The following is a 52,636-nucleotide window of genomic DNA, read 5'->3' as shown; positions in this document are numbered from 1 at the left end:
TCTCCCTTTCTCTAAAGAATGTCAGCTAAATTCTTATCCATAACTGACGTTAATTACATCTCAAATTAACGCTTTGCCATTTTTTTCGTATCAAGCTTACGCAGGCGAATAGACTCAGGTGTAATCTCGACGAGTTCACCGGGGCCGATGTACTCTAGGGCACGCTCTAGATTCATTTCCATGGGCGCTTGGAGTTGGACAAGTTCGTCGCCGCTGGCTGCACGGTGGTTTGTGAGTTGTTTTGCTTTACAAACATTGAGGGACAAATCTTGAGGACGATTGTGTTCGCCGACGATCATGCCTTTATAGACTTTAGTGCCGGGTGTAATGAAGAATTGACCACGATCTTCAGCATTTTTAAGGGCGTAGAAGGTGGCAGTGCCTTCTTCAAAGGCCGTAATAATACCGTTGTAGCGCATCTCCAGTTCACCACAGATAGGACGATATTCGAGGAAACTGTGGTTCATAATGCCAGCGCCGCGGGTGATGCGGATAAAGTCGCCACGGAAACCGATCAGACCACGGGCGGGAACAACAAATTCGAGTTGGGAACGACCACCGGCACCGGACTGCATGTCTTGCATTTCACCTTTACGTTGACCAAGACGCTCAATGCAGCTACCAACGGCTTCTTCGGGAACGTCGAGGACAAGATATTCGTAAGGCTCACAGGGCTTACCGTTGACTTCTCGGTAAATTACTTTAGGCTGGGCAACTTGGAACTCGTAACCTTCGCGACGCATGGTTTCAATCAAAATGCCGAGGTGTAATTCACCACGACCGGAAACTTCAAAGCTATCGGAGGTTTCGCCATCTTCGACGCGTAGGGCAACGTTGGTCTCGAGTTCGCGTTCTAGGCGATCGCGGATCTGACGGGAGGTAACAAATTTACCTTCTTGACCCGCAAAGGGAGAATTATTTACAGAGAAAGTCATCTGCAAAGTAGGCTCGTCTACCTTGATCAAAGGCAATGCCTGAGGATCATCAGGGGAAGTGATGGTTTCACCAATGTTTGCGTCAGCAAATCCGGCGATCGCCACAATTTGACCCGCAGAAGCCTCCTTCAGCTCAACCCGTGCTAAACCTTCAAAGCCAAGGAGTTTTGCAATTTTTGCCTTGACAACGCTACCGTCTTCTTTAACAAGGGCTGCCTGTTGACCCGCCTGGATCGTGCCATTATGGATACGACCAATCACAATCCGACCCAGATAATCAGAATAGTCGAGGGTTGTGACCTGCAGTTGGATTTGCTTCTCAGGATCGCCTGCTGGTGGGGGAACATGCTGGAGGATCGCATGGAACAAAGGCTCCATATCCTTATCTTCGTCGTCTAGATTTTCTTTAGCAAACCCAGAAAGACCAGAAGCATAGAGAGTTGTGAAATCACATTGATCATCATCAGCCCCTAGCTCGACGAAAAGATCAAATACCTTATCCACAGCCGTTTCAGGGTGAACATTGGGGCGATCAATTTTATTGACAACAACGATGGGGCGTAAACCTTTTTCGAGGGCTTTCTTTAGTACGAAACGAGTTTGGGGCATGGGGCCTTCATTGGCATCGACGATGAGAATACAACCGTCAACCATGCCGAGAACCCGCTCTACCTCACCACCAAAGTCGGCGTGACCGGGGGTATCAACGATATTAATATGAATGCCGTCGTATTTAACTGCGGTGTTTTTCGAGAGGATAGTAATACCGCGTTCACGTTCAAGGTCATTGGAGTCCATCACGCAATCAGGGATGTCTTCGCCTTCTCGGAAAATGCCGGACTGGTGTAACAGTGCGTCTACAAGGGTTGTTTTACCGTGGTCAACGTGGGCAATAATCGCGACGTTACGAATGGGGAGAGACATAAATTTTACGGATGGTTCCTAAGACCTGTAAATTTTTTTGACGATTTCTGCACAATTGTAGCCTAATTAGCATCTTTCTTAATATGGATATTGTGCTGAAAGACTGCAATTTTTGTAGAGCATTAAGGTTAACATCTCTTTTTCGGATGGCAAATTATCATGTCTGGAGATGTTGAAAATAGGGTTTTTGGGGCGGTATCTGGGTTGCTGATGGCCTCTGAAATGTTTAGGGTATTAGGGAAAGGGGCGCGGGGGTATGGAGATACGGCAGGTATGGCTATTGTTTTTGTCAAAGTTTGTTCAAAGTTTGTGCGCTGAAGGACTCTCGCCATTTTCTGCTCTGCTTGTGGTACGTCGTTATTGCAAGGTTTTTCTTAACTTGAAGTCAGGTTACGTAAATAATTGACAATGGGAGGTAATGAATGATTGTGCTCCTTGCTAGCGTTTAGGAAGCTCGTGGAGATTTGTGGGGATGGATCAACCTCTATTTTTTAAAGCACCTTGGGGTGCTGCTGTGATGGTGATTACGGTATCGACTTGTATTTTGATGATTGCAGTGTCGATGATGTTGGCTTGGATCGGCGATCGCCAAAATTTTGTACTGCTGTACCTAGTTGCGCTAATTCCAGTATTGATTGTGTTAATCACATCTTTTTATAGTGTGCGTGGCTATCTCGTTACCAATAACCGGTTGCAAGTTGCCCGTTTGGGTTGGTTCACCACTATTCCGCTTAATAATCTTGAAACAGTGGTTTATGAGCCGAAAGCAATGGCTAAATCCCTGCGACTATTCGGTGATGGTGGTTTGTTTGCCTTTACGGGCAGATTTCGCAATCAAGCTCTCGGAAATTATCGTGCCTATGTTACCCATTTAAATAAGACTGTTGTCCTAATTTTTACGGATAAAACTGTCGTTGTGTCGCCCCAACGCCCGGAGGAATTTGTGAGGATGGTGACTAGGGCTGTCGCAAAACAACTGTGATTTTATTGGGGAGGCTGTAAAGCTATAGGTTTAAAAATCGCTGGGGACTGAGCAGACCACTTGGATCAAATTGCGTTTTCATTTTTTTCATAAGTGGTAGGGCATTGCCGGTATAGCCCCAGGGTTCAAATTGCATTTTTGTGTTGTAGGGGGCTTCGAGCATTGTTAAAAAGCCGTTGTATTGTGCGCAATAACGCCGTAGGTCTCGAAATTGCCGCAAAAATTTCTCGTGGGGAAAGGCGACTAATCCTAAGCCGCTTTTGCCATGGATACGGGCGATCGCCTGATTATTGGTTAGTTCTTCAACGGTTTCTAGAAAGTTACAGGCTTGATTTGGCAATAGTCCAACTTTGCAATAAACAGGTTGCGCATAAAGTTTTTGATTAATGGTTTGCCATAATTCTTCTGGTTCGGGTTGAATTACGAGCTTATTTTTAATGGCGATCGCCTCTAGCTCTAAAATTTGAGCATCAACGCTTTCTGGAATGGCGGCAAATCGAATAATCATGCCAAAGGTTTCGGTAAAACCCAATTTACCCATTAATGTAGACGTGAGCAGATCGGCGCGACTGGGGGTTAAAACGGAGTTGAGTAGATTTTGGTGGGCGGTCTTAATTCCTGTTTGAGTGCCAGCAAGGATAACGGTTTTGATCAGTTGCTGTTGGGGATAAAGACGAAATGTGAGTTCAGTGGCGATCGCCAAACTGCCGTAGGAACCAGTAAACAGTTTCATGAGGTCGTAGCCTGCGACATTTTTTACCACTTTGCCGCCGGCCTTAGCCAACTGACCATCAGCGCGCACCACAGTGATCCCCAATAGTAAATCTTTCACGCCACCATATCGCTGTCGCCAACTGCCCGCATTCGCGGTTGCCACAATGCCACCGATGGTCGCATTATCGGAAAATGCTGGATCAATCGCTAAAAATTGCTTGTGCTTTTTCAGGTGGGTTTGGAGTGCCCTAAGTGTTACCCCGGCCTCGACGGTAATCGTTAAATCGTTTATAGCGTGGTCAATAATGCGATTGAGTTTTTGGGTACTCACCAACCAGTCAACTGCTGTGGTGACACCGCCCCAAGCCAGTTTTGTGCCGTTACCGCAGGGGATGATTTTTTTTTCTTGCCGTTGTGCTGCTTGAAGGATGCGACAAAGAGCCGCTTGGTCATGGGGAACGATAAAGGCTTTCGGCTCAGTACGACAAACCCGCCGAAACGTTTTGTGCCAGCGGGAATCACAGTCTTGCCACTGCTTATAGTCGATATCTGAATCAGTCGCCAAGGTCATAGGTTTGCAATGAGACTCTTATGCTTCGGTATCAGCCGTAAGGGCGATCGCCTCAACAGTTGCTTTCTTATCCTTCACGTCAGTCACTGCCCAGCGGAGAGTTTCGCCACGCTTTTCGAGTTCTTTTTCGATTTCTTTTTGCAGTTCTGCCGGGTTTTCCTGAAGATCAATTTCGGCTGTAATAAAGTGAGTCGTCATGGGCGATCGCCTCTTTGAAAATTAACGATTGGTTAATCATACCAAGGCACGGGTTGCCTCTGTCTATCCCGTTGAATCTCTTAAATTTAGAAGCGATTGACAGGAAAGCGAGGCATTATGGCGACTCAAAAAAAGTAACAATCGAATATTATTGCAAGATCAAATTTTGAAACGTTGTGAATGGGCGAAAGTAAATTCACTAAAATGCCACTGCCCGCTATTCAAAAAATTTAGTCAAAAGGCTTCGTGGCTTGCAATAAACCATAACGGATCAGACCACGACGAAACCCACTTTTCATGAGATCGAGAGCCAATGCCCCTTGAATCGTCTTCCAGCCCGCTTTAAGCACACCAAACACGGCATCGGGCTTCACTGCCGAGTCGATGACTTGATCCCAAAAGGGCGCAACGGCCGTAGACCAATCTGCTGTTTGGATACCTTGTAAACCACATTCGGCGGCGATCGCCGCGTAGTCCGGCAACGAAATCACATAGGGCAAACAATAGACCTTGTAGATATCTTCCAAATGCTTTTGCTCTTGGGGCGTAAGAGAACCAGCAACAGAATCCGTGGGGCGGTGACACCAAGTTGCCATGAGCAGTTTGCCGCCGGGCTTGAGGATACGGGTACATTCCTGTAAAAATTGTCGCTTATTGGGCATATGTTCGCCACTTTCGAGCGTCCAAACAAGGTCAAATTCCCCATCGCGAAAGGGAGTATTCATCGCATCTGCCACTTTAAACTCGGCTCGATCTTGGAGATTTTGTTCAAGTGCCCGTTCCGTTGCGCGGTTAGCCTGGACTGGGGAGAGGGTGATGCCCACACCTTTCGCCCCAAATTTATCAGCTAAATAAAGGGTGCTGCCGCCGATACCACAGCCAACATCGACGAAGTTCTCAACGGTTGTAACCTGACCCCAAGCTAAAAATTCTTCGATCAGATCGATCTGCGCTTGGCGACGATTAACTTGGATTGTGCCGCCCTGACCATAATAGCCATGGTGCATATGCTCGCCCCAGATCGATTCCCAGAGGGAACTAGATTCGTCATAAAATTCGCGGATCTGCTGATAAAGCTGTGAGGACATACCAAAACTACTCAAACTTAGATTTAATCTAGAAAAAAATTATTCTTCGTACTCAATCAAAACCTGTACCCAATGGGGAGGGCGCGGAATCGGATTGCCGAGGCGATCTAGCATCAGTAACGCCACCAGATGCACCACGAATAGGTATAACACACTGTTTAAAATCAGCATGGCGATCGCCAACAGCTGAATAAACATCAGATTAGGTTGTACCAGTAGTCCGAGCCGCAAAAATATCCAATCAGCTAGCTCAGAAATTTGGGAAATAACATAAACCCAGAGATCTTCGCCGAGTATAAATGACAGCAAAAAGACTCGAAAGAAAAAACCAATAGTACCGAGGATTGTGCCAAGTAAAATTGACCATTCCCAGCCCACCTGCTTACGCCACATCCAGCCCAACTGCACACCCATCAGACCATAGGGAATGACATAAATAATGCTGCGGGTTGGCCCCATCAGAATGGAAAGTAAGAGTCCCGACACTAGGGTAGACATCCATGCTGCCCGTGAACCCCACCGTAAAAACACAAGGGCGATCGGCAACGGAAAAAATAATCTCAGTAAAGGCCCAATGGGAAAATAATAATTAATCAGCCAAATCAGGCTAGCAGTACTGGCAAGAAATGCCGTCTCCACCATCACAAGGGTACGGCGGTGCTGAGACGAGGAAGTTTGTATGGGGGGAGAAATAACTTCGGTCGTACTATCCGGCGATCGCCCCTCCGCTAGATCGTCTAAATCAACCCAATTAATCCCTTCAGAATTGTCCCTTGTTCCAGAATGATGATCAGCCACAGCACCCCATTAATTGATCATATTGTCGAGGGCATTAATATCAGGGATACAAAGAGTATCTGCTGTACGCCGAATCAAATTCTTTTTTTCTAATTTTGTGAGTACCCGTGTTACCGTTTCCCGCGCTAAACCACTCAGACTACTCAATTCCCGGTGGGGCAAGTTGGGCATCTCCAAACCTTCTTTACCGATAGGCTTCCCTTGACCATCCGCAAGGAAAAGCAAAGTATCTGCCACCCGCGAGACGCTGTCCGCTTCCCGTAGTCGTAATCTCCGGTTAACTTGGCGGAGGCGCTTTGCCATCAGCTGCGCTAAACGAACACCGGCGATCGGCTCCCCATAGATAAGATCAACAAAATCTTGGGCGGGAATACTACTGATTTTTGTTGGGGTCAGGGTAATCACGTCCGTTGAGCGAGGCACTTCGTCAAGGGCCGCCATTTCACCAAAGACTTCGCCCCGTCCCAAAATATTTAAAGTGATTTCTTTGCCATCGACATTATAGGTTCGAATTTTTGCCCAACCATCGAGAATAAAATACACAGAACCACCCCAGTCGTTTTCAAGCAAGATCACTTGATTGGCGGGGTGAGAACGGGTCACGACGTGACTGGCTGCTTTTTGTAAACTTTCTTCGGGTAATCCTTGAAAAAAAAGAGCGGATGCAATGAGATCCTGAAAATCGCTGTCTAATTCTCGATTACCGTAACGGTCGTCCATAGTTCTGTCTGTGCAAGGTCTGTTACAAATAGGCTAATGAAATAGCCCTATCGGTATAATGCGCCGCCGCGGAGTATCTCAATCATTTATTGATAGCTCTATTAAAGGGTATCGCTTTAACTGTTTTACTATAGTCTGTTCTAAATTAAACGAAAATATCTTTACATGAAGTCTTGACTATGGGTCGTTGCCATCACTGTCTTTTAGGCGCGATATTCTCACGAATTACGCCATTTTGACACATAGATTAACAGTTTCTGGATATTTTGGTGCTCTGATCGGGGTTAAACTTTATGATAAAAATGCCCACTGTTGTTTGGGATAGTTGATGGTTCTGATTTTGGACAGGTTACCCATTGTGAACTTTGCTACAGATTTACCGCCTCTAATTAGTGATTTGGAACGGGTGAGCGAGTTGCCGGAAACGGATCAGCTCGATGAACTCCAGCAAAATCTCCGCCATCAGCAGGAAGTGCTGCTTAAGGTGAAGGATTATTTGGTTTATCTCTATGACCAACGGGATAAGGATAATTCTGGTGAATTGATCTCGATGGGGAATGATGCTGGGGCGATCGCCGCCGCGGTCATCCAAGAACTGCAGCTCAAGAAAACGGAATGGGTTGCGCCGATTAGTCAAGAGCTGGATCAGCTCACAGCGCAAAAACAAATTTTAGAGCGGGAAATCTACCGCCTCAACCAACAGTATGAGGCTGCCTTGGGCGCTTTTCCGCAGCAGCTCCTGTCGCAGTTTCAAGGTCTATTGCAAACTCAGTTGGGTAAGGCGGTGGCATTATTTGAGCAGCGTTTACGGTACATTAGCTCGGTGACTCACCCAATCCAAGGTCTAGAGGATGCTGGTTTTGCGGCCAGTGAGGCGCAAACGGATACGGGGCGATCGCCCACGGAGCATCTCCAGGCTGTACAAAATAATTTAGACAAGTCGGTCGCGAATCTAGATAGTACGATTCACACGGTTTTTACGGCTTTAGAACAGGATATTGCGGCCTATGGCACGACCTTGACGGGTAATTTAAGGCAGCTTAATGGTCTTCAGGTGACAACAGATTCCATGACTGCTGAGGCTGAAGATGTTGTTGAGACTCCTGCTGGGGAACCACCAGTGCTGGAGGAACCGGATTCTCCGGCAGTGGACTCGCTCATGGCGATTGTGCCTGATGGTCTGAATGAATTGACGGATCCCCAGGAGCCTCCTGCCACAGAGTCTTTATTTGCTGATGATGATGGTTTTAATTATCAAGAAGATAATAGCGCCGGCAATCGCCCCTCTGGGACTGGCATGAGCCCGGCAGTGGGTGACTCAACTTCCGAGGAGGATTCTGTCAAAGATGATTATTTAGATTTTGCAGCATCCGTTGCAGAAGAAGGCCTATTTGGTGAGGCGCATGGGGATGCCGAGACCACCAATGATCATACGTTAGAGCCTGAGGCCATGGCGGCTGAATCATTTCTGTTTGGTGATCCGGTGGAAACGCCAGATACTGAAGAAACCGCAGAAGATATGGCTAACCTTAAAGCTGTGATCGCTTCCCCTTCGCCAACGGTGGTGGATGGCAGTGATGGTCAGACAGAACCCACGACGGTAAAAACGATTCAACTGCTGACAGACCTTTTAGAGGATGGTTCCCTCAATGTCCAGGACAGTGACACAGCAGAAGATGAGGCCGAGTCTGATGTGGAGGCTGAGCTAGAACAAAGGACTAGCGAGGATCTAAATCCTGATTTAGAGACTGATGATACAGCTGTAACTCCTGTCGATGTGACAGTGCTTGACCCGGAAAAAATGAACCTGCTCGCGGAAGATTTGATGCAGTTTGAAACGACAACCTCAGACCCGGCTTCGGAAGAGCCCATTGATGTAGAGGCTGCTACTGATGATGATAATCCTTGGGCTGATACTGATCAAAAGCAGGAGTCAACCTAAGCTAGGCACAGTATGAATCAACATTGGTATCTTGGCTTAGATATTAGTACGTCCCATATAAGTGCGGTGCTGATTAATGGCGATCGCCAGCAGCAGTATCCTCTCTTTTGGCAAAACGGGGATCAACAACATTTTGCTTTACCAATGGTCGTAACAGCGACGGCTAGTCCTTCCCAACCTTGGCAAATGGCGCTGGAAAATGGCTTGGTCTCTGGTAAGACGGTGGAGGGCTGGCTCCCTTTTTTACGACTAGCTCCTACGTACCAAGCTGAGGTCGAGGGGTCTTGGTTTCCGACTTTGCCTTGGTCAAAATCATCAGAGTTGCCCTTAAAATCTCTGGGTGATGCCCTTGCCTTTTTGTTGTGTATTTTAAAAGATAGGAGTCTAGCCCCAGAGCTTTCCCCCACAAGGGTACGGGACATTTTGGGTCGTCTGAATGGTGTCATTGTCAGTTTGCCCAGTAGTTGGGGTGATACCTATTGTCTTAATATTCGCGAAGTTCTATACCAGACTGCTTTAGTGGAGTGTGGTGAACAGGTTTTGTTTGTGCCGGGGGCGATCGCCACATTGTTAGGGTTTCAGGCGCAGCTTCCCCACACCGAAGGCGGCACATTAATTATTCATAGCGATGGGAGCCATACAGATTTGGCGGTTGTGGATTTACCGGCCTACTTACCCCAACTGCAACGAACACAAATTCAGAGCCACAGTTTTGATTATGGCGGTAACGCCCTCCAACAAGATATTTTATGCCAGCTCATTTATCCCCAATGGCTACCGCAACTGCAAGATGCCCTGAGTAAAGTGGCGAAGATGATGCCCCGTGCTGGGGAAGTGGATTTAGAACGTCGGCTGTTAGCTGCGTGGCAATGGCGTAATTCTCCGGTGGGGCGATCGCTGTTACAGGCCGCGAATCAAACAAAAGCACTGTTACAACAGCGGGAGGAATTTGCGGCGCACCTCGGTCAACAGGAATGGCGGGTTACCCGTACTGATCTAGAGCGTCAGGTGATTTATCCGTTTCAGCAGCAGCTAAATCAACAAATTAATCATCTGTTTGCGAAGGCTGGTGTGATGTCCCAGGGCATTCAACAAATTATTTGTAGTGGCTCTAATCTTGATTATTGTTGGCGATGGTTGTCGGTGTCGTTACAACAAAAATTCCCCCAAGCTGAGCTCATCCGTGAAACATCGACGGCTCAGGTGAGCCGTATTGCTGTGGGCTTGGGTCTTGTGCCGCTGATGCCCCAAATCGTGGATGGCGATCGCCACCGCTACCATGATTATCTTTTACTGGGGACATTGCTGAAAATTTTGCCCAACGAACCCTTTCGTTTTGATACCTTATCGCGTTTGTTGCAAGGGGAAGGGATTAATGCCCGCCATTGTGGCGATCGCCTACAAGCATTGTTATTTAGTCAACGGCCAGCAGGACTAGCGCCGGATTTAGACGAACAGCAAAGTAATGTATTTCGGCAATATCCTTTCGGAAATACACCCACCACAGCATTATGTTGGCAGGACGATAACGGTTTTTATCATGTCCATGAAGCCCAGCGGGAGTACTTTTTAGAGTTTTGGCGTTACCTTGAGCAGAGCTATGATATTCAGCTCCTAGAACCCTATCGTCTACCCTTTGGGCGATCGCCCCGCCAACTAAGTCCCCAAAATTTAGCTTAATGTGAGTTTTGCTTAAGCATGCTTGGAAGTACGACGTGGTGAATGGGAGAGCGAGAGATCGGGAGATGTTTCTATGCAAATAATCCTACTAGCTTTCAAAAAATGCAAATTTTCGTTGCTTCCCCGTGTCTTTCCCTCTCCNGTGTCTCTTTTTCTCTAGAGAATTTTGGCTACATGCTTATCCATAACTGACGTTAGCTTAAGCCCAGTGAAAAAAAGCGTGAGGGAAGTTAATTCGCTGGAGGGGGGGTAGCATCCCTTTGGCAGAGGGCTTCAACCTCCGGTGTCACAATAAAATTAGCTTCCTGTTGCGTTTCAACTTGGGCTGCTTTGCTCCAACCGCGATTACCAGCAGCTAACACACCAATGCCTGTCTCTGGTGGCGTTTGATCACCGAGTAAACAAACCTCTATCAGTAAATCCCCATCAACATTGACCTGTGCGATTTGGATAATACTGCCCCCCGGAATCCAGACGGTTGGTTCATCAAGGTCGGCGATCGCCTGAGGTGTATAGGCCGCAATAATCGGCGCATCAGCCTGTAATCGTACAATTTGATTTTTCGTCAAGGCATCAGCGACAGTTTCCATTTCTGGCATTTCAGGATCTGGAATCATGATAGTAGGCGTTTCGATGGGTTCATCCGGGATCGGTTGTGGTTCGATAATGGGCGTTTCCGGCGCTGGCGGTGACACAATATCGGCACTTTGCAGCCGTCGCCACATGTTATAGGACAATAACCCAATGCCCGTAACCCCTAGCAAACCAATAATTAACAACACCCAATTGGTTTGTTTGCGGCGAGGCGGTGGCGTGACAGAAGGTCTAGTCTGGGGCGGAGCGGCAGCCGCTGTGGTCGCCGGCGGTAACTCTGTGGCCATCAGATTATTCGTCAAATTGTCAGCCAGAGTAGGGTCAAAGTACTCAGGAAAAGTAATGGGAGCTGCCGCTTGCCGCTTGAGCTGGATATGTACTAGAGCAATAGTCGCATTATCATGGCCATTCTTTGTGTTGGCGATCTTGATTAATTGTTCACCCACATCACTAATTTTCTTGTGGCCCAGAAGCAGAGGCGCAATGTCTGTCTGCCAGTATTGGTCGACCTTGTCATAATCACTAAGGCCATCAGAACAAAGTAAATAAACCGTATCGCAGTCGATGGGAAAAGTTTGTGTCGTAGGGTGTAGCGATCGCGAAGGACTCATGCCCAGAGCCTGCACAAGCGCCCCTGCAGAAGGATAGGCAAGGGCATCTTGATAGAGAGCATAACCCAGACGAACTTCCCGGGAACCGAGATCATCATCATAGGTGACTTGATGGCAGCTGTTGGGGGTAATGCGATAGATACGAGAATCACCCACATGACTGAAATGAATATGGGGCTTGTTGATTAATGCCAAAACGACCGTTGTGCCCATCCGTTCCCGTTCACGGCGTTGTTCGGAGTCATTGGCGGCAGCAATGGCATCATTGGCCGCATAAACAGCCTCTGTAATTAAAGCTGGCGTTAGGGCATCAAGCTGTTTTGAAAGTTCTTGCTCTAGGGTTTTGATGGCAATTTCTGAGGCGACTTCGCCTTTGTCATGGCCGCCGATACCATCACAGACGATCGCCAGCGGAAAATTATGGTGGACCTTGCCGGACTCTGGAAAGCAAGCATCCTCATTATGGTCGCGGGTTGGCCCCGAATCCGTTTGGGTATAAAGGCTGTACTGATATTTATAGTGCGATCGCCCCAGTGCGGTGATCCCCGCCGCTAAAATCCCTTGCAACTGTTGTGGATTGGTAATTTTCCCCTGACTGAGATCCTGAGCAAGGCGCTGACAAAAGCTATGAATGCTCTTGTCAGTTTTGTCTAAAAGCCGTTGCCATATCTGGGCAATTGTTTGAAAATCAATGTGCTTTTTTTGAGTAAACGAAAGTGCTCGTATTTGAATGACACCGCCATTAACACCCAAATGGGCAAGATCATAAAAAGTGCTAATTGCCCCTTGTTCAAGAAAACTCGGTAGCATGGCCGCCATTTGTGAGAGCCAATTAAGTTGTTGGAGAGGCTCCGCCGATCGCCATGCCTCCGTCACCGGGGGAAATAGCTGGGGATGTTGGGGTAAACCGTTAGGGGCAAGGGGGATGGACGGATACTCAAGGAGCCAATAGCCTTTTTCCTTAGCTGTTAAACCAAAGACCCGCGGGCAATGGAGCAAATGGGTCGATAGTTTTAAATAACTTTCAATCTCTGGTGGTAGCTGATCCGTAACGGCTGGAGAGCTTTGGGGCTGGGTATCGAGCACAATACTAGGGTCATGGGTAACCCAGTAGCGATCGCCTAATAATGTTTGGGCTTTGGGTAAGGATTCCGGAGCAGCAAGGAGACGGAGATAACGCTTTAGCACGGGTGTTTGGCAGTCTGCACAGTGGGATTGGTGAAGAGATGCAATACCTAGACAGTCGCTTTTCGTGCAAGAAATCGTTACCTTAGAAATATCCATGTGTGTGCCTGATGGGGCAGATAATTTGGTGTCCTGATTATGACCAATTTAACGTATTCTTTGTACTTCATTGCCGATGATTCTTGCACCTGAGCAACGTCAAAAACTAGACCAAAGTGACGACCTATTATTTTATGATTATCCACGGTTGGTCACCCATGTCGACGATGGTTTTATCGAACAACTCACATCGCTCTATGGTGAACTGTTAACGCCGGACAGTCGAGTGCTAGATCTCATGAGTAGCTGGGTGTCCCATTTGCCTGATATGAGCTTTGCCCATGTGGCAGGCCATGGCATGAATGAAGAAGAGCTGGCAAAGAATCCACGCTTAGACCATTTTTTTGTTCAAAATCTCAATGATAATCCGCAGCTTCCCCTTGAAGATCAAAGTTTTGATGCGGTCTTGATTGCGGTCTCTGTGCAGTATTTACAGTACCCGGAGGCGATTTTTTCTGAAATCCAGCGGATCCTGACACCGGGAGGCCTATGTATTGTTAGTTTCTCTAATCGGATGTTTTATCAAAAGGCGATCGCCGCGTGGCGAGATAGCTCTGACTCGGATCATATTCGTCTAGTAAAGCGCTATTTCACTAGTATAGAAGGCTTTGGTGACCCCCAGGCGATCGCCAAACCACCGCAGCTCAACAACATTTTGCAGATATTGGGCATGGGGAACCGTGATCCCTTTTATGCCGTTGTGGCTCAGAAAATATAGCCAAATGTAGATGAATATTAACCAAACATGCTGTTTTCTACCGATAGTCTGCTGAATTCATAAATAAGCGCAGTAAGATAGAAAGGATAAGTCTGGCATCTGTAAATTCCATAGTATTTGTGTTTATTTTTGCTAAAAGACTTCAAGACAGTGCGTTTTCGCTATTAAACATCTTCTTTGTCTGAATTCACCATGAGTCCACTCAAAAACTCTTCCCCCGGCAAAGGTAATCTTCGTGCCTACCAAAATATTATGGAAACTTTGGTGCACCAAGAGATTCAGCGTCAAATGCAGAAGATGCCTGCGAAGCTGGTGAAATATATTGATGTTGCTGAGGTGGCGACCTTTGCCTTAAATCGTTTGCCACCCCTCTATGCTTCTAGTGAACAGGGTAGGGAAAGACAGGCAGCCAAGGGTCAGGTGAAGCTCAAACAAGAAGTTGCAACATCGGTACGTCAAGCCTTAGCAGCTGTACAGAGAGATCCGTTACGCAGCTCCACACCACTGCCCCCCGACCGCGATCCTCGCTACCAAACGGCAGAAAGTGCCTTGATTAAATTAGAAGAGTTACTACGACGTAGCCATCTCCTTGATCCTGAGTTACCCCAGCTAAACTGGGATAATCTTCAGTTGGCGATCGCCAAAGCCTTGAAACGCACCGCAGAACGGGGTATTGTTGACCGTCGCATTGAGCAACTTTTAGCTGAAAATGACTATGGACGCTACACTTCTTCCGTACATGACTGGACAGACGATCAATATCGCCTCTAAATCACCTTTTAAATAAGTCACCTCTTAAAAAGATTTTTTCTGTATGGTGGTAGACGGCTCTTTTATTAAAGAATGTATGTCTGCCGATTCCTTTGTTTATCGCTATCCTCCCCTCATTTCAGGTAAATTTCTTAAACGCTATAAACGCTTTTTTGCTGATATTGAACTAGACTCCGGCGAAATTATTGTTGCCCACTGCCCGAATACGGGGCCGATGACGGGCATTATCTGTGAAGTGGGTGCACCGGTGATGGTCTCAAAAAGTGATAACCCCAAGCGGAAGCTCGCCTACACTTGGGAAATGGTGCGATTAGGAGATCAGCAACCCACTTGGGTGGGCGTGAATACCACATTGCCGAATCGCGTGATTAAAACGATGCTCGCCGAACGACTAATTCCAGAGTTAGCCGGTCGCTATGATGAGATTCGTTCAGAGGTGAAATATGGCAAAGAAAATAAGAGCCGCATTGATTTCCTCTTGAGCCGTGATGGGCAACCGTCAATCTATGTGGAAGTAAAAAATACAACTTGGGCAAAAGGGTCACTCGCGCTATTTCCCGATACAGAAACGACCCGCGGCCAAAAACATTTACAGGAATTAATCGATATTTTGCCCGAGTCGAAAGCAGTCATGCTGTATTTCATTAATCGCAGTGATTGCGACCATTTTGTGCCGGGGGACAGCCGCGACAAAAAATATGGTGATTTATTCCGCGAGGCGATCGCCGCTGGAGTCGAAATTTTACCCTGTCGTTTCAAGATCACACCAGAAGGCATCCAATATTTGGGCGTTGCCCCTTGGCAAGCAACCGAACCCAATGATTAAAAAGCCAATTTACTGATAACTGATAACTGATATCTGTTCACTGATAACTGATAACTGTTCACTGATAACTGATAACTACCAACGGGAGGCGATCGGCATACGCCAACCAGTACCAAAAGCGCGGTCAGTAATTTTTAAACCCGGAGCCGCCTGACGACGTTTAAACTCAGTGCGATGTAAGAGTTTAAAAACTTGTTCAATAATTTTCGGGTCATGTCCTGCCTGAATGAGATCGGGGGTGGATTGATTTTGGTGGATAATCCGCCGCAAAATATCGTCGAGCGTATCGTAGGGCGGCAGGGAATCTTGATCCACTTGGTCAGGTCGCAGCTCCGCACTGGGAGGCTTGGTAATCACATTCTCTGGAATAATTTCTTGGTCGCGATTCAGCCAATGACATAGTTTGAAAACTAGGGTTTTAGGCACATCGGCAATAACCGCCAGACCACCATTCATATCGCCATAGAGGGTGCAGTAGCCAACTGCCATCTCTGATTTGTTGCCCGTAGAAAGGAGCAAATAGCCAAACTTATTGGCGATCGCCATCAGGAGATTACCGCGAATGCGGGACTGAAGATTTTCCTCAGCGACCCCAAATTCAGTGTCGGCAAATAATGGCTCCAGCATTTGATCAAACGCTCCCATACCCGTTGTGATGGGAATCGTTTTATGGTTGATTTCTAAGTTTTCGGCGAGGGCGATCGCGTCAGTAACAGAATGCTCTGAACTAAAGGGCGACGGCATCAGCACCCCCAGCACATTGTTGGCACCAAGGGCATCGGCGGCGATCGCCGCCACTAAAGCCGAATCAATACCACCACTTAAACCCAGTACCACCTTGCTAAAGCCACATTTCCAAACATAGTCCCGTAACCCTAAAACAAGGGCATAGTAGACCTCCGCTTCATCACATTCAAATTCCGGCGTAATCGTTTGGTGAAATTGATTGGATAAGGGCTTTTTGAGGCAGCTAATGTCGTGGAGAGACTGGTTAAATTCCAGAGCCATTAGCGCAGCTTTAAAGCTGGGGGCACGGCAGACAATTTTGCCGTGGGTATTGAAGGCCACACTACCGCCGTCGAAAATTAAATCATCGTTGCCGCCGATTTGGTTCGCGTAAATAATTGGGATTTGGTAGCGCCAAGCGGCATGGTGTAGCATCCCTTCCCGCAATCGTTGTTTGGCGATGGTGTAAGGCGAAGCAGACAGGTTAACGATGAGATCAACTTCTTCGTCAGCGAGCTGCTCTAGGGGATTAACTTCGTAGTTGCGTTTACCCCAAAAGGAATCGTCATTCCAGAGATCTTCGCAGATTGTCACCCCAATTTTGACGGGAATCGGCGGATTTAGTTTGGTTTGGTCGGCGCTGGGATAAAGATAAAACCAATTGGAAAGTTTACCCGCCTCAAAGTAGCGGTCTTCGTCAAAGACATCGTAGGTGGGTAGTAGCTGTTTATGGAAAATGCGCTGGACTTCGCCTTTATCAATGAGGGCGATGCTGTTGTGGAGGGGTTTTTCGCCATTGGCGATCGCCTGTTCATTGACCGTAGCCAGACCAACTAATACGGCAATAGTGGGGGGAGTTTTTGCGGCTAGTATTTTTAGCTCTTCCTGCATCCGCGCCACAAAGTCCATTTGCGTGAGGAGATCCCGTGGGGGATAGCCACAAAGGGAAAGCTCAGGTGTCAACAGAAGACGAAAGCCGGCGATCGCCGCAATCTCTGCCGCTTCTAAAATTTGGCGGGCATTTCCCTCTAAATCTCCGATGGTAGGGTTTAACTGGGCGATCGCAATTTTCATCTTCGGACAGTTTAAAGAGGTTTACGGGCAATGATGGTGCGGTGGCGGGGGTCGCTGGGAACCGTCGCTAAATAATCAAAGCCACCTTGTTTTAAATTATCTTCCACATCAAAGGTGTAATATTCGTCACTCCAAGGCTCTGTACTTTTCATTAATACAAATAACGCAGGGGGCAAACTTTGAATAACGGGGGACTTGGGGTTGTTATCGACGATCGCCAAACAGCCACCCGGTCGTAAAATGCGCAGACATTCTTGGAAAATTTCCCGCGTCGCCTGATTTGGTAATTCATGGAGGACAAATTGCAGCGTAATCACATCAAAGCTATTGTCCGCAAACTTTGTCGCCTCTGCTTTACCGTGTTGCCATTGAATCGCAGATTCCGGGTTCCGAATTTTTGCGACGGCTAACATGTAGGGCGATAGATCAAAACCAATGGTCTTAACGTCCGGCGATCGCCTTTTCAGGAATTCGTGTAGCGCAACGGTGGAGATACCGACAGAGCAACCAATGTCTAAAACATCATTGACTTCATTAGGCAAATATTCTGCCATGGCCTCAAGAAATGTATTACGCAATCTCGCTTGGGCAATGTCTGGTGTGAGGGGTTCATTTTTCCAGACACGCAGTGCCATTGATTCTGTGGCGGGGGCGGCTTCAACTGCTGCTTTCCAGCAAAGATTTCCCGCATCATAAGCATGGAAAGGCACATTGTAATAATTAGGATATTCCAGCTCTGGATCAGCGATTTCCTGAAAATACTGTTCTGCTTGAGCTTGGTCAAAATCCTTTACGGTCTGTCGCCAAGGGATGCCATTTTTTTCCGCTGTTTTGATCAAAACTTGACGCGCCTGATATTTCATGAGGCTGTACAGAGGTTTTGTCTTAATCAGTAGATTGACGAGACGGGATAACCAGTCTTCCCCGGCCCAATCGGGCTTTTTTTTGGCGATCGCAGTTTGAGGCATGAAAAAAGATTTAAAACAAAATTAAAAAGTTTCGATCCATTCTACTGCCATTACTCTCGCGCCATGGGCGATCGCCAGTTGGAGATGAGCTAGTCTTACCCGAAAGTCCATGACGTTCATTCGTCTAATCTATTTATTTTGCCGAGCATCGCGTCAAGTTAAAGCAATTTCGAGCTAATTATTCCTCATTGGAAGTTGGGCGAATCCCGACAGTTAGCCCATCGGTCACAAAGTTACCGTTCACCAATTGATAAACTAAATCAAACTCAATCACTGGAGATGTTTCAAAATAGCCAACGACTCGCAGATTATTTGCTGCATCTAGGGTTGGCTGCACAGAGAATATGGGTGAAAACTCTACAACACCGCCAAAATCAACACCATATTCCCGGATTGGTTGGAAAGAAAGAAATAGATCCTCTTCGGAATTGTTCGCCTGAAATTCTTCGGAGGCAAGACTACGCAGGACGGAGTAATCGGCGGTTAAATTAGCTTGATTTAGGGCAACTAATGTTGTCTTAACTAATGTGTTGACAAAGGTTTCGTCATTTTCGTTGGTGATCGCTGGTCTTAGACTTTGTTCTGTCGCGGATTGTGCCATGGCTCTAGGGGGAGCAAAATATGGGACTGACAGGAGAACGAAGCTACCGAGCAAACCCTTGAGACAAATCTGAGCTAATGAAGACTTAAGCAATGTCATTACGGTGATAAAAAATAGTAAACAGACTTAAAAAAACGACGTTAGATCAAGACCTAAGGTTTCGATGGGTAAAGGTCTAACGCCCTAGAATTTCTAGATTTCTTCATCATATCTGATCGTTTTAAAGGAGAATCTCCCAGTAAAGGTCGATGTTCATTGCATGGGGCGATCGCCACCGATTGCATTTACAAAATAACGTCAGTTATGGATAAGAATATAGCCAAAATTCTTTAGAGAAAAGGAGACACGGAGAGGGAGAGACACGGGGAAGCCACGAAAATTTGCATTTTTTGAAAGCTAGTAGGATTGTTTGCATAGAAACATCTCCCGATCTCTTGCTCTCCCATTCACCGCGTCGTACTTCCGAGCATGCTTAAGCAAAACTCACGTAAAATAGGAATTTGTGTTATATTCATATTCGGCTCGGATTCATGCGATCACAACGCCCAAACCTTGTCAGGACCGGAAGGTAGCAGCAATACGGGATGCTTGGGATAGGCGTGGACTCCGGGTCTTTTGCTTTTAATGCGAAATTCGACACGGATAAATTCACGCACAGCTCAATATTTTTCTTTACTCAGAACGAAAACACTCCCTTCATTGCCTCTACCGATGCGCAGGTCTTCGTCGAGATAGGTAATTTCTAGCCAGCCGTTATTTTCTTTACTGTTAATGCCGAAATCGATGGGCAGAAATTTTTTGCCGGAGATGAGACTGTCAATGAGTCCTTTCGGGAAGCGGTAATCCATGAGCCGTTGGGAACCGACTAAAAAGCGATGGAAAAAGACGTTGACACGTTTGTCGGAAACGATTTCTAAGCTTGCTTCCACAAGGACTAGGCCTTCGAGAAATGGGATGCCTTCGACTTCGGCAATGTTATAAATTTTGTTTTGTTCTGGACGGATACATTGGTAAACCTGTCCGAGTTGCATTAACGGAAAACGGTTGATCCCGAGGATGCCGTTGCTGGTGGTATAGACAAGTCGCCAGTCACCTTCTAGAAGTTTGGGGGCTTCTAGGGGTTTGGGGGTGGGATTTTGGTCTTCGAGGCGATCGATGACGGTGAGGATGTTAGCACGGTCAACTTCTGTGGTGAGGAGTCCTCTATTTTTCCCGGCGACGATTTCTAGCAGGTCGGTTTTAAGGGTCATTAAACGGACATTTTGTAGTAGCAAGCGATACTTATTTATTTTCCCACATTGCCCGGTGATCCGAGGAGAAAGGCGAGGTTATCGCGGTGAATGATGGTATCGGCTCCGGTGTAGCCTAAAATTTCGGTGATTTGTTTGGAGTGTTTGCCTTTGATTTTGGCGATCGCCGCACTGTCGTAGTTGACTAATCCTCTGGCGATCGCCTGTCCATTTTTGTGACACAACTCTACTGCGTCATTAACACTAAAGTTGCCTTCGGTTTTGATGATGCCTGCGGCGAGGAGGGATTTTCCTTTGGTGAGGAGTGCTTTTGCTGCGCCGTCATCGAGGTACAGTTTGCCTTGGGGAACGAGTCCGTAGGCGATCCAACGTTTGCGAGAATTGTCGGTTTGGGGGTTGGCTTCGAAGTGGGTGCCGATATCGTCGCCTTGAATAATTTTGATGAGGTTCTGGGGTGTTTTGCCTTGGGTGATGACGGTGCGGACTCCGGCATTGGTGGCAATTTTGGCGGCGGTCAGTTTGGTTTGCATGCCGCCTGTGCCCCATTGGGAACCGCTAGAGCCTGCGTCTACTTGTAGCTGTGATAGTTCGGTCGGGCTAACGAGGGGAATGGGTTTCGCGTCGGGATTGTGGCGGGGATCGGCGGAATAGAGGCGATCCACATCGGTCAAAATTACCAGCCAATCGGCATTCACCAAGCTCGCAACCAAAGCCGACAAAGTATCGTTATCGCCAAATTTGAGTTCATCGACGGCGACGGTATCGTTTTCATTCACAATCGGGATTACGCCCAGCTCCAACATGGCATTGAGGGCTTCTTGGACGGTGAGATAGGAGGTGCGATCAACAAGGTCTTTTCTCGTTAACAAAACTTGGGCGATCGCCTGTTGCAGACTGGTAAATAGATCATCGTAAAGACGAATTAATCTGCCCTGACCAACGGCGGCAACGGCTTGTTTAACGGCAATTTTCTTGGGGCGTTCCGACAGATTGAGGCGACCACAACCCACACCCACAGCGCCAGAAGACACCAGAATCACGTTGTGTCCCATTTGCTTTAGGCGCGTTAATGTTTCGACTAATGTGCCAATGGTTGCAAGGGCAAGCATCCCTGTTTCTGGATCGGTCAGACTCGATGTGCCAATTTTTACAACAATTGTTTGAGACATTTCAGTGAACAGTTATCAGTTATCTATCAATTATCAGTAAACACCTAGAAGAACAACCGTGCCAAAGAAGAGAGCTGCTTGACAAAATATACCGCCTGCTCCTTCGTGTTCAGTTGATAAAAACTTGCTAAGATTATTAATCAAACCAAAAAACATAACCAAAACCTATGTCAACCCTAAACCTAAAAGAAGCATGGCTATCCCTTCCTGACGCAGCTCAAGAGCCAGTTGTCGGGAAAATATTGATGCCAGCTCTCATTCGTGCTTTAGGTTACTTAGATGATGAATGTTATCCAGAATTTAAGACAGGTAAAGGTGGCGATAAAGTAGATTTTGCCATTCGCTGCAGCAAAGGTTACGAAGATAGTTTTTTAATTGCGCCAAAGAATCCATATGTTTTAATCGAGATTAAAGGTCGCGATATTAACTTGGAGCAAGGTACAAGTTATAAAAAAACAGTTAATCAAATTCGGAAGTACTTGCACTCTTCTGCTAAACATTCAAGAAGTGCAAAATGGGGCATTATTACTAACGGAGATAATATTCAATTGTTTAGACGACATGGTCTAGTTGTTTATCCTTACACGCAAAATCTTAAGCTTACAGCAGACAATATTCAGCAAAGAATCGCATTAATTAAGTACTATTTAGAGAACGAAGAGAAAGCACTATCTATTGCCGTATATAACAACAAGGGAGGTGTTGGTAAAACGACAACAGTCATTAACCTTGCAGGAATTCTTTCTTTGCCGATTGGAAAAAGAGAAAATCCATTGGGATTTGCAAAAAAAGTTTTGGTTGTAGATTTTGACCCCAATCAAAAAGATCTGACTGATTTACTTGAAGTTAAGCCTAACAATGTGACTCTTTCCAAGTTTATTCAGGATCATAAAAACAATAATATAAAAGATGTTATTTCTCGTTATAGGCTACTAACTAAAAGTGGTAAAGAATATGGGTTTGATATCTTACCTGTTGATGACGATTTGCATTCGGGACAAAATGAGTATATCAAGTATCTAAATCGCAGCTTTTTACGTAAAGCACTGACAGAAGTCAAGAATGATTATGACTATATTCTGATAGATTCTCCGCCCGGAAGAAATTTATTTACGGAGGAAGCAATTGCTGCATCAGATGTTGTTTTAATGCCATCTAAACATAATGGTATTGCCTCATTCAAAAATGCAGCCGTAGCTATGACAACTATGTTTCCTGACTTAGGAGAAGCTCGCAGAGATGCTGAGTTTGAGAATACTCATGATTCAATTCGGTATTTAGGTGATCCAATTCCATTACCGATTTTCTTTAATGGTGAATCTATTACACCAACTCAGAAAGAACAGGCACAAAAGGCAATTCTTTCAATTGTAAAAGCGGCGAGAAAAGAAGAACAAATTGACTTGATGAAATTCTTTTTTCCAAAGTATACAAACTCCAGAAAAAATCTTGATATTTTTGTAATGCCTAGCTATGCTCATATTGCATCCGCGGCGTTCTCTAGTCGCCCAGCAGTTTTTACGAGTAAAAAGGCTCGTGAATATTATAGAAATCTAGTTCGGGAATACTTTATCTAATGAAACAAGAAATTGGGTCACTTCTTCATTTATACCTTGATGAAATAGAGACTAATTTACCAACAGAATCCCATGACTTTCTGATCAATAGTGCTGCAAATGCAATTAATGAAGCTGACGGTAGAAATTGGATACCTGTAATTGTTAAACAAACAGGTTCGGATTCTTATGAAGTGATTGCTAACAGTTTTGTTTTTGCAGCGGCTGAAGAAGCAGGCTTAACAAAGGTATGGTGCATCGTTGCAGATCATGATAAGAAAACAGAAGTAGCAGCTCAAACTTTGTCCCAAGAACTAGTTGGAAAAGTTGATTTAGCTGTGGCTTCTCGTGACGAAATTAAGACGGCTTTGGACTATCTAATTACTCGTCCCCTAAACCCTCTCAAAGGTGTCAATCTAGCTGCCGCCACAGAAAAAATTGATGCGGCTTATACTCAGTACTGGAAAGAAAATCTTTCTGATATCACTAAACTTGGATGTGGCATTACTACTCGTAGTAGAAAGAAACTAAATATTCTTAGAGAAGTTTTTTATGTTACTCCACAGCCTTTGCCAGACGTAATTACAGATTGTGCTTGGCTAGAGACTTTTAATGCTACTGAACTTAAAAAAATGGCAAAGAAACGCGGTTTTTCTGGTTACAGCAAGTTCAAAAAAGCTGAGTTAGTTAAATTGCTTTCGACTGAGGAATAAATTTAAAGTTTTTGTAAGGCTAATTTTGCGGCTCCGACCATGCCGGCGCGGTTACCGAGTTCTGCGGTGACGAGTTGGAGATCGATGCGGGAGGAAGCTAGCACCCGTTTTTTGATTTCTGCTCTGGTGGCGGGTAAAAAGAAATCGCTACTGGCACTGATGCCGCCGCCGATAATCACCATTTCTGGCGTGAAAATATAAATTAGGCTGGTTAAACCCGCACCGAGTAGAGCGCCGTATTGTTCCCAGTGGGCGATCGCCTCAGGGTCTCCTTTTGTGGCAAGGCGACCGAGTTGGGCTGGCTCACGACCGGACAATCTTTTAATGCCATTAATCGAGCAATATTGTTCAAAGGAGCCATTGTTACCGCTGTTGCAGGGGGGGCCATCGGGATTTAGGGTGATCAGACCCAGCTCTCCCGCCGCACCGTAATGCCCCATAAATAATTTGCCATTGAGAATGATTGCCCCACCGACCCCAGTACCAAGGGTGATCAGTAGAAGATTTTGGTGATTGCGACCTGCCCCCAGCCAAGCTTCACCAAGCCCTGCACAGTTGGCATCATTGTTGAGGGTGACCGACAAACCCGTTTGCTTTTCCACCAAATCTGCGAGGGGGACATCATGCCAACCGCTGAGATTAATCGCCACCCGCGCAATGCGAGCTGTACCGTCCACTGGCCCCGGAATACCGATACCCATGGCCTTACATTTTTTGTCGGCATTTAGGTCATTGGCAAGTTCGGCGATCGCCTCAGCCACAGCCATTGGTGTGCTCGGTTGGGGTGTGGCAATTTTGCGCTCCTCAATGCAAGAGCCGTCCACGTGAAAGCGACCCGCTTTAATGCCAGTACCGCCAAGATCAATGCCGATTACGTCCGTCATCTAGTCCAGTGCTCCATCGGTCAAATTATTGAGGCCATAGACATGGCGGCGACCAGCAAGGGCAACTAATTCCACTTCTTTTTCATCACCCGGCTCAAAACGCACCGCTGTGCCAGCAGGAATATTGAGGCGCATTCCCTTTGCCGCATCGCGATCAAAACTGAGGGCAGCATTCACTTCAAAAAAATGAAAATGAGACCCAATTTGAATCGGGCGATCTCCGGTATTTGCGACTGAGAGAACCTTCGTTTCGCGACCGACATTTAGTTCAATCTCACCCTCAAGCGGTTTCAACTCTCCCGGAATCATGGCGATCGTCTCCAAAAAACTTTTTCTTATCCTAACCCCCAAGCCTCATCCTGCATCACCCTAGTCACCATAAGATTTGCAACGATTTAGGGTTGCTATAATTCTGGTAGGCAACCACTGCAAATTTACATAAATGGGCAAACGCCATTTCAAAAAAGCCATTGTTTCCTTGCAAGCAAGAATTGACGAGCATCAAGTCAAAATAAAAACAGAACTCGAAAAAGATCTGCCGGATCAAGGTCTCATTCACCACTGGCAGAAAGAAATTGCAGCATTTCAAAAAGGTATTCAGCAAGCAAAAAAACGTTTAGGTAAGCGCTAATGCAATTGGTAACGAAAACTCTGAACATTCAAAATGAGACACTCAATACTCTGCTTTCAGAATTACAAGAGGAATGTCAAAACGTCATTTCTCTAACTCACCAATTACAGCTTCAAGATTTGAGCGATCGCCAACGCGGCGAAATTTTATCCCAACTACTCGTTTCTACCATTCACTTAAACACTCACTGCGACCAAGATCTACAGGATCTAATTGCCGACGAAATAGAAGTGTTGCCTGATTAGAAATAGACAGTGGCAGAAAATCATCGATGTTAAACAGGGAAGCGTTTCATCTTAGTGACCGCAGCCTTGGCCGCTCTCATGAGGTCTGGATTGATTTCTGGAATTTGCGGGATTTGCCAAAGCACATCCACCGTGCGTCGTAACATCCGCACAATATCACCCTCATCAAGACTGGTGCTTTCGCAGAGTTCTGTCCAGTCAGCACCCAACGCCCACTGCTCCACGAGACCCACAAACTTACTTTCTAGCCAAACAGGCATCGTCACACTGCTATGTTTTTGAACTTGGTATAGCTGGCGGCGCAGTTCCCAGAGACTAACAGGATTTTGGCCTTGGTCTTTTTTCCGAATGCCGAGCACTTCCAAAACAGGCTGGGGTTGGGGATAGTCCGTCCAACTATCGCCCCGGGGCGGCTCACTAATAATGGCGCAAATGGCGGCGGCGAGATGTTCTGGTGCCAACTGATTTAACTGCCCAGACATCAAACATAGCGCTAACCACAATTCATTTTCCCCACGAATCGTTGCCGCTGCTCGCCCTAAAGCGGTTGGGGTGTACTGATCGAGGGCGTTAAAGTCCTGCAACACCTGAATGAGATTTAGAAAATCCTGCCAATAGTAGGAGCGCTTGCTGGAATGCTGACGATATAAGGTTTGGCGACGATTTAGCTCCTTGAGTAATTCCTTACGGCGTTGGTGACGTTTCAGTAATTTACCCGGTTTGTCTAGCTGACTTAAAGGGGATGCGGCGAACTGGGCTTTTACTGCTTCCATGCGCTGACGTTGGGCGGCGACTTCGGGCATTTCGATCAGTTCTGTGGTGTGGTCGCCAATGAGTCTGACGAGGGGGTAGGCTTCCTTGTCGATTTTGCCATTTTTACCCAGCTTGAGGGTTTCGTCCACAGGCAAAGGGATTTGTTCTAATTTTTCGGCGGGATATAGTCCTTCGTTTAAGGCGGCAATGTCATTGGCTGTGACTTGATACCAGCGTTTATCGATCCCCAGACAAAGCATTGTGGGGCGATCGCCATCGTCTAGTTGCTCGACTAAAACGGCAGTGACAGGATCTTTAACGCGGAGATTTTTGCCCTTGAGATGCAAGATCGAACCTAGGGGCAGCGTCTCAATAATCGGCGCTAACATTTTCTTGGTTTCGGCTTCGGCTTGGTCGCTTAAAATTCGCAGCAAACGTTCTTCTTCCTTGAGACGTTCTTTGAGTTTGCTGTAGCGATTAAATTCTTTTTCCGAAATGCTGGCAAGGTCGATATCAATGCGGGCAATTTCTGTCGTCAGTTCGGCGATCGCCTCCTGTTCCGGACTCAGTTTTTCCTGAACCTGATATTCCGCAAAACTACGAGATAGCAACTCCTTCGACTCTTCGAGAGTGTGTTTTTGTAGCAGATTCAGCACCATGCCATAGGACGGCGTAAACCAACTGCGTAGGGGCTCAGCCTCAGACAGAGCAAGGCGAGCTGCTTCCTTCGCCCCCTCAAAGGGTGTTTCGATCGTGACCACATAACCGACCTTATCCATGCCCCGTCTCCCTGCCCGTCCCGCCATTTGCAGAAACTCAGACGGCGTAAGCATTCTATGGCCATCATCGCTACGTTTGGAGAGAGCAGAAATAACCGTGGTTCGGGCTGGCATATTAATTCCCGCCGCCAAAGTCGCCGTCGCAAAAACCAACTTCACCAAATTCATCTCAAAGAGTTTTTCGACCAACTCCTTCCACGCTGGCAAAATGCCGGCATGGTGCGCCGCGATGCCCCGCAACAATGGTTCGATCTGGCCGGGACGAGCGAACTTAGACTCCTTCCCAAAAAATTCCCATAGCTGGTGACGTAATTCGAGATTTGCTTGGAGATAATCAACCAGCTTTTCGGTGGAGAAAGGATTTTTCGCAATAAAGTCGAAAAGTAAGGCCTTTAGTTCGGTTAGCTCACTGCATTGTGCCAGAATTTTTTCCTGCAATTTCGGCTGACTATCGAGGAAAAAGTGCAGTAGCGTTGCTTCAACGAGTTTGGCTTCCTCTGGAGTCACAAGGGTGACATCATCCAGCTGAGTGACCGAACGATCACAGCCCCGACGACTAAAAATAATGTAGATCGCAGGCAACAAATCCTGTTGCCGTAGCTGCCGCACAATGGTAAATAGACTAGGGCAATCTTCGCGACGACGTTTACGCCGTTTACCTTGGGGAGCATTGTCGCGCGATCGCAACTTGGGATTCATTTTGCTGCCCTTGCTATCAAAGAGCGGAAATAAACCTTTCTTACTACTAAAAAAGAATTTGAGGGGAACAGGGCGATGGTCAGAATCAATGAGTTGGCAGCGATGAACTTCACTTTCGGGATGATCTTCGTGGGCGGCAAGGCGGGTGCGATTAATCCAAGCGGTAAAAATTTCTGGGTTACCGATGGTTGCAGAGAGCGCCACAATTTGTACTTCCGACGGGCAATAAATAATGGACTCTTCCCACACCGTGCCGCGCCCGCGGTTACTAATGTAATGGCATTCATCAAGGATGACCGTTGACACATTCGTCAGGGATGTCCCGACTTGACCAATGGGTGTTTCGTAGAGCATATTCCGAAAAATTTCGGTGGTCATCACCACAATGGTGGCCTGGGCATTGATAATCGTATCGCCTGTGATCAGGCCGACATGTTCTTTGCCGAAGGTTTCACTAAAGTCCCGTAGTTTCTGGTTTGACAGAGCCTTGAGGGGGGTCGTGTAGAAAACTCGCTGCCCCTGGGCGATCGCCCGATGGATCGCATATTCGCCAATCACTGTTTTGCCAGAACCTGTCGGGGCACAAACGACGACAGATTTATCGGCATCAAGGGCGGCGATCGCCTGCCGCTGAAAATCATCAAGTTGAAACGGAAAAATTTCTTCTAAATTTAATTGCAACCTAACCTACCCTCTTGTCGATTCAGAGCTTAGTAGCCTTATCAGTCACTACTTTTTGAATCGTTTTTATTTGTGATGTTTTACTCACTCAATATTATAAATCTAAACTTTACGGGATGTCGTCCCCAAGTGCTAATGACTTAATAATTTAAACATCCAGCGAATCAAAATTGTCTGCACCTTTAAAAGATCTGTTTTATTTTATTGCTCAATGAAAAATAGAAAAAATTATCTTTGTGCCTCAATCCGGTTGAGTACCTCTTGAATATCTTTAATACGGATCGGCTTAGTTAAATAGCCATCCATACCAACATCAAGGCATTTTTGAAGATTTTGTGCCTCCGCATTCGCCGTCATCGCGACAATTTTAGGTTGAGTCCCTTGATATTCATGGCGAATCCATTCTGTTGCCTGAATCCCATCAACCCTAGGCATTTGAATATCCATGAAAATAAGGTCATAGGGGTGTTTTTGTATGATTTCAATGGCTTTTTGGCCATTCTCGGCAATGTCAGCTGTGTAGCCTAGTTTTTTGAGGGTTAATACTGCAACTTTTTGATTAACAATATTATCTTCTGCAATTAAAATTTTAAGATCGGAAGAGAAAGATTCTGCTGGACTTTGACCTTCTGTATTCCCTAAGGAGTTTGATTGTTTTGCCTGCTTTGAATCATTAAAGATTTTATGTAAATGATGGATCAAAATATTGGGTTTTAAAGGCTTATTGAGAAAAGCGGTAAAGTCGATATTGCTGAGCATATGGATATCTGGTAAGTCATTATCACTGAGGAGCAGAAAAGGTATCTGCTGGGCATTGGGCTGTTTGCGTAGCTCGATGGCAAGACTGATACCGTCAATTTCTGGCATTTGCCAGTCGATGAGCACTAAATCAAAGTTAGTTTGATCTTGCAGAAGGGCGATCGCCTGTTGTGGATCTTGGACGGCGATCGCCTGTGCCCCCCACCGTGAAAACTGCTGTGTCAAGACATCACCGAGGAGTTGATTATCGTCCACAATTAAAATCCGTTTATTGTCTAAATGAATCGACGATTTTAGTGAGTTGCGAACCACGCTAGGCGCAATGATTTGACAGTAAAAAGTTGAGCCTCGACCCATTTCACTATCCACCCAAATGGAGCCGCCCATCAATGCCGCTAAACGCTGGGAGATTACTAGCCCTAGGCCAGTGCCGCCATATTGACGTGTTGTTGAACTATCGACCTGACTAAAGGCTTTAAAGAGACGATCTTTTCGCTCAGGTGGAATGCCAATCCCTGTATCTGCCACAGAAAAAAGTAACTGTCTTTCTTCTGACTTTTTGTCATCCTTTGAAGACACAGACACAACAATTTCACCACTGGTCGTAAACTTAAAAGCATTACTTAAAAGGTTTACAAGGATTTGGCGAATTCTTGTTGCATCTCCTTGAATATATTCTGAAGCATCTAAGCGCCAATCAAAGATGAGTTCAATTCCTTTTTCTTTCGCGACATAAACAAATAAACTAATAGCCTGTTCAAAACATTCTCGCAAATTTAAGATCGTATATTCAAGTTCTAATCCACCTGCATCAATTTTAGAAAAATCTAGGATGTCATTAATGATATCCATTAAGGAATTGCCGCTATTGCGAATAATCTCGACAAAGTCTTGTTGTTGAGGGTTTAGAGTCGTATCAAGGAGTAAATTTGTAATGCCAATTACTGCATTCATGGGCGTTCGAATTTCATGGCTCATGGTCGAGAGAAATTCGCTTTTTGCGATGTTTGCGGCTTCGGCTGCTTGTTTTGCTGATGTCAGTTCTGTAATGCTTTGTTCTAAATAGTGGCTTTGCCGTAGGGCTGTTACGTCTGAAACATTGAGGAGGTGCTGTAGGGTATTGACCTCTGATTTTAGTGCTTGGATTGCCTGCTCTGGAGGAGGAGAAAGTTGTTTCTTTTGGGATGAAAAAACTGCGTCATAACTAAAGGGTAATATTGATAGTTTGATGCTTAAAGCTAAGGGGTCAAAAAGTTGGGCGATCGCCGTCGGAATGTAAATTTTAGAAAATAAAAGTACAAAAAAGAATTCTCCATTTGGTAATATTCCGCCGAAGGCAATTACGGATTGAATATTATAGGGAATGACAAAATTTATTTGATGGGGAATAAATTCACTATCTTTGGCCTGTTCTATATGAAAAATATTGTATGTTTTTTGATCTAATGCCTCTATATGAGAAGCTGTTTTTTTTCCAATTAATTCATCTGGTGTCAAACCAAGTTGCGTCATTAATTGAGAAACCATCGGGAATTCTTTGATGCCTTCGGCGCTAAATAAAGGAATAATTTGATGGCCGACAGAATTACGGCGATCGCGCCATTTTGGGTTACTACCTTGGGTCGCTAGGAGTGTTAGGCAAATCAGCTCTGGATTCGTCTTTTCTTGACCAAAATTAGACAACATTAATTGTTTTAATTCTGGCTCTAAATCTTCATATTTATGGGTCTTAAAAAAGCGTACTAAAACACAAGCATGGTCGCCTGTTGGCGTGCGTAATTCGTTGTATAAATAATTAACAACTCGTTGGGCAACGGTTTCCATGGACTCGGACTGTCTAGACATGTGACGCAATGCCAAGCTGAAGTTTACCATTGCCTCCGTATTAAATTTGCTTAAATCAACCATGCTACAAGTGATGTGGAGACATCAAGACTTACTGTTGTATTCGTACTCATTCATCAAGATGCGTCGTCGGCATAGCCCGGAATATTTATTTTGCACTTTGCAGCACTAACCCACCGGCGATCGCCATCACGATGACATTCGGTAGCCATGCCGCCAAAATCGGGTGAAGATAGCCCGCAACCCCTGCTGAACTAATCATAAACGCCAAAAAATAATACCCAAAGATCAAGACAACACAGAGACCAAAACCCGTCGCTTTACCTGCACTCTGAGGTCTCAACCCAATGGCCGCACCGACAATCCCCAGCGCTAAACAAATAAACGGAAAGGAGATTTTTTCTTGGAAGCGCACCCGTAGTTTTTGATACCAGCTTTCGTTGCCATCTAGATCAGTCGCGAGCTCCTGCATATAAGCCCGAAGTTGCCAAAGACTCATATCTTCATGCTTTGGCTTGTCATTACTATCTTCATCAACGAGATCAGACCCCAGTTGAATTTGATGGTGATCAAAGCGCAGGACATTTTGGTAGGAACCGTCGGCATCAATAAAATAAATAATGCCATCTTGAAAATTCCATTGATTGCGCGGTAAATCCCATCCTGCTGATTCTGCGGTCATAATTTGGTTGATCGTACCGTTGGAGCGGTCAATAATCGTTAAATCCCGCATCTCTTCGCCGTCAAATTCTGCTGCGTAAAATAAGCGTTTGAGAACGTCGTCTTCTCCATATTCCGGGTAAATTACTTTCTCATCACGGAAGGGAAATTGTCTTTGCTGAAAGGCGTTTTCAAGGGTAACTGTGGCTTGGTAATTCGCGAGGGGAATCACTTGATCTTTAAAGATAAAGGTAATTGCTGTGGCGATAATGCTAAAGAGTAGCGCGGGTAATACTAAACGATAAACACTTAATCCCAAGCTGCGCAGTGCAATAATTTCACTATCACTGGATAAACGACTGTAGACAATTAATGTGGCCAAAAGGACTGCCATCGGTAGGGCGAAGCCGATGAATTCTGGCATCTTTAGGGCCATTACTTTTAGGGCAACACTAAACAGGAGCCGCGATTCGCGCACTTGGGCAATGAGATCAAAGAGACTGCCGACGGCAATGCCGAGGGCGGAAAATAAGCCTAGGCCGAAGATAAAGGCAAGGTTTAGTTCTCCGATGATGTAACGATCAATGACGGGGATTTTGTTGAAGAGGTCTTTCATTGTCGCGGCAGGGTCTCAATAGCAGCGGTAAATATCTCGATGTTGTGGTTCAGTTCTTTGGCGATCGCCAATCCCTGTTGCCACGAAATGAGGGCACTGGGATATAACCCTGAGTTTTCATAGAGTTCCCCTAGGGTGGCATAGGTTTCCATCATGCCGTAGCGATTATAGCTTTCATTTTGTACGATTAAGAGCTGCTCATATACTTGCATTGCAAAGGGTTCATTGTCTTGGGTGAGGTACACTCGAGCCAGTTGGTGTAGGGCATCCTCTGCCACTTCAAGGTACTTCAATTCCCAAGCGAGGGCAAAGGCAAATTCATTGGCATCAATGGCCAGATTGTAGTCTGCAATGCGGTGGGCGTTTTTGGCAATTTTGAGATAAATGCTGGCTAATTTTTGATAATCCAACTCCTGTAAATAAAGGGGCGGTAATTGGCGTTGGACGCGCAGGGCTTCGGCGGGTAGATTAATGGTTTCGTATAAAGTTGAAAAATGTTCGCGATCGCCGATGGTTAGAGCATTTAGCGCTTCAATTTCACCATAGGCGGCGAGGGCTTCTTCGTAGTTAAACCAATCGGCGGCGAGTTGGGCAATGAGTCTCAAGATATCTGCTTTGTAGGGATCATCGAGGGTTTCGAGGTGGCTACGGTACAGTGCGATCGCCGCTCCTGAATTGCGCAGTTGCTGGTAGGCCTCGGCGAGGGGAATTAATAAATTTTCGTTACTCGGATAATCCTCGGCGCGAATGGCATCTAGTCTTTTGGTGATGGCACGGGCATCTTCGATGCGGTTATTTTCCCAGGCGATCGCCCCAATTTCTCCGAGGGATTCGATTTCACCTTGGCGATCCGGCAAAAGTTGCAACAACAGTAAATGGCGCAGCCAGTCGGCGAAAGCGAGTTCCGGCAGTTGCTCCTGCCACTTAACATAGCCTGATAATTTCAAATCCTCTGCTGTACGACTAATGCGACCTGTTTCGAGGGGACTCAAATCACGATCTGCTTCTGCAACAGCCGTCGGCACTAGCGGATCAGCCAAAGGATTTTCTAACGGTGAAACTGCCGGCGCGGCGATCGCCCCTAACTGCCCAAAAATTAACGTTGCACTAAACGAAAGTAAAAGTTGTCGATAACGATTGGTCATGGGGACTTCTATACTTACAATGACTAGGAACCGGTTCTCCCGCTGTCTGAGATTGCGCAATTATGTCTACGATAAAAGCCACCGTTGAACAGAAAAACGACCTCGATAACCCGCAATATTATTTTAATCGTGAATTGAGCTGGCTTGAATTTAACAACCGTGTGCTCAGTGAAGGTCTAGACGAACGAAACCCCCTCCTAGAACGGCTCAAATTTTTGGCGATTTTCAGTGATAATCTCGACGAATTTTTTATGGTGCGGGTTGCCGGACTAAAACAGCAAGTCGAGGCTGGTGTCACAAAACTCTCCTTTGACGGGCGATCGCCATCCCACCAGCTTGTTGATATATATGCCCGTTTAAAAGAACTTGTCCAACGCCAAGACCAACATTTTCAACATACCCTGAAACCCTGCCTTGCCGAAAAAGGAATTCATCTCGTTGATTATTTAGATCTAAACCGCGAACAACGCAACTATCTCCACAACTTCTATGAAGAATCAATCTTTCCCGTTTTAACCCCCCTCGCCGTTGACCCCAGCCATCCCTTTCCCCACATTTCAAACCTGAGCTTAAACCTCGCCGTTGTCATTAAAGAACCCGGCAAAGACGAACAAGAACGCTTTGCACGGGTTAAAGTACCCAAGAATTTTCCGCGTTTTATCCAACTCCCCACAGAACTGTGTTATTACCCAGACCAAGAAGCCGCCGCTTGGGTCGGTGTGCCCCTCGAACAAGTGATTTCCCACAATCTCGATAGCCTCTTTCCTGCCATGGACATCCAAGAATGCTATTCCTTTCGAGTGACGCGCAATGCTTCCCTTTCCGTCGAAGAAGATGAAGCCGATGACTTGATGATTGCCATCGAAGAACAGTTGCATATGCGGCGGTTTAGCGGCTCCGTGGTGCGCCTCGAAATCCACCATTCCATGCCCGAAGATGTGCGGCAAATGCTAATGCAAGAGATGGAACTAGAAGAAACAGATGTCTACGAAGTAGAAGGACTAATCGGTCTAAATAGCCTTTTTTCCTTCTTAGGTTTACCGATGAATCACCTGAAGGATAAACCTTGGAAACCCCTAACACCTGCATGGCTTGATGCCGTGGGGACAGCGCGTGCTGCGGATAATTATGGCCCTAGTATTTTTGAGTTGATCCGCCAGAGCGATCGCCTCTTGCATCACCCTTACCATTCCTTTGCCTCCACCGTCCAAGCCTTTATCGAACAAGCTTCCCAGGATCCAAAGGTGCTCGCCATTAAAATGACCCTGTACCGGACATCCGGTGATTCGCCCATCATTCAGGCTCTAATTGATGCCGTGCGAAATGGCATTCAGGTGGCGGTTTTAGTGGAGCTAAAAGCTCGTTTCGATGAGGAAAATAACATTAACTGGGCAAGGACACTGGAGCAAAAAGGCATTCACGTTGTTTATGGTTTAGCCGGCCTAAAAACCCATACCAAAGTTGTCCTTGTTGTCCGCGAAGAAAAGAAAAAAATCCGCCGCTATGTCCACATTGGCACAGGAAATTACAATCCAAAAACCGCAGGTCTCTACACTGATCTCGGTTTGCTCAGTTGCCGGGAAGATTTGGGGGCTGATCTCACTGAATTATTTAATTTTTTAACCGGTTATTCGCGTCAAAATTCCTACCGCAAGTTGTTAGTTGCCCCTGTCACATTGCGATCGCGCATGGTAGAGATGCTGGAGCGGGAAATGGAACAGGTCAAAACCTACGGTTCTGGCCGCGTCGTTGCCAAAATGAATTCCCTTGTGGATGTGCCGATGATTCAGGCGCTGTACCGCGCCTCCCAAGCGGGCGTAAAAATTGACCTGATTATTCGCGGGATTTGTTGTCTCCGTCCCGGTGTGCCGGGCTTAAGTGAAAATATTAATGTGGTGAGCGTGATTGGTCGTTTCCTTGAGCATTCGCGGATTTTTTATTTTCAAAATGCTGGTAATGAGGAGATGTATATCGGTAGTGCTGACTGGATGACGCGTAATCTCAGCCGCCGTGTGGAAGCGGTTACTCCGGTGGAAGACCCAAAACTAATCGGTGATCTCAACGAAATCTTGGGCATTATGCTCTCGGATAATCGTTTGGCATGGGAGCTGCAACCGGATGGTAAATATCTCCAGCGGCAACCGACGGACGGCGATCGCATCGAGAGTACCCATGATATTTTGATGGAAATGACCCTCAAGGAAACTCAGGACAGTTAGGGGAGAGTGGGGGACGCGGTGACATGGGGACATGGGGACGCGGGGATGGGGTGATATGAAGACAAGGTAAATAAACTGCTTCTAATCCAAAGACTCATTACTCTATGTTGCAACTTCTCCCCGCGTCTCTGACTCGCTTACTCCCCGCGTCTCTAAATCCTCCGCGTCCAAACTACTTGCCCATTTTTTGTTTCATCTGGCGGATTTGCTCGTCCATTTCCCATTGCTGAAATTTAGATTCGAGGGGGTCACTTGCGGCGGTTGGGGGGCGATCGCCGGTGAGATTTTCCCAACTCGTGTCGTAGTTGTTTTGAGCCTGCTGGCTGGCTTGCAATTCTTCCATTTTTGCTTTGACTTCTTGGCGTTTATTTTGCAGTTGAATGAGCAGACTTTTCGCTTGTTCGATACGTTTTTTTGTGCCCTGCATTTTGCCCCAAAGCTGGTTGCCGTCCCGCAACAACATTGCTTCCCGCTGTTTTGCTGCTGCCGCTAAATCCTTCCTGCCGCCAGCTTCTGCCTGTTGTCCCCGCTTGTGCCAATGCTGAATATCCTTGGCGACTTGGGTCAGGCTTTGTTCGATTTGCTCTAACTGTAACTCGAGGTCTCGGTTGAGACGCATTGCTTCGCGTTCTTGTTCTCCCAACTGCTCGGCGATCGCCTGTAATTCGAGGTGGGGATGATTCTTTAAAAATTCCTCCAAACGTGTTTCGAAAAAGCGACCAACATCACTGAAAAGACCCATAGTTTTATTATTAAAAAAATCTTGATTTCAGGTTAGCCTTTTTTTTATTCTTCTGCTAAAATCGTTTAGCGTTGGCTTTGGAGAGATGGCTGAGTGGTCGAAAGCGACACATTGCTAATGTGTTGAGTTGCGTAAGCGGCTCCGAGGGTTCGAATCCCTCTCTCTCCGTTCAAAAGACATAGTATTTTTCATTAACTTTGGTAGGGTTTACCACGGTAAACTGCTGCTGCCTAAGGGTTCGGGAACCATCATCAGTCACCTTGAGGTCAAACTTTTATCGGCAGCTCTTCTCCTACAGAAACAGGTTGCGGTTTACGCTTACGGGGACGACCAAAGCTGTGAAGCAATACATAAAGACAAGGGATAATAAATAGCGTCAACACGGTGGCAAGGGACAAACCCGAAAATACGACGATTCCCAATGGCTGCAAAAATTCTGAGCCTTCTCCAATGCCTAATGCCAAGGGAAATAGACCTAATACTGTCGTAATGGTGGTCATCAAAATTGGGCGGAGTCGTTGGGGAGCAGCTTCTAAAATTGCCGCGCGATAACTGAGGCGATCGCGTTCCCGGATTTGGTTCGCGAGCTCCACCATAATGATGGCGTTATTGACGACAATACCGACTAGTAAAACGACTCCCACGATTACCGTTGCACCGATCGCCGTCTCTGTGACAAAAAGCCCTAAAATGCCCCCAGCGAGAGCCAGTGGTACAGTCAGCATAATGACCAAGGGATCAATGAGGGAGTTATATTGCACTGCCATCACCACAAATACGAGAAATGCCGCCATTGCGCCCAATACTTTTAAAGCTAACTGTAACTGTCGATTCGTTTCGCCAGCGGAACTAGGGAGACGGGATATGCCCTCTGGTAATGCTAAATCTGCAAAAATGTTGTCTAATTCTGCCAAAGCATCGCTCAAACTCGCTCCTTCGCTGAGGCTACCTTCGATGAGTAAAATTTGTCGCTGGTTAATGCGCTGGATTTCGCCGGGGGCATCGCCCTGACTAATGGTCGCTAGATCGCCTAATTTCACCAATTTTTGACTGTCGGTAAAGAGTGGAATGCTTCGCAGTTGGGAGGGTTGCTGGATCGTTTGGGGTTGCAGCTGAACGCGAACATCGACGAGGCGATCGCCCCGCTGTAGTTGAGTCGGCACAGAGCCGTCGAGAGCCGTTTGAATGGTGTCACCAATTTCTGAAGCCGTGAGGCCTAGGGTGGTTGCCCGTTGCCAATCGGGGATGATTTGGACTTCTGGTTGGGGAGGCGCAGCATCGGGTTCATAGCGAGCGAGGGTTGCCCGTTCGCCAAGGGCTGCGAGGACAATTTCGCCAGCGCGATCCAGCGTTTTAATGTCTGTTCCCTGTAAAACTAAATCGATATCATCCCGCGTGGGGGAATTACTCAGAAATAAGCCCCGCACTGTTCCCGGACGCATAAAAATAGAAGTGCCGATCGCCCGTATATTTTTGTTTAGTTCGCCATTGACTCGACCGACGTAGCTCGCCACATCTGTTCCGGGTTTGAGGGTAATGGTGCTTGATCCCCGCAGGGCATTGTTCACCGTAATATTGCTAAAAAGCGCGCCCCCAGCGGTGGTGAAAACATACTCCGTTTCGGGTTGCGCCAGGAGCACTGCATCAACGGCGGCCATCACTTTACGATTTTCTTCGACGGTTGTGCCCACGGGAAAACGGACAAATAATCCAGCTAAGCCGGTATTAATGCTTGGTAAAATTTCCTGCGGTAATTGCCCCACCATGAAAAAGCTACTACCGCCAAAGATGGCGATCGCCCCGACAATGACAAAAATTTTGCGATCAACCACCCAATGCAAAAGTTTGCTGTAATTTGCCGTTAGCTTCTCTAAGCCTTGCCCAAATAAACGAATGGGCGGCGTATTTTTTAAATTACTGGAGGTGCGCATCGTCAGTAATCGCGCGGAAAGGGACGGCACAATGGTCAACGCAATAATCAGGGAGGCGGCTACGGCAAAACTGATGGTCAAAATCAGTTCGCTAAAAATTAGCGCGAGAAATCCGCCCACCAACAAAAAAGGTAAAACTGAAACGAGGTTTGTGGTGGTGGAAGCGAGGAGAGCCGATTCCAGTTCTTGGCTACTGCGTTCAACATTGCGCCGTAACTTTCCCCGTGAGCCGTTACGTTCCTGAGTGGGGCTCACGCCTTTGGCAATATTTTCGAGCATCACAATGGAGTTATCCACGACGATGCCCACCCCTAACGCCAAGCCACCCAAACTAAAGACATTTAGCGACAAATTAAAGAGTCGCATCAAGATAATCGCGGTTAGAGTTGCCAAGGGAATTGCTAAGACAATAATCAACGTTTGGCGCAGAGAACCGAGGAAAAAGAAGACGGCGATCGCCGCGAGGGTAGCACCAGATAATCCGGCGATCGCGACATTTTGAATAGAGTTGCGAATGAAACGAGATTCGTCGAGGGTAGCGGTCATCTCCAAATCATCGGTGAGCAAACCAGATTCTCGTAGCTCTTCCAGCTTCGCTTTCACGCCGTCAATAACTTGGATGGTGTTGGCATCAGGCTGTTTTTGCACCGTCACTTTCACGGCAGGTTGACCATTGAGGGTCACGGTTAACCGTTGTTCGGCAATGCCATCGTTAATATCCGCAACGTCTTGGAGCGTAATGGTTTGAGGATTATCGTTGGAGCCGACTTGGATCGGCAAATTACGAATTTCATCGGCATCGGAAAATTTACCAATCACCCGTGTCAGGGCTTCCGATTCACCGCCCCGCAATAATCCGCCAGAAGTATCTGTATTGCGATCGCCTAAAGCATTTAAAACATCGGCAATATCTAAGCCCAAAGCCTGCAACCGTTTGAGATCGAGATTCACCTGAACTTCTTCTTCCACGCCGCCGGACACATCTACATTGGCAACACCGGGCACACGAATTAATTCTCTTGCTAATTCCTCATCCGCAAAAATCCGCAGATCCACAGGCTGCAAAATACTGGAGGTTAAGGCCATTTCATAAATGGGCAACTGGGATGGATCAAACCGAAAAAGGCGGGGCTGTTCAATGGTGTCGGGGAGCGAACTTCGAGCCCGGTTTAAGGTGGCGGTGGCATCGTTTAAGGCTTGATCAACATCGGCTCCCGCATCAAAAAAGAGATCAATACTGATGCGTCCTTCCCGGGTTTGGGAAAAAATTTGCGTGACCCCTTCCGTCGCAGCGAGGGCTTCTTCCAAAGGTCGCGTAATTTCATTGACCGCCACCTCCGGCACGACACCGGGGGCATCTGCCCGCACTCCGATGCGTGGATAACTAATGGCTGGAAGTAAATCCACCGGAATCTGAAACAGCGAATAAAAACCCACCACAATCAAGGCGATCGCCAACATGAGTGTGCCGATATGCCGCCGAATGGCAAGGGTAGTAAGACTGACCTTTGGGGGAGTAGCCATAATTTTGGGGGGATTAGTTAAGGATGCAAATAGTTATGGTTCAGATAGGAGGCTTAGGGTAACGGTTTCACCCGTGACTAGGGGGCGATCGCCTTTGAGGATATATTTTTCGTTCGGGTTCAAACCAGACAAAATTTCCACCATACCGTTATCGATTTCGCCGAGCTGCACCGGACGGGTTTGCACCGTCGTTTCTTCACCGATAGTGACCGGCACAAAAATCACGTCGCCGCTAGTTTCTCCCACCTCTAACGCTTCTACTGGAATAGTTACTGTTGGCGTTAAAGCACTTTGCTTACTCACCCGCGCCAATAAACCCGCTGCAATTTTTCCGGCAGGGTTCGGGATCGTCACCTCAACGGGAATTAGGCGAGCTTCGGGGTCTGCAATGGGAGAAATTTGCGTCACTTCTCCTGAAAAAGTTTCACCGGGAAAAGCGTCAAGCTGTACTGAAACCAATTTGCCAAGACTAAATTCACGCAGATCACGGTCGGAAATTTTTATTTCAACTTTAACAGCGCTCAAATCACCGATTTCTACTAGGGTTTGACCCGATGGAATCGTATCTCCGGCTTCGGCTGTCTTGGAGAAAATCACCCCTGTTTGCGGCGAAAAAATCTGGGTGCGGGTAAAACGTTCTTGGTTCTGCGCCAAAATTGCCTGCTGGGCGACTACTCGTTTTTGGGCGGCGGCGATCGCCTGTTTTTTTGTGGCCAGTTGCGCCTGACTAGACCGTAAAATTTGGGAGGCTGTTTCTTGCGCTGTTGCTGCCAATTCTGCCTGTTGCGCGGCGATCGCCCCCGTTGTCGCTAACTCCTGAAAACGTTTGGCATCAGCCGTTGCCTGCTTTAAAGCGGCCTTATTTTGGGCGATTTGGGCGGTGATTTCGGCGAGTTCTGATTCTGCTTCGCGCACCTCAAACTGTCTCGCTGCCAGTTCTGCGGCGGCTTCATTGACCTCGGTTTGCAGCAAGTCCGGTTCGATAATACCGAGTAGCCTGCCCTGTTCTACCCCATCACCCACGTCTACGTTGAGGGCCAGTAACTGCCCTTCGAGACGGGAGCGTACCGTTACCGTTTTCAGCGGTAAAGTTGTCCCAGTATAGGTTTCTGTCGCTTCAGCATTGGTTGCAGCGGCGATCGCCACATCCACTAACGGCGGTTGTTCTTCTGTCTCCTGTTCAGGACGGAATGGTTGGGCGACACCTTCTTGTTCAAGGCCGCAGCCGACGGTCAGTACCGACAAACTGGCCACGAAGCCAATACCGACGAAGGATTTAAAAAATTGCAGCATGGGAAAAACATCCGCTCCCATCGGAGCCTTTTGAAGGGGAATTGTCCGAGGAAATTGTCACTAACCTTAACATTTTCTTCTCGTTTTACTGCTTCCCCTAAGCATAAAACAGCCATGCTTTGTCACCTCCACTGGAGCGATCGCCTACAATAATCTAGATACAAAGAATTTTATTTAGACAAAAGAAAGAAGCATTATGTCCGTATTGGCGGCGATCGCAGTATTAGCACTCCTCATCGTGATCCATGAATTGGGGCATTTCTCAGCGGCTAGACTCCAGAATATTCATGTCAACCGTTTCTCCATTGGCTTTGGTCCGACCCTGCTGAAATATCAAGGCAAAGAAACAGAATATGCCATCCGCGCCTTTCCCCTAGGCGGTTATGTCGGTTTCCCCGATGACGACCCCGACAGCGACATTCCCCCTGAAGATCCTGATCTACTGCGCAACCGTCCGATCTTTGACCGGGCGATCGTGATCAGTGCTGGGGTCATTGCCAATCTGATTTTTGCGTATTTTTTGCTTGTCACCCAAGCCGGAACCGTTGGTTTCCAAGACATTGACTATCAACCCGGTGTTCGTATTCCTGATGTTTTAACCGCCGTCGCATCCCCTGCGGCACAGGCTGGCATCCAAAGCGAAGATGTCGTCCTTTCTGTCAATAACACCCCTCTTTCCACTGGACAAGATGCCCTTGAAGAATTACGGGATTTGATTCAAGATGCTCCCGGCAAATCGCTAACTTTGCAAATTTTACGAGATAGCGAAACCGTCTCTGTGGAGGTTACCCCCGATGCTGGTAATGACGGTAAAGGAAAAATTGGGGTGATGCTTGCGCCCAACGGAGAAATCGTCCGTCGCCGTGCCGAGAACCCAGTTGCAGCGCTTCAAGCAGGTTCTAGAGAGTTTCAGCGGCTCATCGGTTTAACGGTTCAGGGCTTTGCCCAACTCATTTCGAACTTCGGCGAAACAGCTCAGCAAGTTGCGGGGCCTGTGGCGATCGTGGCGGTGGGCGCAGATTTAGCGAAGGATGATCTCAGCAACCTATTTCAGTTTGGCTCCTTGATCAGTATTAATTTAGCCATTATCAATATTTTGCCCTTGCCTGCTTTGGATGGCGGTCAACTTGCCTTTTTATTGGTGGAAGGCCTGCGTGGCAGACCGCTACCGATGCGTATCCAAGAAAATATTATGCAGACAGGTTTGGTCTTGCTCCTTGGGCTTGGGGTCTTCCTCATTGTGCGTGACACTGTGAATTTGGCCTTCTTCCAAAATCTTATGCGCTAGGCTCGGCGATCGCCTCTTACCCTCATTCTAGAGATCTTAGAGTGGGGGTTTTTATTGTTTTTAATCATTTAATTTTTACAAAAAGCAATTATGTCTCAGAAATTCACACCAGAAAAACTCGAACGTCTACGCATCGAAGCCCAAAATCCCTACCGTACTCTGCGGCAATTTGTTTATATTTGCTTTGGCATTTCTGGTTTTGTCGGTGGTTTGGTCTTTATTGGTCAGATTGCGGCTGGTCGCGATCTCGCGAATGCAATTCCAAATTTTGGGGTGCAGGCGGGTGTCGTGGGTCTCATGATTTTTTTGTGGCGTTGGGAAGATAAAAATAAGAAGAAAAATAGCCAGCAGAAAAAATAAACTTCCGATCCCTATGGTGAGTTATTCGCGAACAACCCCTACAGTATTTTGATTTTTGTCTTATGTCGGGAGGTCACTCAGATGTTCCCAACAATATGGGTCATGGGGCTTTTCTAAAACTTATCGCCGTCGGTTAAATTTCAGATTTGGTCTTGTTTGGGGCGATCGCCACCATAGGGAAGAAGTAAATAACGTCAGTTATGGATAAGCATGTAGCCAAAATTCTCTAGAGAAAAAAAGACATGGAGAGGAAGCAACGACAATTTGCATTTTTTGAAAGCTAGGATTATTTGCATAGAAACATCTCCCGATCTCTCGCTCTCTCCTTCACCGCGTCGTACTTCCGAGCATGCTTAAGCAAAACTCACATTAAATAACGTCAGTTCGGGTTAAGTACTAGCCTGAATGCCTCCGAGAAACGGAAGACACAAGCAGAGGGAGAAACGGAGAATCAATCGACATTCAAATTTTTTAATACCTGTGGTTGTTTGTTGGCATAAAAAATCCCCCCTCACTTACTCTCCCCTTCGCCGCATTGTCATGCCGAACCTTTCTTAAACCGAACTCAGGTTAAAGACTTGATATCTCCGCACTATATAAATCACCAACAAAAAAGACAACCAACTTTGGTTGCCTTAGGGTATTTATTTCGGAAATTTTATAGATAGATTTCAAAAATAAAACTTCAAAAGTAAAACAGACTATTAGTTAAAGAGCTTACCACCGCCCCAGCCTTCGCCAAGAACCTGAGCCTGCACAAGAACATAACCAGAAACATTTTGAAGATCTTCTTCGTTGTAGTTTCTCATGGAGCTCCAGATGTCAGCGCGGGTAGTGTTGGGGTGGAGTTGGAGAAGATCATACTCACCGTCATAGGAAGTCGGGTTCTTCAGGTAGTCCACCATCGCAAGGATATTGTCGCGGCGGGGATCTGCGCCTTTTAGGTCATCTAGACCTAAAGTAACGTTGGGATTACTTTTCGTACGGCCAGTGTTGTGGCACTGACTACAGGTATCAATAAAGACTCGTAAGCCCTTGGCAATTTGTTGGTCGCTCAGAACAACGGTTTCAGTTTCACTGAGGTTTACGGTACGGTCTGCTTCACGCAATTCAGTTGCGTTAGCCACAGTGGTATTGAGCTGCCAAAATAGCATTACAAATGCAGCAACGCCAAAAATAAATTTTTTAAGTGGGTCGATCCCCAGAATTTTATTCATGTTTTTCCTCGGTACAGCAATAGCTTAATAAATCTGTCTCCACTTATTTAACTGCGAAGGCAGTGCTACAGGCAAGATTTTGTCGCTGTTCTAGGTATATATCCTTATGATTGTCTTGCGCTGAAATGGTTTAGGCGAAATTTTCCTAAAAACCATCATCATCATGCCATTCAGTGGAATTGTTCTTGGCAATCTGTAAAGAAGAGCAATACTTTAAGGAAAGTTGCGGTTTGCTGTTTTTTTGTCGTTAAGGCTACATTTGATTGATTTTTTTGTATGGGTTGCTACCATTTTTATGGTGTGATGTTGATTTTTTGAGAATGTGACGTGGGTTAATGTGAGTTTTGTTGAAGGATGCTCGGAAGTACGACGTGGTGAAGGAGAGAGCGAGAGATCGGGAGGTGTTTCTATGCAAATAATCCTAGCTTTCAAAAAATGCAAATTTTCGTTGCTTCCCTGTGTTTTTCCCTCTCTATGTCTTTTTTTCTCTAGAGGGTTTTGGCTACATGCTTATCCATAACTGACGTTGGGTTTGGCGATCGCCTGATAATCTTCATGGGGGAGCGATGATGCTATCACTCCATGGGTTCTGAGAATCGTCACATTTTAAGTTGTCAGCAATGTCTGTTTTGCGCAAGAGTTTTAAATCTAATGATCAATGCCACTGCTGTTATTTCTCGGCAGGCGATCGCCGCCATTTACAAGCTAGAGCCTGAAGTATGACGAAAGGATAATCGCAATGAAGAGGTGCGAGCTTGATAAGAGGCTTTAACGGAGCTGCGCTTGTTTAATGGCTCGGTGGATGGAGTGTATGGCACGAAAATGAGTCATATTTTCCCTGGGGAGGAGTGAGGGGCGAGTTGTCGGTGAGTCACGTAACAGACTGAAACCTCTGAGCCTCTGGGGATATTTTGTTTCATCGAGATATTAGATTGTTGGGCTTGTTTTTTTTTGTTGACTTGTTTTTTTTGTTTAATAATGCGGCGATCGCCACAGCGCAGTCAGGTTGTGTACCAAATGGCTGCCCCAAATAAAATTGCAGTCGTGAATAGGATTGTTGTAATTCGTGCACTTGTGCGGCGATCGCGGCGGGTATTTTGCCAGAAAAGAGAAAATAGGGCACAACATAAACGATATTAAGATCTTCCTTGGTGAGTAGGGCGATGGTTTCTTGGAGGGCTGGCTCTGTCGCCCAGTAGGCGGTATTTGCATTGAGGGATGCCGCTAGGGTCTCAATTTGGGGATTCGCGCCAGTGCGGCGGCTCCCGTGGGCAAGGAGAACACGTTTTGCGTCGGGGTGCTTCTCAAATTGGCGTTCGAGAAAAGGGGCAAGTAAGCCGTCTTTGCCAAGGTATGGCAGGGTCTGTATTGTGATTTTTGGAAATTGTTGACGAAGTTGGGCGATCGCCCCAGGGATATCTTCGCGCACATGAACGCCGGGCAAAAGAAATAATGGCAATATTTGCAGGTGGATGTCTGATTTGTCAGGGTATGTCTCAAGATATTGGGTGATCGCCGTCACCATGGGTCTGTCTGTACATTCGAGGTAGACACCACAAACTGGATGGGCAACCCTGGCACTGACCCGTTCTAGGAGTAGATTAAATTCTTGGCGATAAACCTCGCTATAACTGCCATGGACGACGACAACCGACAACTGTTGCATATATCCTCAAAGGTTTGGTGGATTTATTAACGGATTAACGATTATAGAAGTCCTCGACAAAAATTGTTGGATTTGGACTGAAGGCAACTAGGTTCGGGATTAGTAAAGCTTGGCCTGTCGATGGAAATAGGGGGATTGGTGACACGGAGATTTGATATAAAACAGGGATTGCGATTAAAAAATAGGCGTTTCACCCTGTTCTGTAATCTTGTCAGTCTCCTTTTCTCTAATGATTTTTCCCTAGGGGCTTAACCCCAACTCACCCTAAGGCAGTAAATTGACAACGATAAATAAAATATATTCCAAGAAAAATAGCTTCCAAATAAATTGGTAAAAGGCGGCGATTTCTTGTTTTTGGGCGAGGTTTACCCTCTGGCTGCGGTAGATAAGGGCGATCGCCAGTGCCATATGGGCAATGGTAAAGACCAAAGGATTGAGGCTGGTTGCCAAGAGCCAGACACCAGCAATCATCCCAAGGTAACAAGCGCCGATAATGCCGAGGGATAGGTTAAAAATTTTGCGCTTTCCGAGGAGCAGCGTAAAGGTTTTAATGCGGTATTGTTGATCGCCCTCCATATCCGGTACATCTTTAAAAATGGCGATCGCCACCGTAAACACAATAATGAACGCAGTTAATAACCAAACAGTCGGAGTAATCACGACGGATTGACTGGAGATATCGCGAAAATGGGCAAATAATCCGAGATTTACCACAACGCCCCGCACGGTAAAAATGCACATCGCCGCGAGGAGGGGAAACCGTTTCAGGCGCACCGGCGGCAAAGAATACATCGTGCCAATGGCAAGACTACTCACCACCGTTACCGTCAGCCATAGCCCACTAAAAATACTTAAAAGTAAGGCGATCGCCCCAGAGAGGAGCACAATCAGCCAGCCGGTTTTTGCCGAAAATTCCCCAGCGGCAACCGGCAAGTGGGGTTTATTAATTTTGTCGATGTCAATGTCAGTGAGCTGATTTAAACCCACAATAAAAACATTGCCGCCGAGACAAGCAATCCATGCCGTCAGTACAAACCAGCCGTAGAGACCAAACAATTGCTCCGGTGAGTTGGCAAGAAAAGCCAAAGCCCAGACACTTAAACTTGTGCCGATGATGGTGTGGGGACGGGAAAATTGCCAGAGCGATCGCCAAAAGGGTTTAGGGCGAGATGGGGAATTCACAGACAAACTTGGCACCTTCAGGAAAATTAGGTTCACACCAAATCTTACCGTTATGTTTTTCCACAATGATTTGATAGCAAATGGAAAGACCTAAACCTGTGCCTTTCCCGACGGGTTTTGTGGTAAAAAATGGATCAAATAGTTTTGTGCGAATCTTGCTTGGTACGCCCTTACCATCGTCGGCGATCGTGACCCGCACCATCTGTTGTGCTTCTATGTGGCGAGTTGTTATCCAGATAGTACCGGGGCGGCGGGGATTGGCTTCATAAATTTCATCTAGCATATCCATCCCATTGGAGAGGAGATTCATAAAAACCTGGTTGAGCTGGCTCGGATGACATTCGATGGGGGGCAAATCATCAAAATCCGTGATGACTTTCATGGGTTGTTGACTGGGAAAACGTTCAATTCGGCGTTTGAGGAGAAGTAAAGTGCTTGCTATGCCTTCATGGATGTCCACCTGCTTTTGGGGGGCTTCGTCTAAACGGGAGAAGTTGCGCAGGGAAACCACGAGGTTCTGAATACGTTCGCTACCGTGGTGCATTGATTTGAGAATACTGGGAAGATCTTCGACGATAAAGTCCAGTTCTAAATCTTCAAGGCGATCGCTAATTTCATCTGGTGTCGGTGAAAGATGTTCTTGATAAAGATGAATTAGCTCAATTAAGCTCGCGGTATATTCATCTAGATATTTTAAATTGCCATAAACATAATTAATGGGGTTGTTAATTTCGTGGGCGACCCCCGCCACCATTTCCCCAAGGGAAGACATTTTCTCTGACTGAATCAGTTGCGTTTGGGTTTGCTGTAGTTCTTGGAGGGTGAGGGTGAGGGTATCGGCAAATTCTTGAAGTTCCGCTTGGGATTGCCGTAGGGCATCTTCGGTTTTTTGATGTTCTCGTATCTCTGCTTCTAGGCTATTGTTTGTGGCGGTGAGGGCATGGGTACGCTCAATGACTTTAAATTCTAATTCTGCAGCGAGGGTTTCGCTGTGTTCTAAAGCGACCTGTAGGCGATCCATTACCCGGTTATAGCGCTCTGCAATGACACCTACTTGGGTGAAGGGTTCAACGGGGGCACGCAAACTTAGATCTTTTGTTTGAGCCTGTTGATCCATCACTTGCATGAGTTCGTAAATATCTGTGTGGGCATGGTGCTCTGTGATATTGAGGCCGAGATGTTCTGCTTCGACGGAGACGCGTAGGGGAAAAAACTGCCGCCATAACCAAATCAGCAGATAGCTCACGCCAAAGGACCACACGAAGGCGATCGCCACCCCAGAGACTTGAATCCATAACTGTAGTAGGCGATCAAGGGGTAATCGTTCGGGTTGGCCGAAGAGGGCAACACCCACTGTTCCCCAAGCTCCGGCAAAACCATGGACTGGAATGGCGGCGATCGCATCATCAATTTCCCAACAATCTAACCAATATTCGCCAAGGAGCATCACAGCTCCCCCCGTGGCACCGACGACCACAGACATGGGCGTACTAATGATATGGCAACAAGCAGTCACCGCTACCAAACCAGCTAAACAGCCATTGATTAGCGCCTCAACTTCGATATTTTGTGTTTGAATAGCTCGAATACCGCCAGCACTTATCAGTCCGGCAACACCAGCCATCAAGGTATTGAGCAAAATAATGGGAACTTGGTCATTAAACGCCAATGTGCTGCCTGCATTAAAGCCAAACCAGCCAAACCACAGCAACATGGCTCCCAATACCGAAATAATCAAATTTGAGCCGTGAATTTTGCGAGATCTGCCACCTTCATACCGACCGGTACGGCTACCAAGGTGCATTAAAGTGGCGAGGGCAACCCATGCCCCAATGCTATGGACGACCGTTGATCCGGCAAAATCAATAAATCCGAGTTTACCCAACCAGCCTTGCAGTGCAGGGCTATCTAAACCATTCCAAGCCCAATGTCCGAAGGCGGGATAGACCAGACAAGAAATCATCATGGCGATCGCCAAATAGGCTGTAAATCTTGTACGTTCGGCGATCGCCCCAGAGACAATCGTAGTCGCAGTCCCACAAAACATAATTTGAAAAAAGAAAAAAGCAATACCTTGGGGATCCTGCCAGTCGTGGAGAAAATGGCTCTGACCCCACCAGCCCGTTGCAGACACACCAAACATGAGACCATAGCCAACAACCCAAAAGCAAAAGGCAGACACTGCGAAATCTGCTAAATTTTTAACCGCAACATTAATATTATTTTTCGAGCGCGTTAGACCTGACTCCAAGCACATAAAGCCCGGCTGCATCAAGAAAACCAAGCAAGCGCACATCAAAATCCACAGACTATCTACCATTTCAATGCCCTTGATGTTTTTTGCCACATACCTGCGACCCTACCCTGTTAGCGACAGCCCGGAAATTTCACCCCATACCTTTCCAGAAGAAACAGAGTTGGACAGGAAAAAAATCAATGTTTGTTTGCCAATCTAAACCAAGTTTAGTACAACTTTTCTCGACGCTTTGCCTTTCCCTCACAATCTAGGACTTTAGTGAATAAACTATGACTTCTCCGCTTTTTCTCACCCTACAAGACCGCATTAAAGCCTCTAACAAAAAGGCAATTTCCTTTGCTGAATATATGGAGCTTGTTCTCTACGATCCTGATCAGGGTTATTACAGTAGTGGGCATGTCGAGATCGGTAAAGAAGGAGACTTTTTTACGGCTTCTTCTTTAGGATCTGATTTTGGTGAACTTTTAGCTGAGCAGTTTATTGATTTACAGAAAAAATTACAGTGTGATACATTCCAAATTGTGGAAATTGGAGCTGGGAAAGGTCAGTTAGCTTGGGATATTTTGACCTATATTCAACGCCAGTATCCGCAAATTATGGCAAAGCTAGAGTACATTATTATTGAAAAATCGCCGGCTTTAATTCAACAACAACAGGCTCGGTTACAAGGGTTATCAAAAGGGATTAAAATTACTTGGTCTAATTGGTCGGCGATCGCCCCGGATAGTATCACTGGCTGTATTTTTAGTAATGAGCTTTTAGATGCTTTCCCTGTCCATCGTGTGGCGATCAAACAAGGGGAACTACAGGAGATCTATGTCACGCTAGATGCTGATTCTTCAACGGGATTAAAAGAAATCTATGGTGAATTGTCTAATTCTGCTTTAGCTGATTATTTTAAAAATCTAAATTTGGCGATCGCCGATTACCCGGAAAATTTTCAGACAGAAATTAATTTGCAAATGTTTGATTGGTTAAAATTGGTCGAATCAAAGCTAAATAAAGGCTATATTTTGTCCATTGATTATGGTTATCCTGCGGCAAAATATTACCATCCCCAACGTTCCCAAGGGACATTACAAGCCTATTTCAAACATCGCCACCATAGCGATTTTTATGTCAATTTAGGGCGACAAGATTTAACAGCCCATGTGGATTTTACGAGCTTACAAAATTTTGGTGAAAGTTTTGATTTATATACTTTTGGCTTGACGCAACAAGGGTTATTTTTGATGGCCTTAGGGTTGGGCGATCGCCTGAATGAACTAGCAACAAATCCCCAAGATGTCATGACTGTATTACATCGCCGTGATGCCCTCCACCAACTGATTGATCCTATGGGATTAGGTAAATTTTATGTTCTATTGCAAGGCAAAAATCTTACTGCACAACAATTAAAATCTGTGCCAAAAGGTTTTGCGCACCCTGTCTAGTTTTGCTCTAACCTAGGTAGCGGAAGAATTACCGAGATTTCCTGCCTATGCGTCCCGTTTTATATCTTGCGATCACAAGCCACGGATTTGGTCATGCTGTGCGTACGGCGGCGGTGGCGGCTAAGGTGCAGGAGTTTTTACCTGAGACGTTACTTGTGTTTGTCACGACTGTGCCCAATTGGTTATTGGCGGGCTACATCAAGGGTGACTATATTCAACGGGCAAAAAAGCTGGATGTGGGGGTGGTTCAGGCCGACAGTTTTACGATGGATCAGCCGACAACCCTTGCTAAATTGCAGGATATTCGTCACCGTGCTGACCGGATTATTGCGGATGAAGTGGATTTTTTGCGGCTTAATAAAGTGGGTTTGGTGCTGGCTGATATTCCGCCCCTCGCGGCTCCTATTGCCCATGCGGCGGGTGTTCCCTGCTGGTTTATGAGTAATTTTGGGTGGGATTTTATTTATCGTGATTGGGGTGGTGATTTTGTGCCGGAGGCGGATTGGATTACAACGCATTACCACAGTGGCGATCGCCTATTGCGGTTGCCGTTAAATGAGCCGATGACGCGATTTGCCAATATTACCGATGCTGGGCTAATTGGGGGTTCCCCTAATCAAGATCCCCAAGTCTTACGAGAAACTTTTTCCCTGACAAAATCCAAGGCAAAAACAATTTTATTAACCTTTGGTGGCTTGGGCTTAGACGGTATTCCCTATGATGTTTTAGCGCAATTTCCTGACTATCAATTTATTACCTTTGACCGCCAGGCACCGGATTTGGATAATCTTCGCAAAATTACTGATGTGGCCTATCGTCCCGTTGATTTTTTTCCCCTCTGCGATCGCCTTGTCTCGAAGCCCGGTTTTGGCACATTTGCCGAGGCGATGCTCCAAGATTTACCCGTAGCAACTTTGCCGCGCAATGACTTTGCCGAAGGGGCTGTTTTACTAGAAGGCCTACAGAAATTTAGTCACCACCAAATTCTTGATCCCACCACATTCCGTCAAGGTGATTGGGACTTTATTCGAGAAACACCGACTCCACCCACCGGCGATCGCCCTATTGATAAATCCGGCTTAACGGCGATCGCCACAGAAATTGCGAACTTTTTGAGTTAGCCACCCAAAAATTCTAGGGTCGCTCAGACATTCTCAAAACTCTGGGCTTGGGTTTATCGACAGCTTCCCCTTGATTGCTGATCGGTTCTATCACATCACCCCTCTCGGAGCCTTCCAACCAGAATTTATCTTCGGGGAAAAACGTGTCTAATAATTGCTGCCATACTACCGGATAATCAGAGCGGTAGGTCGCTAAAAGATTGACCGTATCACCCCATAACCCAAAGAAAGCAGAAAGCTGGGCTAGTTCCATGGCAATGTAACTACGTTCTTCACTAAAGCGTATCAGTGCGCTACGACTCATATTAGGCGACGTTGTAATGAGGCTTTCCATTTGATTCCCCAACCGGTTATAGCGTTGCCATAAATCGCTGTAATGAGATTTGAGCTCTGCTTCGACCCACGCTAGAGTTTCCGGCTGACCGCCATCGGAAAGGGAACCCCCCAGAGCCTGACGATTGGGCAAAGTCAAAACAGAATCATTTTGTAATAACGCATTACGCAAAGCTTGGATGGTGGTTGCTTGGGTATCTAAAGTGATCTGGGAAATTGTGTGGCGGCGTAATGCACCATACAAATAGACATCGGTCGCGCGATCACGCTCATCACAGGTCAAGGTCAAATCCCAGAGATATTTTTTACCCGGTTCTAGGGCATGTTTCGGTAACGTAATTTGGACAAAACCTTGGCGATTACTAATGTCATTGAATTCTTCATAATGCGCTAAAAATTCTTGTTTATTCGCTGCACCTAGGACTTCGAAGTTTTGCCCTTCTTTGAGGATGCTAAATTCAGCTCTGATGGCATTATTTTCTGGAATATAGAACCATAAACTAATTTCTGAGGAAACGGAATCGGCGATCGCCTCGCCTCCAGCCACCGGTAAAATCCCTCGAAATAGTCGAATAGAGTCTTTCTCTATGCAATACCCTCGCCTCGTTTCATGGGGCGTTGGTGGCATGCCAGACTCTGGTACTGGCAAATAAAGACCGCCCCCTCCCACCGTGCCATCCCGACTCGGACTGCCAATATTGTCCTGCGGTGGAAATGTACCCATGCTACCCCCCATTGTGCTGTTTCCCTCAGGCCGCTCAACACCCAGTGGTGAAAATTGCGCGAAATCCATTGGCGTTAGCTCCGTGGCCATCACCGCCTCTTGGGCATAGCTAAGACCTAGGGTTACAAGGATAAATTTCCAACTAACATCGTGGTTCTTCATGGAGTCAGTCCAAATAAGTAACGTGAGTTTTGCTTAAGCATGCTCGGAAGTACGACGCGGTGAATGGGAGAGCG

At 46.5% G+C, this 52,636-nt stretch carries 42 protein-coding genes, 1 tRNA gene and 1 other RNA gene; 18 read left to right on the top strand and 26 right to left on the bottom strand.

Annotated elements, in window-relative coordinates; all coding sequences use genetic code 11:
* Positions 1-65 precede the first annotated feature (65 nt).
* Positions 66-1,859, bottom strand: a complete 1,794-nt coding sequence (gene typA / locus NIES208_RS11625; protein WP_075892907.1) for a translational GTPase TypA — start codon at positions 1,857-1,859, stop codon at positions 66-68.
* A gap of 472 nt (positions 1,860-2,331) precedes the next feature.
* Here typA and NIES208_RS11620 point away from each other — a divergent pair, with 472 nt between their 5' ends.
* Positions 2,332-2,841 (top strand): PH domain-containing protein, encoded by a 510-nt coding sequence (locus tag NIES208_RS11620; RefSeq protein WP_075892905.1) that lies wholly within the window; start codon positions 2,332-2,334, stop codon positions 2,839-2,841.
* A gap of 22 nt (positions 2,842-2,863) precedes the next feature.
* Here the strand turns inward: NIES208_RS11620 and NIES208_RS11615 are convergent, their stop codons facing one another.
* From NIES208_RS11615 to NIES208_RS11595, 5 genes are all read right to left on the bottom strand, one after another.
* Entirely contained in the window at positions 2,864-4,126 is a 1,263-nt protein-coding gene (locus NIES208_RS11615; protein WP_075892903.1) for an FAD-binding oxidoreductase, read from the bottom strand.
* Positions 4,127-4,144: 18 nt separating this feature from the next.
* The gene (locus NIES208_RS11610) at positions 4,145-4,324 is read right to left on the bottom strand and encodes a hypothetical protein (RefSeq protein WP_075892901.1); all 180 of its coding nucleotides are present in this window, start codon (positions 4,322-4,324) and stop codon (positions 4,145-4,147) included.
* Between the two features lie 230 nt (positions 4,325-4,554).
* The gene (locus NIES208_RS11605) at positions 4,555-5,412 is read right to left on the bottom strand and encodes a methyltransferase domain-containing protein (RefSeq protein WP_075892917.1); all 858 of its coding nucleotides are present in this window, start codon (positions 5,410-5,412) and stop codon (positions 4,555-4,557) included.
* Positions 5,413-5,451: 39 nt separating this feature from the next.
* Entirely contained in the window at positions 5,452-6,210 is a 759-nt protein-coding gene (locus tag NIES208_RS11600; RefSeq protein ID WP_075892899.1) for a DUF2232 domain-containing protein, read from the bottom strand.
* A 9-nt stretch (positions 6,211-6,219) separates the two neighbouring features.
* The gene (locus tag NIES208_RS11595) at positions 6,220-6,930 is read right to left on the bottom strand and encodes a Crp/Fnr family transcriptional regulator (protein ID WP_075892897.1); all 711 of its coding nucleotides are present in this window, start codon (positions 6,928-6,930) and stop codon (positions 6,220-6,222) included.
* Between the two features lie 358 nt (positions 6,931-7,288).
* On the opposite strand from NIES208_RS11595, the gene NIES208_RS11590 reads away from it, so the two are divergent.
* Complete coding sequence (locus NIES208_RS11590; protein WP_139325043.1) at positions 7,289-8,872, top strand: hypothetical protein; 1,584 nt, start codon at positions 7,289-7,291, stop codon at positions 8,870-8,872.
* A 12-nt stretch (positions 8,873-8,884) separates the two neighbouring features.
* On the top strand, positions 8,885-10,552 hold the full coding sequence (locus tag NIES208_RS11585; RefSeq protein WP_075892893.1) for a hypothetical protein: 1,668 nt from the start codon (positions 8,885-8,887) through the stop codon (positions 10,550-10,552).
* A 230-nt stretch (positions 10,553-10,782) separates the two neighbouring features.
* On the opposite strand, the gene NIES208_RS11580 is transcribed toward NIES208_RS11585, so the two are convergent.
* Complete coding sequence (locus NIES208_RS11580) at positions 10,783-13,041, bottom strand: PP2C family protein-serine/threonine phosphatase (RefSeq protein ID WP_075892891.1); 2,259 nt, start codon at positions 13,039-13,041, stop codon at positions 10,783-10,785.
* 76 nt (positions 13,042-13,117) lie between these two features.
* On the opposite strand from NIES208_RS11580, the gene NIES208_RS11575 reads away from it, so the two are divergent.
* The 3 genes from NIES208_RS11575 (at position 13,118) to sfsA (ending at position 15,356) form a co-directional block, all read left to right on the top strand.
* Positions 13,118-13,759: a class I SAM-dependent methyltransferase gene (locus tag NIES208_RS11575; protein ID WP_075892889.1), complete on the top strand. Its 642-nt coding sequence runs from the start codon at positions 13,118-13,120 to the stop codon at positions 13,757-13,759.
* A 192-nt stretch (positions 13,760-13,951) separates the two neighbouring features.
* On the top strand, positions 13,952-14,530 hold the full coding sequence (locus NIES208_RS11570; RefSeq protein WP_075892887.1) for a late competence development ComFB family protein: 579 nt from the start codon (positions 13,952-13,954) through the stop codon (positions 14,528-14,530).
* A gap of 76 nt (positions 14,531-14,606) precedes the next feature.
* Positions 14,607-15,356 carry a DNA/RNA nuclease SfsA gene (gene sfsA / locus NIES208_RS11565; RefSeq protein WP_075892915.1) on the top strand — a complete coding sequence of 250 codons (750 nt, stop codon included), beginning with the start codon at positions 14,607-14,609 and terminating at the stop codon, positions 15,354-15,356.
* Positions 15,357-15,431: 75 nt separating this feature from the next.
* Here sfsA and NIES208_RS11560 read toward each other — a convergent pair whose 3' ends face one another.
* The 3 genes from NIES208_RS11560 to NIES208_RS11550 form a co-directional block, all read right to left on the bottom strand.
* Complete coding sequence (locus tag NIES208_RS11560; RefSeq protein WP_075892885.1) at positions 15,432-17,156, bottom strand: NAD+ synthase; 1,725 nt, start codon at positions 17,154-17,156, stop codon at positions 15,432-15,434.
* Between the two features lie 11 nt (positions 17,157-17,167).
* A complete protein-coding gene (locus tag NIES208_RS11555) occupies positions 17,168-18,124 on the bottom strand; it encodes a class I SAM-dependent methyltransferase (RefSeq protein ID WP_075892883.1) in 957 nt (318 codons plus the stop codon).
* A gap of 178 nt (positions 18,125-18,302) precedes the next feature.
* Positions 18,303-18,725, bottom strand: coding sequence for a hypothetical protein (locus NIES208_RS11550; protein ID WP_075892881.1), 423 nt, complete (start codon positions 18,723-18,725; stop codon positions 18,303-18,305).
* A 519-nt stretch (positions 18,726-19,244) separates the two neighbouring features.
* Here NIES208_RS11550 and ffs point away from each other — a divergent pair.
* Positions 19,245-19,341, top strand: an RNA gene (ffs, locus tag NIES208_RS11545) — signal recognition particle sRNA small type.
* A gap of 43 nt (positions 19,342-19,384) precedes the next feature.
* Here the strand turns inward: ffs and NIES208_RS11540 are convergent.
* Positions 19,385-19,975: a PAP/fibrillin family protein gene (locus NIES208_RS11540; RefSeq protein WP_075892913.1), complete on the bottom strand. Its 591-nt coding sequence runs from the start codon at positions 19,973-19,975 to the stop codon at positions 19,385-19,387.
* A 35-nt stretch (positions 19,976-20,010) separates the two neighbouring features.
* The gene (proB, locus tag NIES208_RS11535) at positions 20,011-21,144 is read right to left on the bottom strand and encodes a glutamate 5-kinase (protein ID WP_075892879.1); all 1,134 of its coding nucleotides are present in this window, start codon (positions 21,142-21,144) and stop codon (positions 20,011-20,013) included.
* Between the two features lie 167 nt (positions 21,145-21,311).
* Here proB and NIES208_RS11530 point away from each other — a divergent pair, with 167 nt between their 5' ends.
* Entirely contained in the window at positions 21,312-22,721 is a 1,410-nt protein-coding gene (locus tag NIES208_RS11530; RefSeq protein ID WP_075892877.1) for a ParA family protein, read from the top strand.
* Positions 22,721-23,413, top strand: coding sequence for a transcription termination factor rho family protein (locus NIES208_RS11525; protein WP_075892875.1), 693 nt, complete (start codon positions 22,721-22,723; stop codon positions 23,411-23,413). The genes NIES208_RS11530 and NIES208_RS11525 overlap by 1 nt, the downstream gene beginning before the upstream one ends.
* A gap of 2 nt (positions 23,414-23,415) precedes the next feature.
* On the opposite strand, the gene NIES208_RS11520 is transcribed toward NIES208_RS11525, so the two are convergent.
* Both NIES208_RS11520 and NIES208_RS11515 read right to left on the bottom strand, forming a co-directional pair.
* A complete protein-coding gene (locus NIES208_RS11520; RefSeq protein WP_075892873.1) occupies positions 23,416-24,297 on the bottom strand; it encodes an ROK family protein in 882 nt (293 codons plus the stop codon).
* Positions 24,298-24,606, bottom strand: coding sequence for an urease subunit beta (locus NIES208_RS11515; protein WP_075892871.1), 309 nt, complete (start codon positions 24,604-24,606; stop codon positions 24,298-24,300).
* Between the two features lie 133 nt (positions 24,607-24,739).
* On the opposite strand from NIES208_RS11515, the gene NIES208_RS11510 reads away from it, so the two are divergent.
* Together NIES208_RS11510 and NIES208_RS11505 are read left to right on the top strand one after the other, a co-directional pair.
* Positions 24,740-24,928: a hypothetical protein gene (locus NIES208_RS11510; RefSeq protein WP_075892869.1), complete on the top strand. Its 189-nt coding sequence runs from the start codon at positions 24,740-24,742 to the stop codon at positions 24,926-24,928.
* On the top strand, positions 24,928-25,173 hold the full coding sequence (locus NIES208_RS11505) for a hypothetical protein (RefSeq protein WP_075892867.1): 246 nt from the start codon (positions 24,928-24,930) through the stop codon (positions 25,171-25,173). Before NIES208_RS11510 ends, NIES208_RS11505 begins: the two co-directional genes overlap by 1 nt.
* Before the next feature lie 29 nt (positions 25,174-25,202).
* Here NIES208_RS11505 and NIES208_RS11500 read toward each other — a convergent pair whose 3' ends face one another.
* The 4 genes from NIES208_RS11500 to NIES208_RS11485 all read right to left on the bottom strand — a co-directional run bounded on the left by NIES208_RS11500 (position 25,203) and on the right by NIES208_RS11485 (position 33,110).
* Entirely contained in the window at positions 25,203-28,085 is a 2,883-nt protein-coding gene (locus NIES208_RS11500) for a DEAD/DEAH box helicase (protein WP_075892865.1), read from the bottom strand.
* Positions 28,086-28,313: 228 nt separating this feature from the next.
* Entirely contained in the window at positions 28,314-30,752 is a 2,439-nt protein-coding gene (locus NIES208_RS11495) for a response regulator (RefSeq protein WP_084176610.1), read from the bottom strand.
* A gap of 85 nt (positions 30,753-30,837) precedes the next feature.
* Positions 30,838-31,965, bottom strand: a complete 1,128-nt coding sequence (locus NIES208_RS11490) for an LptF/LptG family permease (RefSeq protein WP_075892861.1) — start codon at positions 31,963-31,965, stop codon at positions 30,838-30,840.
* Positions 31,962-33,110: a tetratricopeptide repeat protein gene (locus NIES208_RS11485; RefSeq protein WP_075892859.1), complete on the bottom strand. Its 1,149-nt coding sequence runs from the start codon at positions 33,108-33,110 to the stop codon at positions 31,962-31,964. Before NIES208_RS11485 ends, NIES208_RS11490 begins: the two co-directional genes overlap by 4 nt.
* A gap of 62 nt (positions 33,111-33,172) precedes the next feature.
* On the opposite strand from NIES208_RS11485, the gene ppk1 reads away from it, so the two are divergent.
* Positions 33,173-35,329: a polyphosphate kinase 1 gene (ppk1, locus tag NIES208_RS11480; RefSeq protein WP_075892857.1), complete on the top strand. Its 2,157-nt coding sequence runs from the start codon at positions 33,173-33,175 to the stop codon at positions 35,327-35,329.
* Between the two features lie 172 nt (positions 35,330-35,501).
* Here ppk1 and NIES208_RS11475 read toward each other — a convergent pair whose 3' ends face one another.
* Complete coding sequence (locus tag NIES208_RS11475) at positions 35,502-36,071, bottom strand: TIGR04376 family protein (protein ID WP_075892855.1); 570 nt, start codon at positions 36,069-36,071, stop codon at positions 35,502-35,504.
* Between the two features lie 79 nt (positions 36,072-36,150).
* Between NIES208_RS11475 and NIES208_RS11470 the strand changes: the two genes are divergently transcribed.
* Positions 36,151-36,239: transfer RNA gene (locus NIES208_RS11470), tRNA-Ser, on the top strand.
* A 98-nt stretch (positions 36,240-36,337) separates the two neighbouring features.
* On the opposite strand, the gene NIES208_RS11465 is transcribed toward NIES208_RS11470, so the two are convergent.
* Positions 36,338-39,526 (bottom strand): efflux RND transporter permease subunit, encoded by a 3,189-nt coding sequence (locus tag NIES208_RS11465; RefSeq protein ID WP_075892853.1) that lies wholly within the window; start codon positions 39,524-39,526, stop codon positions 36,338-36,340.
* Between the two features lie 33 nt (positions 39,527-39,559).
* Positions 39,560-40,819 (bottom strand): efflux RND transporter periplasmic adaptor subunit, encoded by a 1,260-nt coding sequence (locus NIES208_RS11460; RefSeq protein WP_075892911.1) that lies wholly within the window; start codon positions 40,817-40,819, stop codon positions 39,560-39,562.
* A 196-nt stretch (positions 40,820-41,015) separates the two neighbouring features.
* Here NIES208_RS11460 and rseP point away from each other — a divergent pair, with 196 nt between their 5' ends.
* Both rseP and NIES208_RS11450 read left to right on the top strand, forming a co-directional pair.
* Positions 41,016-42,107 (top strand): RIP metalloprotease RseP, encoded by a 1,092-nt coding sequence (gene rseP / locus NIES208_RS11455; RefSeq protein ID WP_075892851.1) that lies wholly within the window; start codon positions 41,016-41,018, stop codon positions 42,105-42,107.
* Positions 42,108-42,197: 90 nt separating this feature from the next.
* A complete protein-coding gene (locus NIES208_RS11450) occupies positions 42,198-42,467 on the top strand; it encodes a DUF3493 domain-containing protein (RefSeq protein ID WP_075892849.1) in 270 nt (89 codons plus the stop codon).
* Between the two features lie 704 nt (positions 42,468-43,171).
* Here the strand turns inward: NIES208_RS11450 and psbV are convergent.
* A complete protein-coding gene (psbV, locus tag NIES208_RS11445; protein ID WP_075892847.1) occupies positions 43,172-43,684 on the bottom strand; it encodes a photosystem II cytochrome c-550 in 513 nt (170 codons plus the stop codon).
* A 582-nt stretch (positions 43,685-44,266) separates the two neighbouring features.
* On the opposite strand from psbV, the gene NIES208_RS18995 reads away from it, so the two are divergent.
* The gene (locus NIES208_RS18995) at positions 44,267-44,407 is read left to right on the top strand and encodes a hypothetical protein (RefSeq protein WP_171971759.1); all 141 of its coding nucleotides are present in this window, start codon (positions 44,267-44,269) and stop codon (positions 44,405-44,407) included.
* 193 nt (positions 44,408-44,600) lie between these two features.
* On the opposite strand, the gene NIES208_RS11440 is transcribed toward NIES208_RS18995, so the two are convergent.
* From NIES208_RS11440 to amt, 3 genes are all read right to left on the bottom strand, one after another.
* On the bottom strand, positions 44,601-45,350 hold the full coding sequence (locus NIES208_RS11440; RefSeq protein ID WP_075892845.1) for a sirohydrochlorin chelatase: 750 nt from the start codon (positions 45,348-45,350) through the stop codon (positions 44,601-44,603).
* Positions 45,351-45,614: 264 nt separating this feature from the next.
* The gene (locus tag NIES208_RS11435) at positions 45,615-46,538 is read right to left on the bottom strand and encodes a homogentisate phytyltransferase (protein WP_225875299.1); all 924 of its coding nucleotides are present in this window, start codon (positions 46,536-46,538) and stop codon (positions 45,615-45,617) included.
* The gene (gene amt / locus NIES208_RS11430; protein ID WP_235641380.1) at positions 46,510-48,879 is read right to left on the bottom strand and encodes an ammonium transporter; all 2,370 of its coding nucleotides are present in this window, start codon (positions 48,877-48,879) and stop codon (positions 46,510-46,512) included. The genes NIES208_RS11435 and amt overlap by 29 nt, the downstream gene beginning before the upstream one ends.
* A gap of 179 nt (positions 48,880-49,058) precedes the next feature.
* Between amt and NIES208_RS11425 the strand changes: the two genes are divergently transcribed.
* Complete coding sequence (locus tag NIES208_RS11425; protein WP_075892841.1) at positions 49,059-50,222, top strand: class I SAM-dependent methyltransferase; 1,164 nt, start codon at positions 49,059-49,061, stop codon at positions 50,220-50,222.
* 47 nt (positions 50,223-50,269) lie between these two features.
* On the top strand, positions 50,270-51,343 hold the full coding sequence (locus NIES208_RS11420) for a glycosyl transferase (protein WP_075892839.1): 1,074 nt from the start codon (positions 50,270-50,272) through the stop codon (positions 51,341-51,343).
* A 13-nt stretch (positions 51,344-51,356) separates the two neighbouring features.
* Here NIES208_RS11420 and NIES208_RS11415 read toward each other — a convergent pair whose 3' ends face one another.
* A complete protein-coding gene (locus tag NIES208_RS11415) occupies positions 51,357-52,562 on the bottom strand; it encodes a DUF928 domain-containing protein (RefSeq protein WP_075892837.1) in 1,206 nt (401 codons plus the stop codon).
* Positions 52,563-52,636: the final 74 nt, after the last annotated feature.

Origin of the sequence: [Limnothrix rosea] IAM M-220 (genome assembly GCF_001904615.1) — a bacterium.
Lineage (GTDB): Bacteria > Cyanobacteriota > Cyanobacteriia > Cyanobacteriales > MRBY01 > MRBY01.
Note: the sequence above shows the minus strand (reverse complement) of the source record. Positions and strands in the feature narration are given on the sequence as shown.

Bases quoted from the DNA above. Each gene is read 5' to 3' on its own strand.
- NIES208_RS11585 (WP_075892893.1), top strand. From the start codon at position 8,885: ATGAATCAACATTGGTATCTTGGCTTAGATATTAGTACGTCCCATATA.
- NIES208_RS11605 (WP_075892917.1), bottom strand. From the start codon at position 5,412: ATGTCCTCACAGCTTTATCAGCAGATCCGCGAATTTTATGACGAATCT.
- typA (WP_075892907.1), bottom strand. From the start codon at position 1,859: ATGTCTCTCCCCATTCGTAACGTCGCGATTATTGCCCACGTTGACCAC.
- proB (WP_075892879.1), bottom strand. From the start codon at position 21,144: ATGTCTCAAACAATTGTTGTAAAAATTGGCACATCGAGTCTGACCGAT.
- NIES208_RS11550 (WP_075892881.1), bottom strand. From the start codon at position 18,725: ATGGCACAATCCGCGACAGAACAAAGTCTAAGACCAGCGATCACCAAC.
- NIES208_RS11440 (WP_075892845.1), bottom strand. From the start codon at position 45,350: ATGCAACAGTTGTCGGTTGTCGTCGTCCATGGCAGTTATAGCGAGGTT.
- NIES208_RS11555 (WP_075892883.1), bottom strand. From the start codon at position 18,124: ATGCCTCAAACTGCGATCGCCAAAAAAAAGCCCGATTGGGCCGGGGAA.
- NIES208_RS11530 (WP_075892877.1), top strand. From the start codon at position 21,312: ATGTCAACCCTAAACCTAAAAGAAGCATGGCTATCCCTTCCTGACGCA.
- NIES208_RS11485 (WP_075892859.1), bottom strand. From the start codon at position 33,110: ATGACCAATCGTTATCGACAACTTTTACTTTCGTTTAGTGCAACGTTA.
- sfsA (WP_075892915.1), top strand. From the start codon at position 14,607: ATGTCTGCCGATTCCTTTGTTTATCGCTATCCTCCCCTCATTTCAGGT.
- NIES208_RS11450 (WP_075892849.1), top strand. From the start codon at position 42,198: ATGTCTCAGAAATTCACACCAGAAAAACTCGAACGTCTACGCATCGAA.
- NIES208_RS11525 (WP_075892875.1), top strand. From the start codon at position 22,721: ATGAAACAAGAAATTGGGTCACTTCTTCATTTATACCTTGATGAAATA.
- NIES208_RS11595 (WP_075892897.1), bottom strand. From the start codon at position 6,930: ATGGACGACCGTTACGGTAATCGAGAATTAGACAGCGATTTTCAGGAT.
- NIES208_RS11505 (WP_075892867.1), top strand. From the start codon at position 24,928: ATGCAATTGGTAACGAAAACTCTGAACATTCAAAATGAGACACTCAAT.
- NIES208_RS11425 (WP_075892841.1), top strand. From the start codon at position 49,059: ATGACTTCTCCGCTTTTTCTCACCCTACAAGACCGCATTAAAGCCTCT.
- rseP (WP_075892851.1), top strand. From the start codon at position 41,016: ATGTCCGTATTGGCGGCGATCGCAGTATTAGCACTCCTCATCGTGATC.
- NIES208_RS11520 (WP_075892873.1), bottom strand. From the start codon at position 24,297: ATGACGGACGTAATCGGCATTGATCTTGGCGGTACTGGCATTAAAGCG.
- NIES208_RS11490 (WP_075892861.1), bottom strand. From the start codon at position 31,965: ATGAAAGACCTCTTCAACAAAATCCCCGTCATTGATCGTTACATCATC.
- NIES208_RS11580 (WP_075892891.1), bottom strand. From the start codon at position 13,041: ATGGATATTTCTAAGGTAACGATTTCTTGCACGAAAAGCGACTGTCTA.
- NIES208_RS18995 (WP_171971759.1), top strand. From the start codon at position 44,267: ATGGGTTCTGAGAATCGTCACATTTTAAGTTGTCAGCAATGTCTGTTT.
- NIES208_RS11560 (WP_075892885.1), bottom strand. From the start codon at position 17,156: ATGAAAATTGCGATCGCCCAGTTAAACCCTACCATCGGAGATTTAGAG.
- NIES208_RS11420 (WP_075892839.1), top strand. From the start codon at position 50,270: ATGCGTCCCGTTTTATATCTTGCGATCACAAGCCACGGATTTGGTCAT.
- NIES208_RS11610 (WP_075892901.1), bottom strand. From the start codon at position 4,324: ATGACGACTCACTTTATTACAGCCGAAATTGATCTTCAGGAAAACCCG.
- psbV (WP_075892847.1), bottom strand. From the start codon at position 43,684: ATGAATAAAATTCTGGGGATCGACCCACTTAAAAAATTTATTTTTGGC.
- NIES208_RS11415 (WP_075892837.1), bottom strand. From the start codon at position 52,562: ATGAAGAACCACGATGTTAGTTGGAAATTTATCCTTGTAACCCTAGGT.
- NIES208_RS11475 (WP_075892855.1), bottom strand. From the start codon at position 36,071: ATGGGTCTTTTCAGTGATGTTGGTCGCTTTTTCGAAACACGTTTGGAG.
- NIES208_RS11575 (WP_075892889.1), top strand. From the start codon at position 13,118: ATGATTCTTGCACCTGAGCAACGTCAAAAACTAGACCAAAGTGACGAC.
- ppk1 (WP_075892857.1), top strand. From the start codon at position 33,173: ATGTCTACGATAAAAGCCACCGTTGAACAGAAAAACGACCTCGATAAC.
- NIES208_RS11495 (WP_084176610.1), bottom strand. From the start codon at position 30,752: ATGGTTGATTTAAGCAAATTTAATACGGAGGCAATGGTAAACTTCAGC.
- NIES208_RS11570 (WP_075892887.1), top strand. From the start codon at position 13,952: ATGAGTCCACTCAAAAACTCTTCCCCCGGCAAAGGTAATCTTCGTGCC.
- NIES208_RS11460 (WP_075892911.1), bottom strand. From the start codon at position 40,819: ATGCTGCAATTTTTTAAATCCTTCGTCGGTATTGGCTTCGTGGCCAGT.
- NIES208_RS11540 (WP_075892913.1), bottom strand. From the start codon at position 19,975: ATGACCCTTAAAACCGACCTGCTAGAAATCGTCGCCGGGAAAAATAGA.
- NIES208_RS11465 (WP_075892853.1), bottom strand. From the start codon at position 39,526: ATGGCTACTCCCCCAAAGGTCAGTCTTACTACCCTTGCCATTCGGCGG.
- NIES208_RS11515 (WP_075892871.1), bottom strand. From the start codon at position 24,606: ATGATTCCGGGAGAGTTGAAACCGCTTGAGGGTGAGATTGAACTAAAT.
- NIES208_RS11510 (WP_075892869.1), top strand. From the start codon at position 24,740: ATGGGCAAACGCCATTTCAAAAAAGCCATTGTTTCCTTGCAAGCAAGA.
- NIES208_RS11620 (WP_075892905.1), top strand. From the start codon at position 2,332: ATGGATCAACCTCTATTTTTTAAAGCACCTTGGGGTGCTGCTGTGATG.
- NIES208_RS11615 (WP_075892903.1), bottom strand. From the start codon at position 4,126: ATGACCTTGGCGACTGATTCAGATATCGACTATAAGCAGTGGCAAGAC.